Here is a 53,904-nt window from a genome sequence, read left to right as displayed (position 1 = left end):
GAAATGCTGGAGCCCGTGTTTTTTTCTGCGTCTGAGCCATCTAAATCTTTAGAACCATCAGCACCATCACAAGGTAGAACCGCCACTGGGGTCACAGCCTATATGATGTGCCCGATCTGCATGGATGCGATGGAAGATGATCTGGTACGAGTTCCCTGCTGTAAGCAAATATTTCATAGAAGCTGCATTAAGCAATCCGTAGGGGATAACAAAGGTCCGTGCCCATGCTGCAGAACATTTTTCGATATTAGCCAGATAGACAGAGGCGAAGTAAGAGCACCATTTATTGTTGTTGAGGGGAGGAATGAACCTGAAGTCATTGATGTCAGGCCCAATGTTAAACCAGGAGAATTTAGATTACCTCCAGCCAGCGCAGACCATCCTGACTCCTATGCCGGTGGGTGTGAGGATACTCCCATGCCCCAGCCATCCGGGAAGAAAAAAACAACCGGGAGCGCCAAGCCTGCGTCATCAGAAGAAGGTTCGGCTACGCCGGCACCAAAGAATATTGACCTCACCGACTATAACAGACTTAGACGGGCAGCATCGGATGGGGATACAACAACAGTATTAGCCTGCCATGAGGCAGGAATGCGGTTAGATGTAACAGACACCGATGGCAATACACTTCTACATTTAGCTGCTGAAAATGGTCACATTGACACAGCTCTTCAGCTTATTAAGTTCGGGGTTTCTCCCAATGCACAAAATAAAAAACAAGAAACAGCATTACTAGTTGCAGCTTGGAAAAAACAAGCAGACATGGTTGCAGCCTTGTATGGGAATGGTGCCAACCTACACGATAAAGACGAAGAATGTCGGACTGCTATTTACATTGCAGCAGCAATTGGTGACTTAAAGACTGTTAACACGCTAATTACATAGGGTGCTGACATCAATGAAGTTTGTAGAAACCCAAAATGGGTCCCTGGCTCGATTGGCTCAGCACTACATATTGCAGCCCAAAAAGGTTATACAGAAATCGTTATAAAACTTATCGAAAGTGGTGCAAACATTAACCAAAACAAATACGGCAATGGTTTCACAGCTATTGATATAGCGGCGGCTTGTGGGTATACAGAAACAGTGATTGCTTTACTTGACAGAGGTGCAAAAATTAGCACAGGATATGATAGTTCATACGCTACAGTTAATGAGGCCGCAAAATCTGGCAACATTGAAACAGTTATCGCACTTCTTAATAGGGGTGCAAATATCACCGCTGCCCGCAGTGGCATTAACGCTTTACATTGTGCCGCTGCATATGGTGAAACGAATATGTGCCGTTTTTTAATCACTCTTGGATTGAATGTTAATTCTTTAGACCGTGACGGACGGACACCACTACATTTTGCAGCAGAAGACCACCATACTGATACGGCCATGGTATTAATTGAAAATGGGGCAAATGTTAGCCAAAAAACACTATACGGTACTAGTCCAATTGACCTTGCAAAAGGAAACCACCGATTGCTCGAAGAAATGAGAAAACATGTCTCCTCCTGTACAGTGCAATAACAACTCAAGGCTCGGCTAAGTTACCTTCTGTGGTTGTTAGATCTATCGTCCGATAAAATCAGGAGCTTGTTGTATAGTAACTATTCAGCCCTCAGCAAAGGAGCATGGCTGTAATTCTCAACAGCTATAAGCAGAGCTGGCTCACATCTGAAATTTCAGTCGATTGCACTTATTGTATTAATCCAGCTGTGCATGCGTAACACCTGCCATCATAACCAAGCTACCTGCAATCAGTTTATTTATAGTTCTCATACTGCGACTCCCAGCTGTTGTTTACCTGTCAGTCTTTCAGGCAACATGCCCTGCTCAATAATAAAATCCAGAATTTCACGAAGACCTTCGCCGGTTTTCATATTGGCAAAAACGAAGGGACGATCGCCTCGCATTTTTCTCGTATCGCGATCCATAACCTCTAGAGATGCGCCCACATAGGGGGCCAGATCTGTTTTGTTGATAATCAACAAGTCTGATCGGGTAATACCTGGCCCGCCTTTGCGAGGAATCTTATCGCCAGCAGAAACATCAATGACATAGATAGTTAAATCGGAAAGCTCCGGACTGAACGTTGCACTGAGGTTGTCTCCACCAGACTCCACCAGCACCATCTCCAATCCCTCATGGCGTTCACACAGGTCGCCGATAGCAGCCAGATTCATAGAGGCATCTTCCCGAATGGCAGTATGAGGGCACCCTCCCGTTTCCACTCCAACAATACGATCTTCATCCAAAGCCTGATGCCTCATCAAGAACTTGGCATCTTCCCGTGTGTAAATGTCGTTGGTAACCACGGCAATATTGTAAAGGTCCCGCAGTGAACGACAGATAGCAGTTAAAAGTGCCGTTTTTCCTGAACCCACCGGACCACCCACCCCAACCCGTAAAGTCTGCTTTTTCATAACTCCCACCTACGATCGGAACAATCGTGAATACTGTTGTTCATGCCAGGCACTGGCCATAGCGTAATGTTGCAGGCTATTGCCAATTTGATGGTCTTCCAGTGCAAAGCCCTTCTGAATCACAGGCTCAATACTGGCTATTAATCTTATAAGAATGCGCTGCGCAGCTGTTTGCCCCAAAGGCACAGTCTTTGAAGCCGATATCACCTGATTTTCACACCAGCTCCATAAAAAACCAGCCGCTGCCGTGTTTACTGGAATCCTCTGCCGCTGAGTTGCAAGAGCATACATGGCCACTGCTGTCGGGCGTGCTAACCAGTCCACCCGCTCATCGTCATATAATGTGCGGTGCCATGTAGCGAAGGTTTGACCTACCTGACGATCCTCGTCGTACAACTCTTTGGTTTCCCGGAAAGCCAACAGTTCATCATTCCAATATTCAACAGCATCTTTATCACCGTCTTGCCATGCGCAGTACAGGCGTTTAAACAGTGGGATATCCAACTGGCCCAAACCCATCTTCATCGACTGCTCTATCCACCCAGCTGTTGATGCCTCATCAGCACACCAACCTTTATCAATAGCTGTTTCCAATCCCTGGGAGTAAGCAAACGCACCGATTGGCAAAGATGGACTGGAAATATGCAATAGAGCCAGCAATTCCTCAGTTTTCATGATTCAATGCTCATGGTGATGGTGTCCATGAGCATGATGACTATGACCACCTTTACTGTAAGCCCCACTCTCTGGCTCAAAGGGAGCGGATTCATGAGTCACTTCAAGCCCTAACTGAACCAGCATGTCATCCAGTACATGGTCATGCTGATAACGCAACCATCCCTCTCCCACTTGCAGAGGCACATGACGGTTTCCCAAGTGATAACACGCCTTTGCAAAAAGATGGGAGTCATCGCAGCGGGCTGTTGTTACTTGTTCGTGGGCAGCCCGAATTTGAATCACTTCACCTGTTTCAGCCCTTAAGCAGGTGCCATCCCGAATAACCTCACCTCGTTCAATAAAAATCCCCACAGCGACGCCCTGCTCTGTGGTGGTTTTTAAACGTCCACGCTTGCGCTCATCAAAAGGCAGGCTAACACTGCCGTCTGCTTGGTAACGACCTTCAAGCCGTTCTGTTAACTGCAACATGCTGAGTGTCTATCCCCCTAAAACAGAAAATACCGTTGAGCCAGTGGTACAACAGTGGCCGGTTCACAAGTCAAAAGCTCACCATTGGCACGAACTTCATAGGTCTCCGGGTCAACATCCATGGCGGGCTGCCAAGTATTCAACACCATGTCTTTTTTGCGCACAGTTCTGCAGCCTCGAACAGCTGTTAATGTTTTCCCTAATCCAAGGCGAGAACGAACGTCGCTGTCCAAAGCAGCCTGAGAAACAAAAGTCAGTGATGTGTTTTCAACAGCCTTTCCCATGGCACCAAACATCGGCCGATAATGAACAGGCTGCGGAGTGGGTATCGAAGCATTAGGGTCGCCCATAGGTGCTGCCGCAATAGCGCCGCCCTTAAGAACGAGGGAAGGTTTGACACCAAAAAAGGCTGGTTTCCAGAGCACAATATCCGCGAGTTTTCCCTCCTCGACAGAGCCAACCTCATGAGCAATACCATGAGTCAGTGCCGGATTCATGGTGTACTTTGCAATGTAGCGGCGAGCCCGAAAATTATCGTTATCGCCCTTTCCCTCTGACAAAGCCCCCCGTTGCTCCTTCATCTTGTGCGCTGTCTGCCAGGTACGACTAATCACCTCACCTACCCGTCCCATTGCCTGGGAGTCAGAAGCAATCATGCTGAAAGCACCCAGGTCATGAAGAATGTCCTCAGCCGCAATAGTCTCCCGTCGGATACGAGAATCTGCAAACGCCACATCTTCTGGAATACTAGGATCCAGATGGTGACATACCATGAGCATATCCAGATGCTCATCAACTGTATTTATGGTGTAAGGACGGGTGGGGTTTGTTGATGATGGCAGTACATTTGATAAACCACATGCCTTAATGATATCCGGCGCATGACCACCACCAGCTCCCTCCGTGTGATAGGTATGAATGACCCGATCCTTAAAAGCAGCAATGGTGTCTTCCACAAAGCCGGATTCATTGAGAGTATCTGTATGGATGGCTACCTGAATATCATACTTTTCAGCAACAGAAAGGCAGCAGTCGATAGAAGCCGGAGTGGTGCCCCAGTCTTCATGGAGTTTCAGCCCCATAGCTCCTGCTAACACCTGTTCCTCTAAAGCGTGGGGCAAACTGGCATTTCCCTTCCCCAGAAAACCGATATTCATGGGAAGACTATCCACCGCCTGTAACATCATCCCCATATGCCATATGCCAGGGGTACAGGTGGTGGCATTTGTTCCCGTGGCTGGCCCTGTTCCACCACCCAGCATGGTGGTCACTCCAGACATTAAAGCCTCTTCCACCTGCTGCGGGCAGATAAAATGAATGTGGGCATCAACGCCACCAGCCGTAATAATTTGCCCCTCACCGGCAATCACCTCAGTGCCTGGTCCAACAACAATGTCTACACCAGCTTGTGTATCTGGATTACCCGCCTTACCAATAGTCTGAATACGCCCGTCTTTGATGGCAATATCCGCTTTTACGACTCCCCAGTGATCGAGAATCAGAGCGTTGGTGATCACAGTATCCGCGACATCAGCATCTCCAAGCTGGCTTTGTCCCATACCGTCACGGATCACCTTACCACCACCGAATTTCACCTCATCCCCATAAACGGTGTAATCCTTTTCAGGGCTGATAAAGAGACTGGTATCTCCCAGTCGTACCTTGTCTCCTACCGTCGGACCAAACATTTCTCCGTAGGTCCGGCGATCCATCATTTTCCCCGTCATACATCATCTCCCTGCACTGGCGCCAGTACCCCCATAACCTCACCACGAAAGCCATAAATAGTGCCCGTTCCGGCAAAGGCCACCAGCTCAACTTCACGCTCCTGACCAGGTTCGAACCTGACTGCCGTGCCGGCAGGGATATTCAACCGAAAGCCACGAGTTATCGCCCTATCAAAGTGCAAAGCAGGATTGGTTTCATAAAAGTGATAATGGGAGCCCACCTGAACCGGTCTATCTCCCGAGTTCGCTACAACAACCCGACAGGTCGCTCGCCCCTCATTGATAACCAGCTCCCCTGACTCTGTTATCAACTCTCCGGGAATCATCGTTACTCCCCTTTTTTATTTTTGATTGTGCGAGTTTTTAATCAGGCTATCGGATTATGAACCGTAACCAGCTTAGTGCCATCAGGAAAGGTGGCTTCAATCTGAACCTCATGCACCATTTCAGGCACGCCTTCCATCACTTGCTGCCGACCTATAACTTCTCGCCCTTCATTCATCAGCTGGGCAACGGTTTTACCATCCCTCGCACCCTCCATAATATGCATGGAGATCAAGGCGACAGATTCTGGATAATTCAACTTCACCCCTCGGGCAAGGCGACGCTCGGCAACCAACGCTGCGGTATACAGCAGAAGTTTGTCTTTTTCTCTGGGTGTCAGTTCCATATAACGACTTCACCTATATACAGGACAAAACGTTTAGTAGCACTGAGAAGCTAATGTTTTCATCCTTGGACTCTTGATTTAACAGAACCCTACGGAGCATATCCAGCCTCAGTCTAAGCAGGGATTTTTCCGGGCGCAAATGCTTGTTGAGAGGCAGGTATTTCACTTCACCATAGTGCCAGTGCCCTGCAGAGTGTGGCAAGGAGTGCGCCAGACATCTCAGCTCGCACCAACGACAACTTCAAGATACTTCCTTATCGAGACGCACTATAAGGCGCAAAAACTAAAGAACCGATACCGAAATCGCTCCAAAATGGCACTATGGCATCACAGTTATAAAAACTCAGGTACTCCATATCCTCGGTGTACAAACAGGCCGGCCATGTACACATGGGCGACACAGCTCCCATACAAACTCAAACACCTTTCGCGCCTGAGCTGATGAATGCCCCAGATAACGAGCCAGAAGCAAGCCGTTGCGCCATGAAAGTGCTGTCACTTTGTCTAGCCGTTGATCAATGAGTTGTTCATGCCAAAGCGCAACATCCGGCTCGTTTTCTATTGTTGCTATCAATGAGCCAAACACACTGCATCCCGACAACCCCAGCAAACTGGCATGACGAGCGTCATTTGAGAGAAGCTCTAAGCGCTCACGAAACAGAGGGCGCTTATCACGATAAACAGCAACGGTCTGAAGTAGTTGCCCTTTTTGAAAGACTTCTCCTGACGCCTGCCTTCCCAGGCAAATGATATCCCAGCCTATATAGCTGGAACCATCCGACAGGTGAACAACTGTATCCAGTTCCGCCTGACAGCCTTCAAACAGGATGGTTTCCTGAGGGAGCCACTCTAGAACGCCATGTTCTTCCACTCTTATAAGAACTTCTTGTCGTTGGCTCCGATTAGCTTTATTGAAATACACTTTGCCTGCTGCTGGTGTTGTCACTAAACCTGCTGCACCAGTACGAACCGTGAAGGATTGTCTAAGAATATCTCCGGCTACCAAACCACCCGGGGGATGCAAAACATAAAGGTGAGCAAGACCATTACCCTCAGGAAAAAAAGGGCGCTGTAGACGAAGCGGGCCGTAGTGCCTTGTCCGGCCGATAAAACTCCTTTCTCCATCAGATTTCAACTCTATATCCAACCCAGCCTGCCACCTTTCAGAACTATGGTCTTGGGTTGAAAGTGCATATGACATAGCTGAACCCCGTTTTTTATTTTCTCCAGTTTCTTATAACTCAATAGCGCAGTTTTTAACGCTTGATCCGTGCCAGCCTTTTTGATTAAAGGTTCATTATGCAGCTTTGGCATAGGCAATCAGTGAGGCCGTTGGCTCCTGGCGCCCAAGATCTCGCCCTGCCATATACCAGCACCATAAATACCAACTCCTGACCGTTGTAGTATCCCCCTGTCGCCTTGTCCTTAACCTTATGAGCTCGGTATCATCAATGACAAGGGTTCCAGTACTGATCTTGTAAGAGGGCGAACCAGCACAGATACGACTTGCAGAACAGTGAATCGGAAGGCTATCTTACCCTACCAGTCTGCTGTTGTGGTGTTGAAGGTATCTTGCGGGGCTCGATACTGAGCCGCAGCAGTAGTCTGGCTACTCCCGCTCTACACAAACCCCTCATCTGCGTCAACTATTAAAAACTGCGCTATCGAGTAAAACCTATACCAATGTGTCTGATACCATGAGTAGAATTGCGACAACCTGCCCCTATCTGGCACAACGAAAACAGTTTACAAGCCCTTATAACGGCATGATTTTTAAGGATTTTGCAGAAAGAAATGGCAAAAAGTAACGGCCAGCCCGAAGGCAAAAAATCCACCCACACACCAATGATGCAGCAGTATCTGCGCATCAAGCAGGAACACCGTAACCAACTGGTGTTCTATCGCATGGGTGATTTTTACGAACTGTTCTACGACGATGCACGCAAGGCTGCGGAGCTTCTGGATATTACTCTCACAGCCCGTGGTCACTCAGGGGGTGAGCCTATCCCTATGGCCGGCATACCCTACCATGCCGCTGAGGGTTACCTCGCTCGTCTGGTAAAAATGGGCGAATCTGTTGCCATCGCGGAACAGGTTGGTGACCCGGCCACCAGCAAAGGGCCTGTTGAACGGAAAGTGGCACGGGTTATTACGCCCGGCACGGTAAGCGATGAGGCGCTGCTTGAAGAACGCAGCGACAACTGGCTGATGGCCATTCATCGCCACGATGACACTTATGGTTTGTCCTGGCTCGATATCACCAGTGGTCGTTTTCGGATCATGGAAGTGCGCTCTGAAGAAGCTGTGCTCAGCGAAGTACAGCGTCTCTCCCCTCGAGAACTGCTGCTCAGTGAAGACTGTGCTTTTCCGGATCCCATCAGCAAGCGTAAAGGCGTCAACCGACAGCCACCCTGGTGCTTTGATAACGACAGCGCCCGGGAAGTATTGACTCGCCAGTTCGCCACCAAAGATCTGGCCGGATTCGGCTGCGAACATATGACCGTGGCAATCGAAGCCGCTGGTTGTTTGCTGCAGTACGCCCGTGATACCCAGCGCACGGAACTTCCTCACCTGCGCTCCCTGTCCGTTGAGCGTCGTGAAGAGACTGTCGTTCTCGATGCCGCCAGCCGTGCCAACCTGGAACTGGACATCAACCTCAATGGTGGTAAAGACAACACCTTACTGTCAGTGATGGACAGCACGGCCACAGCTATGGGAAGCCGTCTGATGGCCCGCTGGTTGAACCGACCACTGTGCAACCGCAAAAAGTTGGACCTGCGCCAGAACGCCATTACTGGTTTGGTTGATCAGTACGCTTATGAGGTACTCGCTCCGGTATTGCGAGGCATTGGTGATGTAGAGCGTATTCTGGCCCGAGTTGCTCTGCGTTCTGCACGCCCGCGGGATTTAGCACGTTTGCGTGATGCACTTTCTTGTCTTCCAGAAGTACAAACTCACCTGACCTCAGTAGCGGGTGATTTACTGGCAACGCTGTCGGAACGCATTAGCGTTTTCCCAGAGGAAGTGGATCTGCTACAACGTGGCGTGATTGAAAACCCACCGGTTGTGATTCGTGATGGCGGCGTTATTGCCACGGGTTATGATGAGGAACTGGATGAGCTGCGCGCCCTGAGCGAAAACGCAGGTGGCTATCTGCTGGAGCTGGAAAAGCGGGAAAAAGAACGCACCGGCCTGAGCACTCTCAAGGTGGGTTTCAACCGTGTGCACGGTTACTACATTGAGCTGAGCCGCCGCGAGTCTGATGATGTACCAGTGGATTATATCCGTCGTCAAACTCTGAAAAACACCGAACGCTTTATTACTCCTGAGCTGAAAGAGTTTGAGGATAAGGCCCTTTCCAGCAAGAGCCGCGCACTGGCACGGGAAAAAGCACTGTACGAAGAACTGATCGACAAGCTGAACGAGAACCTCGGCCAGCTGCAGGATTCCGCCTCCGCTATCGCCGAGCTGGATGTGCTCACCAGCCTGGCCGAACGCAGCCAGACCCTGAACCTCTGCCGCCCGACCCTCACCGAAGAACCCGGCCTGCATATCGATGAAGGTCGCCATCCGGTTGTGGAGCAGGTACTGGACGAGCCATTCGTAGCCAACAGCCTTGAACTGAACAACAATCGTCGAATGCTGGTGATTACCGGCCCGAACATGGGCGGTAAATCAACCTATATGCGACAGGCGGCGCTGATTGTTCTGCTGGCCCATATTGGCAGCTACGTGCCTGCCGCCAGTGCCAAAATCGGTTTGGTAGATCGTATCTTTACCCGTATCGGCTCTTCAGATGATCTGGCCGGTGGCCGCTCGACCTTTATGGTAGAGATGACCGAAACCGCCAACATCCTCCACAACGCCACCGAGCGCAGCCTTGTGCTGATGGATGAAGTAGGCCGGGGCACCAGCACCTTTGATGGTTTGTCTCTGGCCTGGGCTTGTGCCCGTCATCTGGCCGACCAGGTCAAAGCCTTCACCCTGTTCGCCACCCATTATTTTGAGCTAACCCAGCTGCCGGAGGAAACACACGGGGTTGCTAACGTGCACCTGAATGCGACCGAACATGATGACAGCATTGTTTTTCTCCATGCCGTGCAGGAAGGGCCTGCCAGTCAGAGCTATGGTTTGCAGGTAGCACAGTTGGCTGGCGTACCACGAGATGTCATTACGCTCGCAAAAGAGCGTCTGGAACAGCTGGAAGCGGGCGAACACCCACCCGCAAATACAGAACCTGCAGCCATTGCCGGGCCCATCCCCCCTATGGAGGTCAAAAAGAGAGGCCGCCGCACAGTGGCGGTAATGAGTCCACAGGCTGATATGTTTGCATCGGCTCCCCACCCGGCCGTTGAAAAACTGAATATGCTGGCGCTGGATAACATGACTCCTCGTGAAGCACTCAACCTGCTTTATGATTTGAAAGAACTGGTTTAAGGCTCCCTTCTGCTGAGGTGCGCATATGGCCGATAATGCCACCTCACTTGCAAGCTGAGTACTGTTACATAGCAGGGCGAGCTGCTACCATAGCGCCGAAATTAAAGTCGGCAAGGTGCATCTCTGCAATAGCAGGCTGCACGGGAACGACGAAAACCATAAATACCTGAATTGTTAAATTGAGATGGAGTATCTGCCATGGCTTTCGTAGTGGGTGAAAACTGCATCAAGTGCAAGCACACAGACTGCGTTGAAGTATGTCCCGTTGACTGTTTCTACGAGGGCCCTAACTTCCTGGTCATTCATCCTGATGAATGCATTGACTGCGCACTGTGCGAGCCTGAGTGCCCCGCCAACGCTATTTTCTCGGAAGATGAAGTACCTGAAGATCAGCAGGAGTTTATTGAACTGAATGCAGAGCTGGCCGAAATCTGGCCAAACATTACCGAGATGAAAGACTCACCGGCGGATGCAGATGAGTGGGATGGCAAACCTGGAAAACTGGCTCTACTGGAACGTTAGGAGTATTAAGAGTAACGTCCACTGCATAAAAAAAGCCTCAACCCATCATCAGGCGTTGAGGCTTTTTTTGTATCAGCTTACGCTGTGTTTCGTGTCAATTCCCGCTAAAGAGGGAATCACTGGTCAGACCCTGCTTTTCCAGAATCAGGCGCAGACGCTTGAGAGCTTCCACCTGAATCTGACGAACCCGTTCACGGGTCAGGCCAATCTCCTTGCCCACCTCTTCCAGCGTACTGGTTTCGTAGCCTCGCAAACCAAAGCGTCTGGCAACCACTTCCCGTTGCTTTTCAGACAGCTCGCACAGCCACTTATCAATACTGGTGTTCAGGTCGCTATCCTGCAGCAGCACTGCAGGGTCGCTCTCCCGTACATCTGAGATGGTGTCGAGTATGGATTTGTCGGAATCATGCCCCAGTGGCGTATCGACAGAGGTGACCCTCTCGTTGAGACCAAGCATACGCTTAACGTCATCAACAGGTTTATCAAGTAACTCGGCAATTTCTTCCGGTGTTGGATCGTGGTCGAGTTTTTGTGTCAGTTCCCGGGCAGCCCGCAGATAGACATTCAGTTCCTTTACCACATGGATGGGAAGGCGGATTGTCCGGGTCTGATTCATAATCGCCCTTTCAATAGTCTGCCTGATCCACCAGGTTGCATAGGTTGAGAAACGGAAGCCTCTCTCCGGATCAAACTTTTCCACCGCACGAATCAAGCCGAGGTTACCCTCTTCTATCAAATCCAGCAGGGAAAGGCCGCGGTTTACATACCGCCGGGAGATTTTCACCACCAACCGCAGATTACTCTCAATCATACGCCGCCGACCAGCTTCCACCCCTTTGCGGGCAAGGCGTGCGAAATGCACTTCCTCGTCCGGTGTCAGAAGTGGTGAAAAGCCAATCTCGTTGAGATACATCTGGGTTGCATCAAGAGATTTGTAGAAAGCATCTTCTTCCCGAACACGAGGTGTAGGAGAAGTCGCGCTTTTCTGCACTGTATTTTGCTGAGACAACCCCGAATCACTACCGCTGACTTCTTTTGCCTGCCCTGAATCGAACTCCATTTCCTCTTCAGGTGCCTGACTTACTGCGGTTAATTCAGTCTCTTCCTTTTTTAGTGCCATAAGTGCCAGCCCTATTTAATTGGTCCCACTCACAGCCGAAAACAGCCTCTGGCTGCATCGACGACCTGTATCAGGTCCGTCTTTTATATGCCTACTGCTACTTTTTTACTGATTACCTCATCGTTTCGGCAAGAAATGAAGAGGGTCAACAGGCTTACCATTGCGCCGTATTTCAAAGTGCAGCTTTGGCTCGTTAGTCCCTGTAGAACCTAATTCGGCTATCTTCTGACCCGCTTTAACGGTGTCGCCTTCACTCACCAAAAGCTTTTTGTTGTGAGCGTAAGCACTGAGATAGCTGCTGTTATGTCTGATAATGACCAGGTTTCCATATCCTGTCAGACCAGCTCCGGAGTAAACCACTTCCCCGCTTGCCGTCGCCTTAACAGGTTCCCCAATCCGACCAGCAATAGCAACCCCCTTGTAAAGCTGACCTCGAGTGGAAAAACGGGTAATAACCTTTCCTGAAGCAGGCCACTGCCAACGAACTTTTCCATTAGAAACCACTTGTGCAGGCTTGGTAGATACTGATCGTTTTTTGTTCGGTGCGGACTTTACTACTGTCGAAGCCGGTTGTGAAGAGGCAGCAACTGTTTTCTTTTGTGAGAGCTTGCGAGCAACTGTTTGCGCCTTGCCAGCCCCCCCCAGGTGTAGCTTCTGACCAGGGTAAATCGTATAGGGTGAACGAATACCATTGCTAGCCGCTAACCTCTTGAAATCCTGACCATTTTTCCAGGCAATAGTAAACAGGGTTTCGCCGGGTTCTACAACATGGGTTCCCCATGTCACGGTAGCAGGGCGGGTACGGGATGTTACGGGGATATTTTGGGGAGGCGCAGCACAGGATGCCAAAAGCAGTGCGCACATCACCATGCCCACCATTCTTGAGCAAACACTCAAATGAAAAAACTGCAATCTTGTGATCATCTTCACATCCTGTGAGACCACGGCATGACTGCGGCCTCCTGCTCTTTAATGACTATAGATTATAAAAAACGCACAATTATGAACAACAAAGTCTAAAAATGGTGCAATATACACCACTAATCCACAACTTTTACTCTTGTATCGGCACCACTTTTGGGCATATCGAGAAAAGAATCACACCTTATCCCCAATATATACGCACTACGTTCTTAAAAAGCATCTACAGGAAAGATCAGCGGCTACGGGAGGCAATCCAGTCCATACCCAGCACCAGAACAATCGCCACCAACATACACACAACAGCTTCCACTTCCATGGCAGAAACTCCGTTCAATTGCGCATAAGTATCTGGGGAGACATTGTGCTGCAAAAGGGGGACAAGCTCACCTTTACTATCGATGCGGGTAGTGAGCACTTCTTTCCAGGGCCAAAGTTTATTCAACGAGCCCAACATAAGCCCTACGAGAAATCCGAATGTGGGTACGCGTACTTTCACCAAAAGCCAAGACAGAAAGCGGGAAAATAATAACAGCCCCACCACACAGCCTGCGGCCAGCACAACCAGAACAGGAATATTCAGCCCCTTCACTGCCAGCATCACCGGTGCGTAGTAGCCCAGAAGCAAAAGAATAAAGCTGCCGGAAATACCAGGAAGAATCATCGCACAGATAGCTAGCGCCCCTACAAGAAAAAACTCTGGCAGGGAAGCATCATGTCCAGCAGCCGGTACGCCACCGGCAATTATCCACGCCAATCCTGCCCCGACTATAAGAGTCACGGCCGCCATTGGCGTCCAACGTATTTGCCTTCCGATATGCCAGGCCGAAACCAGCACCAGCCCAAAAAAGAATGACCACACAGGAATAGGATGATGCTCAAGAGCCCAGGTAATCACCCGCGCCAATGTAAAAACACTGGTAAGAATTCCCGCAAACAGTGTAACCAGAAATGTGCCATTGATATGCTTCCAGCAGGCAGCAATACCATCATTTATCAGCACCTTCAGTGCACCAGGCCCACACTGCTTCAGGCTATCAAGAAGCTGATCATAAATACCGGTTATAAAGGCAATGGTGCCGCCGGATACGCCAGGCACAACATCCGCTGCCCCCATAGCTAAACCTTTGCCATAGAGGAGAAGCGAGGATTTCAAATTATTCACAGTTATTAACAGCCATTATGAGATAATTAGCGGACGACACCACTGAGAAGGGGAACAAAGCGAACAGCTTCCAACAAGTCTTTTTCAAAGCCTGTTTCGGTGCGGGTGATGCAATACAAGCTCTGATCCTCCCCACCCACAGGAATAACCAACCGGCCACCAACCACCAGCTGCTGCAAAAGCTCATTGGGAATAGATTCAGGAGCAGCCGTAACCAGAATTCCATCATAAGGGCCTTCTTCCGGCCACCCCATACCACCGTCGGAATGTTTGAACAAAACATTGTAGATTTTCAGCATCCGCAAGCGCTGACGCGCCTTGACCTGTAAAGGCTGTATACGTTCTACAGAGCGCACATTGTCCACAAGAGAAGAAAGCACGGCCGTTTGATAACCGGACCCAGTGCCGATCTCCAGTACCTTTTTCAAAGGCCCTCCAGCCAGAAGAGCTTCTGTCATACGCGCCACAATAAAAGGTTGGGAAATCGTTTGATTATGGCCGATTGGCAGGGCCGTATCCTCATAAGCACGGTGAGCCAGGGCTTCATCAATAAAGATGTGACGAGGGACAGAGCGAATACTGTCAATAACAAAGTGATTGGTAATTCCTTGATCGTATAAACGTTCAATCAACCGGTCACGGGTTCTTTGGGATGTCATCCCTATACCGGCCAGATTTACTCCACCCTTACCCACATATTGCTCCTTTGGTACAAAGCCCAGCCTCAAATTATCGGCATACAGGCTCAACAATTCACTTTTTATAATGCTATTTATGACACAGCACTGACGACAGCAGAAGTACGACAGTCAACTAATTCATGGACAACAGACGTCGCATAGCAGCCCTTGTACAGGAAAAAACGCAATTCTATATCATCACCGTCCCAGTCCCAGGACAACTTCTTCACCTGAGCAACAAGGGGCCGACGCTCTTGCTTCATGCCGCGCTTTTCCAGACCTGCTGCAAACAACTCGTGGCGAGCTCCTATAGTCTTTTCCAACTCTTCGACAGCGCCTGCACAACCAGATTTGCCTTTGCCCCAAAGCGGGCCGGTAATGATTAACTGTCCAGCAACAAAGCGGTCTGCAATAGAGTCGTCACGGCGATCCGGGAAAATAAGGGAGCGTGCATCCGGAAAAGTCAGCACATCACCCTCATTGAGCTGATCCCAGGTGCCCACTGCAACTCGCTCACCCAATACATCATTAAAAATCAAGGAGCGAGCTGCGGACAGAGCAAAACCGCGTTTTTCTCGCGCAAGCTTGATTTCACCAGAAAAAAGCTTGCGGGCAATAATCAGGTTGTGGCCACCATTACCAAAACGCTGCTCACCAAAATAATTCGGCACCCCTTGCGTACTGACTTTGTTGAGCAGGGTTTCCAAAGCGTTCTTATCACCCTTAAAGGCCCTCAGGCGAATGACGAAATGATTGCCTTCCAGCGCCCCTGTACGCAGTTTGCGATCGTGGCGTACGGCACTGATAAGACGTACCCCATCAATGATAGAAAGTTTCTCCTGCCATTGCTCAAACTCATTTTCAGGGGGTAAACCAGGAATGCGTACACTAAAACTTTGCTCTGTCACACCCTGACGGTCTTTCAAACCGGCATAGCTTACATCCACAGCCGGAACATCGGCCAACTTACCAATCTGGCGAGCCAGCCAGGCTGTATTCTGACCTGTTTTCTCTAATCGCAAAAACAAGTGTTCACCATGGCCCACAGGATCAAAAGGCAAAACTTCACACACCTGAAAATCTTCGGGTGTACTTTTGAACAGGGCACTGCCTGCACGCCCGCCCAGTGCTAAAGGCCAATCTGAAGTATCAAAAGTAGAATCTAGAGTTAGTTGGGACATATCACATTAGTCCGGCATAAAGAAAAAGGTTTCATCTTTACGCACCATACCCAGCTCATTGCGTGCCAAACCCTCCAGTGCATCGAGGCCAGCCTGTCGTGTGCCTTTTTTCTGCAGGGCAACAACCTCAGCGGCCAATGCATCATTGCGGGCCTGCATCAAACTGTTTTTCAGTTGCTGCTCCTTCACCTGTCCGCGTACTTGCCAGAGCTGAGCAAGGCTACCCTCACCAACCCAGAGTTTAAACTGGAGAGCCAACAGCAGTAGAAACAGAGAAAAAGTAACCGGACGCATATACCTTAATGTGCAAATGAAGTGGCAAGAAACAATGATTAGTTACAGTACATAACAACAGATTTTTCTGCTACTGAAATTAAGTACCCAGGTCATTGTTTGGGCACTTAAGCAGAAAGGGGAAGGCCCTGCGACCTTCCCCTTTTCAAATATCTGTAAACGATGCTTATTTAGTATCCAGCTCCTCAAAGCCTTTTACCAGATCATCCAGAGCCTTCATCTGCTTCAGGAATGGCTCCAGCTTGCTCAGACGCAGAGCACTTGGACCATCGCAACGAGCCTTGTCAGGATCGGGATGGGCCTCGATAAACAAGCCAGCAATACCCAGAGCCAGACCAGCACGGGACAGTTCAGTCACCTGACGGCGACGACCACCGGATGCTGCACCACTTGGGTCACGACATTGCAGAGCGTGGGTGGAGTCGAAGATCAGTGGAGCACCACCGCTCGCTTCCGCCATGGTGCGGAAACCCAGCATATCAACGACAAGGTTATCGTAACCGTGGCAGGCACCACGCTCACACAGCATAATCTTCTCGTTACCGGCTTCCTTGAACTTATCAACAATGTTGCCAACCTGAGGAGGGCTCATGAACTGAGGCTTCTTCACGTTAATAACGGCACCGGTTTCCGCCATAGCGACAACCAGATCGGTCTGGCGAGCCAGAAATGCAGGCAGCTGAATCACATCAGCCACTTCCGCAACAGGCTTACACTGGAACGTTTCGTGCACGTCGGTGATAACCGGGCAACCGTAAGCGTCTTTAACGGCCTGCAGAATTTCCAGACCTTTGTCCATGCCGGGGCCGCGGTAAGAGGCCACAGAGGAACGGTTCGCCTTGTCGAAAGACGCCTTGAACACGTAAGGAATGCCCAGCTTGCGGGTCACTTCAACATAGTGACCCGCAATCTCCAGAGCCAGTTCCCTGGACTCCAGTACATTCATGCCACCAAACAGCACAAACGGCTTATCGTTGGCAACTTCGATGCCGTTAGGCAGCGTTATGATTTTGTGTTCCATAAACCTACTTCTTCTCCTTCAGAGCCGCTTCAACAAAGGCGGTGAACAGTCCGTGGCCGTAGCGTGGAGTTGAAGTAAATTCAGGGTGGAACTGGCAGGCAACAAACCATGGATGGTCAGCCACTTCTACCATTTCAACCAGAGACTTATCCACAGAGCGGCCGGAAATTGTCAGGCCAGCGTCCACTAACTTCTGAACATAGTTATTGTTCACTTCGTAACGGTGACGATGGCGTTCTTTAACAGTCTCGGAACCGTAAGCAGCGCGAGCCTTGGTGCCCTCTTCCAGATGGCACAACTGTGCACCCAGACGCATAGTGCCACCCAGATCAGAACTTGCGGTGCGTTGCTCAATCTGACCGGTTTCATCCTGCCATTCGGTAATCAGGCCGATAACAGGATGCCTGGCGCTGGAATCAAACTCTGTACTGTTCGCACCTTCAATGCCGGCAACGTGGCGAGCGTATTCAATAACAGCCACCTGCATACCCAGGCAGATGCCCAGATAAGGAACCTTATTTTCACGGGCGTAACGAACAGTGGCAATCTTACCTTCCACACCACGGTTACCAAAGCCTCCGGGAACAAGGATGGCATCCACATCATTCAGGCAGTCTGTGCCGCTACGCTCAATTTCTTCAGAGTCGATGTAACGCAGGTTCACCTTGGTATGGGTGCTCAGGCCAGCATGCTTCATCGCTTCAATCAGAGACTTGTAAGCATCAAGCAGCTCCATGTACTTGCCGACCATGGCCACTGTGACTTCGGCTTTAACATTGGCTTCACGCTCAATCACGTCATCCCACTCGGACAGGTCCGCAGGTTTGCACTCCAGGCCGAAATTTTCCACCAGTGTCTGATCCAGCCCCTGCTCTTTTAACATGCCTGGAATCTTGTAGATGGAATCAGCATCTTCCAGAGAGATAACCGCGCGCTCTTCAACGTTAGTAAACAGTGAGATCTTGCGACGGGAAGAAATATCAATGTGCTTCTCAGAGCGACAGATCAGGACATCTGGCTGAATACCAATGGAGCGCAGCTCTTTTACAGAATGTTGAGTTGGTTTGGTTTTGAGTTCACCGGCTGTTTTAATCCAGGGAACCAGAGTCAGGTGCATCAGCTGTGCACGGCGGGAACCCAATTCCACTTTCAGCTGACGCACAGCTTCCAGAAATGGCTGGGATTCAATATCACCTACAGTACCACCGATCTCTACCAGTGCCACATCGGCATCGCCAGCACCGGCAATAATACGAGCCTTAATTTCATCAGTAATGTGGGGGATAACCTGAACAGTTCCACCCAGATAGTCACCGCGACGCTCTTTACGCAGCACGTGCTCATACACACGACCAGAGGTGAAGTTATTCCCCTGGGTCATGGTTGTGCTGACAAAGCGTTCATAGTGACCAAGGTCGAGATCAGTCTCAGCCCCATCTTCAGTAACAAAAACTTCACCATGCTGGAATGGGCTCATAGTACCCGGATCCACGTTGATGTAAGGGTCCAGCTTGAGCATGGTAACCTTCAGGCCGCGAGCCTCAAGAATGGCAGCAAGAGAAGCGGCCGCAATGCCTTTTCCAAGAGAGGAAACAACACCGCCCGTGACGAATATATAGCGCGTCATTGAAAACCCGTTTTCTGGTAGGCGAAAAATCGCCTTAGGGGGTAGAGGAAGAAGTTAATCAAGATGGGATTGCAGGATACCAAAAAGCATCCAATGCCTCAATAAAAAGCAGGCTTTTTCACAAAAAAGTCGGTAACAACCTTCCCCAAAATAGCAGACTGCCAAGAGCAGTCTGCGTCCCACTGCAACAATCATTGAGTTAGCGTAGCTTCAGCACTGTGTGACTGGGCTTTCCAGAGATTGTCTCTGGCAGGTAAGAACTATATCGATCAACAACCATTTGATAGGTATGGAGCCCCACCAGACTGCCCGCTAAAGCACCACTGACTTTCATCGGCATCAATTCTCCAAAAGGAAGCCTTCTGAAGGCTGCTTCACCAACCCAGCCGCCAGCAGCAGCCACCATAGATTCCGCACCTGCACGTACTGTAACGGGTGCTACTGTTTTCCAGGAAAGTTCTCCTGCATGATAGGCGTTATAAAGGGAGTTAGCTACAGCAACTGCCGCTCCGGCAACAGGAGCAGGAGTACCCGTAAACTTCATAATATTCATAGTAGCCGCACCACTGATACCACCTCGAACACCATCCCGGACAGAATGTTTCGCAAGCTTAACCAGCTCAGCCTCAGAATATCTGTGAGGTAGTTTACCATCCTGACGATAGCGATCATAAACCCTCACGCTCGTTCCAATAGTACCGCTCACAGTAGCACCAGCAGCAAATGCACGTGCGTTCGCACGCATGTATTCTTTCATGGAATCACCGCGCGGATACGCTTCATGTTTCATCTCAACGTACTGAGGTGTTTTCTTTTCAACAATGACCTTGCCAATAAACTCTTTCCATCCCATACCGACGTAAGCAGTTTTCAGATTATATAGATAACATTGGCCCAGCGTGTTATCCCATTGAGCTGATGGGCGATCAAGCAGTACACGAGCTACTTCAGGGCGAAGAACAAAACGCACCTCTCTAAGATTATCTAAAGTCAAACCCAAAGAGGCTCCGTCCCCCTCTTTGATAGCTTGTACGGCATGATAAATCTTCTCTAAGACATCATCTTCTTTATCTACATCGGTGAGTAGCAGGTCTACCCTCCCCTCTAAACCGTCATATCTGTTTACCAGTACTTCATTCTCTGGACGACTACTACGCACCAATGTTCCCGCAACCACATCCGGGGTTTCAGACCAGGTTCTTTCCAGAAACTGGGCAACCCGACGCCTGTACTCATCCATGCTGCCCCAGGCACCCTCACCAGCCATCCCCAATTTCAGGAAATGACCTCTCAGGCCACGGTATTCAATACTCTGAAGCATGTCTTTCAGATACCCGAGGATAGCGCCGGGAATAGCTCCTTTTCGGCTGACCATGAGCCCAACGATATTCATTTTTTGTGGCAACTGATTTTCTGAAGTTCCGGGCTTGACTGCTAAGGGCTGTTGCAGATCTTCCGAAACAAACTCCACGAAAGCCTCCCCCTTGGCAGGGATCACTACTTCCACCATTGGCTCAACATTCCCGTCAGAGCTATAAATCGTGAATGTGATATGCGCGGTATCTGACACCATCAGTGCCGTATTATCAGCCCCCAGTCGTGATATGAGTTCCGGCTGCTGTGCAGCCAGAACTTCCATAGCTTTTCCTACAGCTCCAACCATATGTCCACCTTGGTCAGCCTGGATATCACTCGGTAGGATAAACTCTTCAAGGGTGCCGCCTCTATTAAACGACGCCTCCCCCTTAATTACACTGACCGTATCAGCCCGGGACACAAAGTTAACATGAGAGACAAGTGGCAAGGTTTCCCTGTTGGGAATCGTATCGTAGCGGTAACACAGCTCGGAGCAGATTTCAGAAATCTGAGCACTGCTTTTTTGAACTGATGCCCAGGGGTTAACCGCAAACTCAAGAGCAATACCTGATGAGCTACTCAATAAGCGCGCATTGAAAATCAGGGGGCTTTGCACCGTCTCAGCCTTACCGTCGTATTCCTGACTTTGATCCTCCACAAGAAGAGCAGGTTCTCCCACAACATCTTCCAGATCTCTTTCTACATTCGCCCCACTCCATTGCGACACACCAAGGGAGACAGCCAAAGCCAAAACTGCAGGGGTAGCTCCGGTAGTAGCCTCAATATATTTCTTTCCTCTAAAAATAGACATCTCACTACACTCCCTTTAAAAGATTGCGAAGTGTAGTCATAGTGTGGACAAGCTGCCGCGCTGTACTGAAAAAAAGTATTAACACGCTATGAAAGGCATATCATAACGCACCTCAAACACAGACTGTTCCGCCAGATCATGGACAAACCAGCATGAAGCACCCACACAAAAACGGGCAGTGAAGCCACATTCAAACAGCCTCACCACCCGTTATCACATAACTCTTCTGAAAGTAGAGCTACATCATTAGCGTAGTTTCAGAACCGTATTTTTAGGCTTCCCACTCATCGCTTCTGGCAAGTAAGAGCTGCAGTGATCTACAGCCAGCTGGTAGGTGTAGTGACCAACCAGACTACCCGCAAGCGCACCACCTACCTTCATGGGCATGGTTTGCCCGTAGGGCAACATCTTGGACACGACTTCTCCAGCCCAACCTCCAGTGACAGCAACTACAGATTCAGCACCTGCCCGTAAGGTTAAAGGAGCGGCTGTCCGCCAAGACATCTCCCCTACTTGATAAGCATTATAGAGAGAGTTTGCAACGGCAACAGCAGCTCCAGCAACAGGTGCAGGGACACCAGTGAACTTCATCAAGTTCATGGTGGCCGTACCACTGATACCACCACGAAGGCCATCAACTACAGAGTGTTTGCTCAACTCCATCAGCTCAGCACTGGAATATTGGTAAGGGAGCTTACCGTCCTGACGATACCGATCATAGATCCTTACACCGGTGCTGATAGTACCACTCACAACTGCGCCAGCCATAAAGGCTTTAGTATTGGCACGAAGATATTCTTTAACGGAGTCTCCACGGGGTTGCATACTGAAATGCAACCTTTGATTGCCGACATTATCCTCTGTAACAACCACCCTGTTCAGTGCCTGTTTTGCATTCATGGCTGAGGTGTAGCCCCAAGACGAGTGAGCATTATTTATTGAATCAATAACATAATCGTACTGTCCCACACCGTGGCGATACATCTTGCTCAAAAGTTTAGAACGTACAACAAAGTGTGCCTGATTCATATTCCACTGATAGAGACCGGACCTCTCAGTTTTACCCGATTTGATGGTGTTGTAGGCGTTATGTATAGAAGTCATTGCCTTCGCTGCATCATCAATGTCCGTGAGGATAATATCGTAGCGATCGTGAATACCTGAATATTTATGAATACAGGTGTACATCGAACCATCATAAAGTTCACCCACATGGTTAGACGGATTATTCACCCACCTGCCACAAAGAACATCTTCCGCAATTCTGCGTTTGTATTCATCCAAAACCTGCCAGGATGCCTGGCCGGCCACCCCCAACTTCAGGAAATTAGAACGCAGGCCACGGTACTCAACACTACTCACCAACTTCTTCAAATAACGAACAACGGCCCTGGGAATGGCACCTTTATGATTTACCATTAAACCAATTACATTGAGGCTTCTTGGAGAGTCTTTAGTGCCTGAGGGGTTTTCCGATGGAAGACGCACCTCCAGCTCTTTCGCCAGAACCTTTACCGTCGCCTCCCCCTGCGCAGGAACAACAACTTCTACCAGAGGCTGAACAGGCTCTTCTGAACCATAAATGGTGAAGACAATGCCAGTACTTCCGGATACAGCGAGTGCAGTGCTGTCATTATCAAGCAACGCAAGAACATCTGGCTTTAATGCAGACAAAACACCCATAGCCTTGGATACAGCACCCACCAGATGACCACTTTGACCGGTATGAAAGCCAGATGGCAGTGTAAACTCTTCCAGCTGACCGCTGTTGTTATAGGATGTGCTGCCTCGAACAACATTTACCGTATCCGCCTTGGATACAAGGTTCACGTGGGATATAAAAGGCAAGGTTTCCATCTCAGGAATGAGATCATAACGATAACGCAGGCCTGAGCTGAGTTCAGAAATCTCTGCGCTGCTTTCTGGAGCCTGTTTCCATGGATCGATAGTAAACTCAAGCGCAATGTTGGCTGGACCGCTAAACAGGCGAGCATTGAAAACCAGAGGATTCTGCTGGGCATCGTCCTGTTCATCATTCTCAAACTCGCTCTGCTCCCAGGAGGAGGCTGTCCAATAGTCACTGCTCTGAACTTGCTCATCAGCCCGTAACTGCATACCCCCCAGAGAAACGGCTAGTGCTACAACAGTTGGTGCGGTTCTCGCTGCTTTGGAGGTCGCTTTAAAAGCTGCACTTCCAATACACATTTTACTTTTCAGACCTTGCATCGCATCACACTCCCCAAAAATCCGAGCGAAGTGTAGTCATCGTGTAAGTAGATCGCAGAAAGTTGTTTGAAAAAAATGCTACCTGAGCCGGATAAGCTCCACCTCAAGCAGCCATCTTCCCTTCGAGAAGCTTCGACAACCAACAGCCCAGGAAGGGAATCATTGAGTTAGTGCAGCTTAAGCACTGTGTGCTTGGGCTTTCCAGACATTGTCACTGGCAGGTAGGAACTATATCGATCAACAGCGACTTGATAGATATAGTGCCCTACCAGACTTCCCGCTAAAGCACCGCTGACTTTCATCGGCCCCGACTGCCCAAAAGGAAGAACCCTGAAGGCCGCTTCACCAACCCAGCCACCAGCAGCTGCTGCCATGGATTCCGCACCTGCACGTACCGTAACGGGTACTGCTGTATTCCAGGAAAGTTCACCCGCATGATAGGCGTTATAAAGGGAGTTCGTTGCAGCAACTGCCGCTCCGGCAACAGGTGCAGGAACACCTGTAAACTTCATAATATTCATAGTGGCCGTACCACTGATACCACCACGAAGGCCATCGCGGGCAGAATATTCCGCAAGCTTCACCAGTTCCGCCTTAGAATATCTGTGGGGTAGCTTGCCATCCCGACGATAGCGGTCATAAACCCTTACGCTCGTTCCAATAGTGCTGCTCACAGTAGCACCAGCAGCAAATGCTCGTGCGTTTGCATACATGTACTCTTTTATTGAATCACCGCGAACATAATCTTCGTGTTTTACCTTAACGTACTGAGGTGTTTTTTTTGCAATAATGATCTTGTCGATAAACTCTTTCCAATCCATAGGGGGGGAAATAACACTCTTGAGTTTACTTAGAAAACAACCGGATAGAGATTCTACCCACTGATCTGATGAGCGATCATGCAGCTCACGGGCCACTTCAGGACGAAGAATAAAACGTACTTGATAAAGATTATCTGCAGTCAACCCCAAAGAGACTCCCTCCCCCGCTTCAATGGCCTTTACTAAGTTATAAATCCTCACTACGGCCTCTTCCGCCTCTTCCGCCTCTTCCGAGTTACCCACATCGGTAAGTAGCAGATCTACCCTCCCCTCACCGTCATATCTGTTTACCAGTGCTTTATGCTCTGGGCGCCTGCTAGGCACCAAAGTCCCCGTAATCACATCGGGGGTTTCATACCAGGTTCTTTCCAGTAACTGGGCAACCCGACGCCTGTACTCATCCATGCTGCCCCAGGCACCCTCACCAGCCATCCCCAATTTCAGGAAATGACCTCTCAGGCCTCGGTATTCAATACTCTGAAGTATGTCTTTCAGATACCCGAGGATAGCGCCAGGAATAGCTCCTTTCCGGCTGACCATGAGCCCAACAATATTCAGTTTTTTTGGCAACTGATTTTCTGAAGTGCTGGGCTTGCCTCCTAAGGGCTGTTGCAGATCTTCCGAAACAAACTCCACAAAAGTCTCCCCTTTGGCAGGGATAACCACTTCCACCATTGGTTCAACATTCCCATCAGAGCTATAAATCGTGAATGTGATATTCGCTGCATCTGATACTATCAGTGCCGTATTATCATCCCCCAGTCGTGATACAAGTTCCGGCTGTTGTGCAGCCAGAACTTTCATAGCTTTTCCTACAGCACCAACAAGATGTCCGCTTTGGTCAGCATGAATATCACTCGGCAGGGTAAACTCTTCAAGGGTGCCGCCCCGATTAAACAACGCCTCCCCCTTAATCATACTGACCGTATCAGCCCGGGACTTAAGGTTGATATGGGAAACAAGTGGCAAGGTTTCCCTATTGGGAATCGTATCGTAGCGGTAACACAATTCAGAGCGGCCTTTACAAATCCGGGCACTGCTTTTTTGAACGGATGCCCAGGGGTTAACTGCAAACTCAAGAGCAATACCTGACGAGCCCTTCAACAAACGCGCATTGAGAATCAGGGGGCTTCGCACCGTCTCAACCTCACTGTCGTCTTCCTGACTTTGATCCTCCATGAGAAGAACAGGTTCTCCCACAACATCTTCCGGATCAGCCTCTACATTAGCCCCGCTCCATTGCGATACACCAAGGGAGACCGCCAAAGCCAAAACTGCAGGTATAGCTCCGGTAGTAAACTCAAGACGTTGCTCTCCTGAAAAAACTGGCATCTCTCCACACCCCATTAGAAAAGCTGGCAAGTGTAGACATCGTGTAAGCAGACCGCATAAAGTTATTTGAAAAATGCTACCTGCGCCAGATAAGCTCCACCCCCGGGTTACCATCTTCCCTTTGATAACCTTCGGCAACCAACAGCCCAGGAATGGCAATGAGCTGATTGCCGTCATGCAACACCGGAAGCTGACCGCGAATCCAGGCAGGTACTGCCAGCTCATTTAACCATTTTTTCAAGGATTTACGCCCCTTTCTGCCAGGAAGGGAGAAAGCATCGACATTTACAGAAGCGCGCGCAGAAAGACGACCGGTAATACCCTTGCGAATCACACAGCAGCCACGTGTTATGGGAGGACATTCGCCCGAAACGCTGTTACAGCGTAACTGTGTCTGGTCGGGCAAGGTATCCGTTTGCCCCGAAAATGGTGTGTTTGAGTAAGTTGCCTGAGACGTTTGTGGATGGCCAGCCACCAAACCGTTTTTGTAACGCCGCACCTCACCACCGGCCCAGCGCACAGCTGGTACACCATCCTCCCGAGCCAGTACCACCTCGCAAACAATCTGCTGTAACGTGAATCGGGATGGCGATAGCAGCCCTTCTCCGTGAAGCCACTCTCGTAGCAAAACAGTACGGCGAGAAGGAGAAAGCTGTTGTAACCTATGAATATCAAGTACCCGCACCCCCCCCAATACAGGCAGTTCTTTTTCTTGCACGCACTGGCGATAATCCTGCAGAGCAACTTCACGGACGATGTCATCCGTCTCACCGCTTAATTCGGACAAGCGTACCACGGAGGTACTCATTCCCGGCCAGCGTTGTGCCAGCTCCGGGATCACCTGATTTCTCAGAAAATTGCGATCAAAACGGTTATCCCTGTTAGAGTCATCTTCAATCCAGGCCAACTGATTACCCCGGGCATAACCTTCGATATCTTTACGTGGAAAGCCAAGGAGAGGACGAGCCAGCACCCCATTCCCCAAAGAACGAACAACAGGAATACCTTTCAAACCAGCCACTCCCGTTCCCCTCACAATGCGATAGAGCACCGTTTCCACCTGATCGTCCTGATGGTGTCCCTGCAGCAATATTTCATTCGCAGCCAGCTCGTTTTCAAACACCTGATAGCGCGCGTTGCGGGCACTCTCTTCAACACTGCGTTCCGCATACACATTAACTCTGTGTACGTTCAGTGGAATATTCCAGCGGGCGCACATATCCTGCCCATGGGCAGCCCAGCCATCGGCCAGTACGCTCAAACCGTGATGAACATGCACCGCTCTCAGGGACTGAATCTGCCCACGCTCCAAAAGCTCTTTACAAAGGTGTAACAGAACTGTGGAATCCACCCCGCCGCTGAAACCTACAACCAGTGATGGCCTGGAACAATCTTCTGAAAGCAGCTCGGTTAGAGCCTGGTAAAAGGATGAGAGCGTTAGAGACATAAATGTTTCAGTCGGAAATAAAAAAGCCAGATCAGCATAAGATAATACTGATCTGGCTTTTAAAGAATAGGGCTGAGGTTAGTTTACGCCCAGCTCACGCAGTCTCTGGTAACGAGCATGAACAAGCTCTGGACCACGCAGGCCCTTCAGCCGACCCAGCTCTTCCAGCAGTGCCTCTTTTATACTGGCTGCCGCAGTAGACGTATCACGATGAGCCCCCCCCAGAGGTTCCTCAATCACATGATCCACAAGACCCAGTTCATGCAATCGTGGCGCCGTAATACCCATGGCTTCAGCCGCCTCAGCGGCCTTGTCCGCTGTTTTCCACAAAATGGATGCACAACCTTCAGGAGAGATAACCGAATAAGTGGAGTACTGCAACATCAGCAGGCGATCGCATACACCAATAGCCAGTGCACCACCAGAACCGCCCTCACCGATTACGGTGGAAATAATAGGCGTTTCCAGACGGGACATCACTGCCAGATTCCAGGCAATGGCCTCGCTCTGGCCACGCTTCTCCGCATCAATACCGGGGTAAGCACCGGGTGTGTCGATAAAGGTCAGGACAGGAAGACTGAAACGCTCCGCCATCTCCATCATACGGCAGGCTTTACGGTAACCTTCTGGACGGGGCATACCGAAATTGCGGCGTACTTTTTCCTGCACTTCACGGCCCTTCTGATGACCGATAACCATCACCGGCTGGCCATCCAGCTCTGCCATGCCACCCATAATGGCGTGGTCATCCGAGAAGTGACGATCCCCATGAATTTCATCAAAATCCGTAAATATTTCACGGATATAATCCTGGGTATAAGGGCGGCGAGGATGACGGGCTACTTTCGCGACCTGCCATGGTGTAAGGTCGCTGAAAATGTTAGCTGTCAGGTTACGACACTTTTCCTCAAGTGTGGCAATTTCGCCGGTAATATTCAGTTCGTTATCACTGCCAACCAAGCGCAGCTCCTCGATTTTGGCTTCGAGTTCTGCAATCGGTTGTTCAAAGTCAAGGTAGTTCGGATTCATTGGCGAGAATCACAACCATTTACGTAAAAATTGGCTACACATTAAGGAATACGCAACATCTTGTCGAGGGAAAAGATGTAAGACGAAGTTACCAAATTTTAACATTTAGTACCCTAATCCATAAATAAGGCTGGTATACATTGCTCACGCAGTGCATCAAGCATTTCCCCACGCATCTGACGCAGCTGTTTTCCTGTCAGCCCCTTTTTCTCCAGCGGTAAAGAGCAGCGGGCAACAATCTGGCTCCAGCGTTCGACGTGATGTCCGCCCCACTCGACACGTACAATGGCAAGCGATACCTCCTTTTGTACAGTGGCTAAGAGCCTTTCACGCTTTGCCTCACTCATTTGAACCAGCGGCAGAGATGATGGTGCATAGCGCAGGTTGTGCATAGCATCAGAACCAGAAAAATAGAGATCGGGGTCTGCCATTACCAGATAGTCGACACGGTTTTTCTTGAGTAGGCGGTGCAATGCTTCAGGGTCGTATCGTTCACCAAAACCCGGCAGCCAACTGTACCAATGGTAATATTCACAAGATGGAAGGGGATCTGTAGCACCTTTAGGGCACTTGTGCTCCACAGCTGCGATCATCTTATAGTGCCACCGCAGCGTATTTTCGACAGGTACCAGAGACAAACCACTCTGGCGGAGTGCATCGTAGAGTTTGGCGGTGCGGACATAGTCCGGCAACATTTCATTGCTGGACAATACCTGGTACACCGGCGTAACCAAACCTTTCCCCTTTAGTAGTAAAGCGACATCATCAGCACTGACACCATAAAACTGCCACAGGCGAGTCTCTGAAACAGAAAGCAGCTCAGACTCTTGCTTCTCTGACCAGACTCCCCCCCAAAACGAGCAGCCTGATAAGAAAACAGTAAAAAACATAATGGGAGCTAAACGACAGCAGCCAGCTGTCAGCAAGGCCTTTCGCCAAACGACGGGCGACGCTTGCTCTTGCCTCTCTTTTACTGGGCTTCTAACCTGAAAAGACACCATATGTTGTACTCAGTTATCACAACAGATCCTAGACGTTGTTTTAGTTGTTATTGAACACAGTACAAACGCCAACCATTCAGGAGGCGGTTAAAGGATGAGCACCACAAGAATACAACAGTTGGAACCCTGCCCGTTCTGCAACAGTGCAAACGGAACAGTTCAACACTTGTTACTGTGGTATCGGGTTATCTGCGAGAATTGCAGGGCGTACGGCCCCAAGAGCCGCAGTTATCATCAAGCCTTATCCCAGTGGGAGCATCAATCCCGAGAGTTGAGGCTGGAAAAGTCTATTGAAAACCGCCAGCTTCTGGAACACTTGAGCAGTTTTGGTAACTTTCCACCACCTCGCCTTTAACCCTTTGCCGCAGCTCCTGTGCCAGAAGATGTATTCTGGGCCGCAGGCTGAACGGTTAAACCGGAACGAGAGCCAGACTGCAGACTACGTACACTGTTTTCCAACTGCAGCAAACGACGATTCACCTGTTGACGGTGAGCATCAATAGCCTTGATCTTCTCACCATAATCTTTCACCTGATTCTTAATATCTGCATTCAGGCCTTCACTGGTCGATGTCACCGTTTTCACTGTTGCCGAAAGGCCATCAACGGTACTCTGCAGATCAGAAACCTGCTCACGGGTAATGGTAGAACCGGCCACCACATCTGCACTCACTGCCTGCATTTCTTTGCGCAGTGCAGCCAGCCTTTTCTCGGCCTCAGCTAATTCTTTCGTATTCTTATCAATTTTGTTGACCGAGTTTTCCAGCTCCTCTCCAGACTTGGCAACGCTGGCGCTCAAAGCATCAACCCGTTTTGTCTGGGTTTCAATATTTGGACGATTGCGTCTGTTTGAGAGATCCCACAGTTTACGGATTTCAAAGTTGACGGCTTTTAATTCATCCTGAACCTTATTGTCACTTTTACTTAATGTCTCACCGGTTTGGGACACCGCGCCAGAGACATCATTTAACAGGGACGTTGTGACTTTCAGCTGGGCCTGGGCATCTCTTAATTCTGTCTGCAAGGCCTGCATCTGCATATAGCCTCCTGCCGCCAGCGCGAGAAAAGCAACAGACAGAATAATCGTGGAAATCGGGAAGCGAGATCCACCACCGTCTTTTTGGGCTGAAGATTTAGACGTGGATGTCTTGGAAGAAACCTTTTTCTCAGACGCTTTTTTGCTCCGGTCTGGCGTACGCTCGGGCATATCATCCGGTGACAGCGAGATACTGGGCAAGTGGTCGAGATCGTCCTGTGAGCGAGAGTTCATCTACATTACATGCTGAAGGAAATTGCCCTCATTCTAGAGCAAAGCCGGAGTGCGCCCAATAGCCCTGGATGGGAATATAAAAGAAAGTTTTATTTTTTGTGCATGCTGACCTCTGATGCACCAAAGCGAGTCACAACAATACCTTTCCTATCGGCCACCCTCTGCCGCCGCCGCGTCCAGCCCAAAAATCGCAAGTTCCTGCCCAAACTGTTACAGGTTCCAAGCCCGGAAACCGGGGTGTACGTATTTACAGAGGACAGGTAATCATCTGTCATTCGCTCAAAACCCTGTAACAACACGTGGCAACAGCCGTTCTCACAGTGCTATTATCCGCAAACCGAATTTGCCGTGCCGAGGCAGTATTCGGCATACGCCTGACAGGATTGAGATGGAGACAAGCAAAATGGCTTTTGAATTGCCCGCACTGCCTTACGAGCGCGATGCTCTGGAACCCCATATTTCCAAGGAAACTCTGGACTACCACTATGGCAAGCACCACAACACCTATGTGGTTAAGCTAAACGGTCTGGTTGAAGGCACCGAAATGGCTAGTCAGTCTCTGGAAGAGATCATTAAGACTTCCACCGGTGGCGTATTCAACAACGCAGCCCAGACCTGGAACCACACTTTCTACTGGAACTGCCTGAGCCCTAACGGTGGCGGCCAGCCGACTGGCGCACTGGCTGACGCTATCAACGCAGCTTTCGGTTCTTTCGAAGAGTTCGTTGCCAAGTTCTCCGAAATGGCTGTGAACAACTTCGGCTCCAGCTGGACCTGGCTGGTTAAGAACGCTGACGGTTCCGTTGAAATTGTAAACACCAGCAACGCAGCCACTCCTCTGACTACCGATCAGAAGCCTCTGCTGACCTGCGACCTGTGGGAGCATGCCTACTACATCGACTACCGTAACGTTCGCCCTGATTACCTGAAAGCTTTCTGGGCACTGGTAAACTGGGAATTTGCTCAGGAAAACTTTGCTTAAGTTTTTTTTGCCTTGTCGGGCTCCTGATTGTGTCGGGGTTTGACTTTGGCTTGAGTGTTAAAACTGCCTGATGAGGTTGCTTGTCAGGCAGTTTTTTGTATGGAGTGCTGTTTTGTTTGTGTATGCTCGTGGACACCTCACTCGGTTAGGAATGGAGGTGTCCACAAAAGCGGGGGAGGTTCATGTTACATGGAACCACTTGTAGCTTGCCCCTTTGATATGTTTATTTATGCAGCTGTATGCTCTCTAAGACAGTTGACGAATTTATTGAAGCTGGGAGACTGATTAGAGTCCACGTCCATATGCGGTGGTATTTTTTTTGACCACTCTTTTTTCTTGTCGAGCGAATGACGACCGCGCTTTTTCTGACTTAATACGGTGGGATCGTCAGCTCTTGCAAGCATCTCCCATGTCCCACAGATACTATCTTGAACGTAATCTTTTAGGGTATTAAGACGTATATCTGGATTGAAAGAAATAAGTGCGCTCCTATCCCCTAAGTACCAAGCCTCGAGTTCTTCGATGGCAAATGCAAAGTTTGCTTCAAAATCTCCATCACATAAGGCAAGTAGTGACCGTAACTCCTGAGAAAATACATTAATATCTTTATCATCTAAATCCAGCAGTACAATAATTGCTCGATTAGTGTTTGGGGCTTTAGAATAGGCACGAAGTTTTGCAGGCAATTGATGCAGTAGTGTCGTGTCCTTAGGGTTTGGTGTCTGCATGGGATCATCGGGGATACGACCGATCCCCCGATGCTTATGAATTTTCCATGTATGTGGGTTGTCATATTCACCAAGGATTTTTGGCACGAGAATCGACAAGGCGGTCAGTTCTGCTTGTCCTTCAACAAGAATCTCAAAATGCATTAACTGATCCCTTACATCCGGCTATCTATATGATCGCTATACCAGAGGCTTCCCAGAGGAATACCTTCTTCAACCATTGCAACAACTTCCGGATAATCAGACGCTCGCATCAGAGTAGAATATCCACTCCCCTGTTTCTCTAGTATCCAAACCTCTTCAGGATCAAGAGAGTCAACTAAATATGGTTGGTGAGTAGTAACAAAAAGTTGAGAATCTCCTTTTCTTCCACTTGCATTAGCTCTAAATTCATCGACTAAGGAGTCTAACAACTTGTGATACAAGCCATTTTCAGGTTCTTCAATACAAATGAATGGTGCTGGTTCAGGGTCTTCGAGAAGGAGCATATAGGCAAATAGTTTTAATGAACCATCAGACACTTGTTGAGCATAAAAAGGCTTATCAAAACCTTCACTCCAAAAGCGCAGTAGCAACCTTCCATCAGGAGATGGCTCTGTATCTATATTCTCAACACCTGGTATTTTTCCTGCAATCTCATTCAATACATTTTTGAATTTTCGTGGGTGCTCTCGTTCCATGAATTGAACATAATTACCAAGGTTATCCCCAATTCGGTTCAAGTGTTTTTGGGGCCCAGCACGAGGAATATCCCGGGCAGCATCGGGTGTAAAGTATGACAAATACCAACCTTCAACAAACTTTCTAAATTTGGCAATTCTTGGATGATCTTTTAGATTACCAAGAGTTGCAATGCCTAGCTTTTGAGCACTTTCAAGGTCTATTTGCTGTGTTTCATTGGTTTCTTCTTTCAGATAATCATCTGGATTTTCGCTTTCAGCAAGAGCTGTACCTGACCATACCTTCCCAGAACCGTGATTTAACTCAAGAAAGGAAAAAGGCCAACCTGTTTTTTGCCCCTGACGCCGCTGCCTGAGTCTTTCACTTGCTACTACAGGCCTTCCGTACCGGTCAGCACCAATTGATAATTCATAAGTAATTGGTCTCTCATTTGAAGATTCACGATAATAGATTTCAAATTCAATATTATCGTCTGAGCCTGTAGACCTAAGCCGATCAAAACCGCCCCGTCCATTTTTATGGCATGCTTCATCAATCCCGAAAGTTAGGCAATCTGCAAGAAACCCAAATGCATCAAACAAAGAACTCTTTCCTACACCATTTTTGCCCACGACGACGGTAAGTGGAGTTAGAGGCTTCCTTTTTCTGTCTTGCCAAGTTTTACCCAGGGTTACATCACGTAACGATCTGAAATTCCGTATTTTAATGCCTTCAATAAGTGCCATATGGTTCTACTTAAGATGTGCTTGAATATAATTGATATTGATTCTATACGATCTGCAGAAGGTATATGAGTTTTACTTCTTATTGCACTCGCCCCGCAGGCACTCTACCGCCCACAGGTGCCTCAGAAGCCAAGGAGAAGGCAACCGGCTTTGCAGACAAGTTGATGTATGGAATGACTGCCAGGCAATACAACCAGATCTATAAATAACCTTTATCCACGGTACTATTATCCACTGTACTGCGGATCAGCCACCCTCTTCAGCAGGTAGAAACCCTGATAGCGATCTTTATACAGGGAGTACATTTTCCACTTGGTGGAGTACGCCGCCATCAAAGAGTACAGGTGCCCCCGTGATGAGCAGATGGATCGCAAACGCTTGCGGAATTCCGGGTCGTCCCTGAGTTCCTGTTGTTGTTCGTAGGTCTGCTCAATCAATGTCCTTAAAACCGCTGGATTACTGCCTATATCCCGAACAACACCCAGATAGCAGGCTTCAGCTCGGCTCAGCCATTGGGCTGCCAGATCAAACAGCTGCTGCCGGTTTTCTGCCTTTTCGCCGGGGAGCAATTCAAACTTCGCGAATGGCATTTCCAGTTGTCGCAGATAAAACCATGCGGCTTCTTCACATATGCGGCCATAGGCCGGTTTGCCGCTTTCCCACTGAAGCCATTCGCCCATACAAATGGCTTCGCCTTCAAGGTCATAGTCCTCCCTGCGCCGTCTGAGATCACGGAAAAAACGTCCAATAACAGGGGAGTGATCCGATGACCAACCTCCATTGGGTCGAAACGTCTTCTGTATTTTTTCAACAGCCTGCACAGCAGGTTTGGGGGTAACGCCCGTGGCTACCGCCTCTTTCAAGAGCGGCGTTTCATGGGAAGCGGGAAGATGCTCCGGTTCCTTTTCTTGTACCTGATCCTTGGGCTTCTTGAGATCCTTAGAGGATGTCTTAACAACCGGGGGAGGCGCAGGTGTTAGCCGTGCGCTTTCTCCGGCAACGCGAGACTTTCCTTTTTTGCCTTTTCCTGCACCCTTTTGTCCGCCACCTGTTGATCTGCCTTTTTTGCTGGTTTTCTTTTTGTACTGCTCAGGTAGCCAGTCGTCATCGACTGCACTGGACTCTTTTTCCGATGGGGATGCGGAACTTGATGTTTTATTTTTTCCCTTATGTTGCTCCCTGGGCTTCGCCGCTATCGACTCCATTGCCTCCAACGCCAGCTCATAACACTCGATCTGGTTATTAATGCTTTCTTTCAAATAGTCAGGCAGAGGCTTTTTCAGGAATGCCTGCAAACAATCAATGGCTTCCTGATAACGTCCAAAACCCGCATAAATCTGTGCTGCATCCCGATAAAGCAGCGGAAAACTTCCCCGTTTGGCAATGCGTTCCATAATCTCAGCTGCCCTGACCGGATCCGCCTTACGGGTCATAAACTGCCTCTTGAGGTGCCAGGCCATCACCAGGCCAGCAATATCTCGCTGATACTGACTCAGTGATTTATTTTTCATGGCCACTTCGACATTCGGTACCCCCGCCGCTAACCCCATGAAGCCGGTCATAAGTCCCAGCGTCCTCTTCATTGCCGGGTCGCGGGCCTTGCGGGAGTACATCCCTATAGAGGCAAAGGCATCTCCAATCTCAGGGTGCTTCTCACCTTCAATGGTTTCATCAAGCAGTTTCCACAGAGCCACCTGCACTGGCTGCGGGAAGCCGTCTTCCGGGCCGGGCCAGCAACGTTTTCCATGCTTCACAAACAATGAAGAGAACACCCAGAGAGCCTGGTCATACTCTGTCTGATTGGATGGTTTCGAAAGCTCAAGAGCGGTTTCCACATCTTCTGCCTTCAAGGCAAAAACCGAAAGAATAAGCTCGTTCACCTTTTTGCTCAGATCCAGCGCCGCCAGCATTTCAAGCACTTTGCCGGGGGATACAGTGGTGTTGTGGGGGCTTAACGCCATTCGACTTAACATCCACACCGCAGGCATAAATTGTGTGCTGGCGGCCAGGTTGGCAAAGTAATCCACGGTCTCCTGATTTTGCAGAAGCTCTGGCTCAAAGGCGTATTTGCGCTGCAGGGCGATAACTTCCAGGATGTCATCAATATGTTCTTTGTAGTCTCTTACCAGCACTTTTAATGCCATAATCATAGGGTACTGATCGTCCGGTTTTCGATCATCTTTCTTTTTCGTAAAAATCAACTTCAGCTTTGCAAACACCAGAGAGACCAGAAGCCCGCACTGCAAAGGAGCGGGATATTTCTCGAATTCAGGTTGTCCAATACACGCAATCAGTTCACTATCCAGCTTGAACAGCTTCGGACGCGCACAAAAGGGCGCCAGGCTATCCAGCCGTGCCTGACATTGCTCCGGCGTTTCATTGATGGCTGGATTTTTATTACAGAAGGCTGAGAGTTCATCTACTATCAGCTGGCACAGAGCCTGACGATCAAGGTCTGCCGCCGGTGGCCACTCTTTAAACGCTGTTGTTTCTTCAACCTCAGTTTTGCGTTCACTGATAGGCGTAGCGGCCGGCGTTTTTGATGGTGTGCCTTCTGGCGTAGCTAACTTTAACTCTACGATAGCGTCCGGTGGCGGGCTTGCCGGGTGAACAGAATCTTGCTGAGCGTGTTGAGAGGATGGTGATCGGGAACCGTGTATCATGACAGCGCACTCCTTGTCTTGAACCCTTAAGACAGCTCTGTGGCAGGACGGTTTCTCCCTCCACTGACAACAAAGTTACATTCGCTAACACACCATGCAGCCTTGCGGGTAATCAGAATTGTGCCCTTTGTGGGATTCCTTTACCGTCCCAAAACTCTCTCACTCACACGGACATATAAAAACGCCTATGCCTCAGTCTCTGAGCTCTTCATTCCCCATCGGGGTGCGTTACATGATGGTTTCTGCCCTTGGTTTCGCGTTGATGACCAGTGCCGTAAAACTGGTGAGCGTCCATGGTATTCCGGTAATGGAGATTGTCGCAGCCCGGGCGCTGGTATCGCTGATCATCAGTTATGTGGATGTGCGCCGCAAAGGGCTTTCCCTGCTGGGTCATAACAAACCACTGCTGATGGCGCGGGGTATATTCGGTACAATGGCACTGATTTGTGTTTATTACGCTGTGACCACTTTACCCTTGGCAGAAGCCACTATTCTGCAGTACCTGCACCCTGTATTTACTGCGATTCTCGCGCTGTTCTTTTTGAAAGAACGGGTACAGATGTCCACCATTATCTGTATTGCACTGTGCATCGCTGGTTTGATGACTATCGTACGCCCTGGCTTCCTGTTTGGTGAGCCCGGTGATATGCCTACATTCAGCATTCTGATGGCTTTGCTTGGTGCTTTCGGCAGTGCCTGTGCCTATGTGGTTGTGCGTAAACTGAGCCAGACAGAAGACAGCTCGGTGATTATTCTTTACTTCCCGCTCGTTGCTCTGCCAGTGTCGCTGGTATTGATGGGCGGTGACTTTGTGGTACCGGATTTTCAGACCGCCGTGTTATTGATTCTGGTAGGAGTATTCACTCAAATTGGTCAGGTAGGCATAACCAATGCCATGAAGACAGAAGTAGCGAGCAAGGCGACAGCCTACTCTTATGTACAGGTGATTTTCTCCATGGTTCTTGGCTGGGCACTGTTCAACGAACTCCCTTCCCACTGGACACTCATCGGCGGTGCGATGATTATGGGTGGCGCACTGGTGAATGTTTACGGCAGCATGAAAGCTCAAGCGCCGAAAGCCGCTGGAACCATCGCCCCTGGCAAGCAGGCTGTCTGAGCCTGCCAGGCTGCAAAAATACCGATAATGACCACCACAATCATCAACTCAGTCAGTCCCTCTACGTTGTCACGGATGTTGCCTTTATAGGCCATGCCATGGGGGAACAGGGGCTGCTGATGAACTATCGCAAGGTTCTGCTACAACGAATTGAAGAGAGTACCACCGCACTATAGGAGACTCTGCTCAAAGCCGCCTAATCTTTGAGTATCGGTTAAGGAAAAGCCGACTCAGACTGGTAGGCCATGGAAGCAAACAAACAGGTTAAATTTCGCAAAATGTTCCCTGACAGCTGGCATAAGCTTAAGCGTCAGGGAGCCGAGCTGCGCTGCCTCCCCTCGGCAAGGGAAGGTTTTCAGGTCACAACTGGCTGGCAGCGCAATCGGTTCGTGAAGCCACTCTTTGATCGCATATTCTCTCATCGAGACAAGCATTACCGGGAACAGCCGGTTGGTCAGACGCTGTATAAAGCCTACGTTCACCAGTTTGAACAGCAAAGACATTCCTACTCACAGCCCGCTAACTCTCCTCTGGCAAACCGCAATATCCACTGGAGCCCCAGTGAAAATCACCACAACCGCCCCACCAGTGAACTGGACTCCCGCCAGAACCTCCATGTTGCCATGGCGCTGCAACTGGGAGGTGTGGTCAAAATTCGGGAAAAGGATGGCGTCCTCCACCAGGAACCCACTGCAAAATCGGTCACCGCAAAGCGCATCGAAGTGATAGATCGCTGCGTGAACAGCGACCCGGTTCGACTGGCCTATGAATACATTGCCACTGGCCGTCAAAAAGTAATGCCCGACAGGTTTATCCCACAGCTGCTGATTCCCCATTTATGCGGGAAGCTTGTGGCTCTGACAGGCTTAGGATTGGAAGATGCCGAACATGTTATTCAAACCCTGCTGAACGCTCACCACATCCGTAAACCCCAGGACCTGGACCTGGCGAATTTAATGGAAGTCAAGAACGCCATCCGCCGCCTGGGTAATGAACACAAGCGGGTGGTATCTACCATTCAGGGCCAACGTTATATAAACAGAGCCAAACGGCGACACGCAGGCACTCATAGAAGTATTCATCTTTCCCGTCGCACGGGCTCCCTCGTTCAGCCAGAAAGACTGTTAGCCGATGCCGGAGGCACCGTTGATTCTGCCAGAGAACATTTTATTGAGCAGCTAAGGGCAGCTGGTTTTCCCCTGCAGGATGCGACCCGCCAGATTGACCAGTTGTTCAAACAGCATCAAATGAAGGGAGAGCAAGACTTCACTCTCACCCGATTTCTATTGTTGGCGGATGCAGTTTCTGGGCTAACTATCGCACGCAACCGCAAAACAGCCTCAGGAAAAGAGCGCAGCCAAACTTCAGCGATGGAATATATTGGGCGTTTACGGCATCGCAATACCATGCGGGCAGGCGTTATACCCGTTCGTTCACTGAAGTCTTCGCGCACGTCACACTCTTCTCATAAATCAAAGCCGCCTCAACAGCAAAGCCATTACTCCCTGAAGCGAAATGACAATGGACAGTGGAAAGTACAGGGGCAGCCGACCCTCGTGGCCCCGGAATCTCAGCCAGATTTTATTTGTGATAAAGACGACGAGTGGTTGATACAACAACAGGTGGATAACGGGCACCTGACCCGGCTATTCAAGGATTTTGCCCTGCGCGCCCTGCGCTGGTGCGAGCGCAACAAGCGCATAATGGGGGTCCAGGCTGGCTCACTGGCTCTGCTGGCGCTGGTGTATGGTGTTCAAAGCGGTGGTATTTCCGTGGTTATTATGGGGGCGACCTATGTGATCTCTACGCTCGCCTGGTTTGGTGTCGGTACGGTAGTTGAGCGTATACAGCAGTTTAGAAAGGCCACACAACTCAAAAAAGCTCAAAAAGTCAGAGCGGGCAAGGCAGGCGGTGACCTTAATAACGATGAAGTGGAAGACTACCTCGACAGCTACAGCTGGTTCACCCGCCACTCTGGCCTTACCAATACCCTTAACGCCTTCAAAAATTTGCAGCGTGACGTAAACACTCTAAGCAAAAAACCACCTACTTCCGCAGCTGAGCTGGCTAAATATCGCCGCATTCAGGTACTGACACAACTGCGCTCCCAGCAACTGGGGAAGGCCTTTAGCAGCCTGGACAATTTGTTGGTAGAAGCAGTGCAGGAAGTCAGCAGCCTTGATAAACATTTTGCCGATAACTTCGAGACCCTGTGGAAACCTTTCGAAGCAATGGACAACCGCACCCGTATGGCCATTTTTAACCATGCTGCCAACGCTAAAGGTTTGAAAAAACACTGGTACCTTCCCAAACAGGATTACACTCGCTGGGCTAAAGACACCCTCACCCACCGCATTGGAGATATAGATCATATTGCTATCTTTCTCGATGAAAAACTGAACCTGGATCAACCGCTCAGCCTGCAAGAGTTAGATGTGAAGAAAAGCAGTGCACAGTTAAATGAACATCTTAAACGTGGCGTTCAACTCGCTGGGGAAGGCGCTAAAGCCGGGGTGAGCTACGTTACGAGCACACTGCGCAGCACCCTGTGGCGCCATGTCGAAAGCAGCATTACCAAAGTAACAACCGGAGCCAACCCTACACTGGCAGGCTTGCTTCCTATCCCTTCCTCTGTGGGTGTGTTGTTCTGGGCTTACGGCTTCACAGCCACCATGGCAACAGAATCGATAAATAAACTCTTGAACAGAAGAAGCATGAAAAAATATAAACAAAAGCATCAGCAAGATCGATTTGATGCTGGCTTAACCGATGAAACCGCCCGCGCCGATTACAACAAAACACTGTTAGCCATGCGCAGGGAAGCCAAGAATAATATCAAAGAGTTTGTCTCAACCATTCAGGAGCTGCGCAAGGAGAAAAAGAAAATCAACGAAGAGCTGGCTGAGCACCTTTCACAAACTGCACTGCTCACTCAAGAGCAGTTGGTCTACCGAGCAAGGCTTATTCTCCGTCATAAAATGCTGGAGGCAAAAGTCTATGAAAGTATGCATGGAGCCATTGGTCATATGCATAACGAAACCGTGAAAGCGGCATCCTGGCTACAGGATGCTGCTTCCAGAACACCTGTTGAATAAAGTCTGCGTTAACCCCGCCCCGGTTGCTTTCGTTGCACAAAAATACTCAACAAAGCCAAACCGCCTGACGCCACCATCAACAGCAAAGATACCGCATTCAGCACCGGCGTTGAGCCTTCCCGCATGCGGTCGAACATAGTGATGGTTAACGGGGCATCGCTACCCACCAGCACCAGTGTGGTGTTGAAGTTTTCGAAGGACATCAGAAACGCTACGATCACCGAACCGATAATCGCGGGCCTCAACCATGGCAGAGTGATGGTTCTGAACACATCAAAACGGCTGGCACCGAGGTTCAGGGCCGCTTCTTCCAGCTGGATATCAAACTTGCGTAGCCGTGCGGAGATCACCAGCGTACAAATAGTGCTGATAAAGGAAAACTGCCCCAGTATCACCATGGTTAAGCCCGGCCGTAGAAACTCCAGATCAATGCCGTAGTTATCTTCCAGACCGTTCGCCACATTGCTGCCAAAGGCCAGCACGGAGATACCCAGAATCACACCGGGAATCACCAGAGGCACCAGCATCAGACTGTACAGCAGCGACTTGCCACGGAAACTCTGTCGTTCAAACAGAAACGCATTGGAGATCGCCAGCAGCACTGAAAGCACCGCTACACAACTCGCCACAATCAGGCTGACACCAATACTGGCCATAATGCGCTTGTCGTGAAACAGGCCGGTTCGCTCGGGCGTATCGGCAAGAAACCAGTCCAGAGTAAACCCCTGCCACGGCAGGGATGGGAACAGGCTGTCGTTTAAGGAGAACACCGCTACCACCAGCAAGGGTGCCATCAGAAACACAAAGAAGACGGTCACATAAGCCAGATAGGTTCGCGGAAAAGCACGGCTTTGGGGAATCGATGCAATCATGCTCTACCTCCCCATGGCTTCTGTGAAAGACTGACGACTCAGCTTCAACCCGAGCCACACCATCAGGGACGACAACACCAGCAGAAGAATACCGAAAGCCGAACCCTGCTCCCAGTTAAAGCGAGTAATAAACTGGGTAAAAATCTGCTCAGTAAACCAGAGACTGTCTTTGCCACCGAGAAGCGTGGGAGTGAGATAATTCCCGAGAGTGAGCATAAACACCACAATGCAACCGGACACAATACCGGGCATGGCGTAGGGAATCACAACCTCTTTTAAGGCATGCCAGCCGTTCCCCCCAAGGTCATAAGCGGCTTCCACCAAGCTGTCATCCAAACCATCCAGCGTACTGACCAGAGGCACCACCATAAACAGCATGGAGGTGTATACCAGCCCGACCATTACTGTGACATCGTTGTACAACATCTCCACCGGCCCATCCACCAGCCCTAAAGTTTGCAGTAACGAGCTGATCACGCCGGTTTCCCGCAGCAGAATCATCCAGCCGTAGGTGCGCACCAGCTCACTCACCCAGAAGGGAATCAGGCAGGCGAGAAACAGCACACTCCTGGATTTCCCTTGCGCCACCTTGGCGATATACCAGGCAATAGGAAAGGCCACCACCAGTGTAATAGCCGTAGTGAGCACCGACATCACCGCGGTACGCAGGAAGGTTCGCCAGTAAAGAGGCTCTGTAAAAAACGCCTGATAGTTGCCCAGGCTGAACTCATACACCCCATAACTCACCCGCTCCCGCAGGGAGATATTGAGAATTTCCAGATGGGGCAGAAGAATCAAAAAGAACAGGTACAGCAACAACGGCATCAATAGCAGGAACAGCGCAACGCGCTTTCCCGACAACCATCTCTCCGTCAGGCTCATACCGTAGCCTCCTTGCGGTTGCTGGCAAACACATGGCTTTGTTCGGCTTTCCAGCTCAGGTGCAGCTGGTCGCCAGCATGAATGTTGGTAAACTCGCTGGTTTGTGGGTGCACAACTTGAATCTCTGAACCGGTGCCGTCTACCCGCACCAGCAAACGGCTGTTGCCTCCATCAAACAGAACATTCTCCACCCGGCCGGTCATATCGTTCTCGTCGGCGAATACCCGCTCACGGCTGAGGTGGATCATTTCCGGACGCACAAACAGCTCTACATCCATACCTTCAGCGAGGGGCTGCTCTTCCCGCTGCTGAGCGTAGAGGGTCTGACCGCAATCCGTTTTCACCTGCACAATATGCACAGAGACATTGGACACCTTGCCAGAAAAGCGGTTGTTTTCCCCCACAAAACCCGCCACAAAAGGTGTTTTCGGGTGGTAATACAACTCCTGTGGCGAACCGACCTGCTCGAAGCGGCCTTTATTCATCACCGCCACTTGATCAGACATCACCATGGCTTCGGACTGATCATGGGTGATGTAAATAAATGTGGTGCCAAAGGCCTGTTGCAGTTTTTTCAGCTCCACTTTCATATGCTCACGGAGCTTGAGGTCGAGAGCACCTAATGGCTCATCCAGAAGCAGCACATCTGGCTCCAGCACCAGACAGCGAGCAATGGCGATACGCTGTTTCTGACCACCAGACAGCTGACTGACATCCCTGTCGCCTATACCGGGCAACCCAACACGCTCCAGTGCATCTTCCACTTTGCGCTTAATGAAGTCCGGCTTTTCTCTGCGACGCTTCAAACCGTAGGCAATGTTCTCTGCCACCGACATCATGGGAAACAGGGCAAGGTGCTGGAACACCATATTCACCGGGCGCTTGTTGGGAGGAATTCCCAGCATCGAGCGGCCTTTGATTTTCATCTCGCCAGAACTTGGCTCCAGAAAACCCGCCAGCATACGCAGGAGCGTTGTTTTCCCGCACCCGGACGGGCCCAGAATTGAGAAAAAAGAACCACGGGGAATCTCAAAGCTGACATTCTGTACAGCTTGAAAGTCACGAAATGATTTATGGAGACTGAGACAACTGAGATCTATCGCGCTGGTCATAATGGCAATACCTGCAACAACAGCCAGACAAACGACAGCTGTAAATTAAAAACAGCCATCATTTGCTCTTAAGACGGGAAATGGCGGATAAGGAGTTGAGCACCCTGATCGGGCACTTACTGAGCCGCTTTTATGCGATCCAGAACCTTACCTTCAAGGGTTTCCAAACCTGCAGGCACAGGTGGGTACCATTTGATATTGTCGAGAGCTGCCTGATCGAAGCTGGCCTTGTAGCTGTTACTCAATCCTTCTTCAACAAATGCAGCGGCACCGGCCGAGGCGGTGAACTGGCCAGCGGAAGAGGTAATCAGGGCCGCAATTTCAGGACGGTTGACAAAGTTAATCCACTGATAAGCGGCTTCGTCGTTCTTACCTTTGGCTGGCAAAACAAAGGTATCGACCCAACCCAGCGCACCGCTCTGAGGCGCTACGTAGTTAATGTCCTTGTTTTCCTTGTTCAACTTCCAGCCGCCTGCATCCCACCCCATAGCCAGGGTGACTTCACCACTGCGCAGCAGGTTGATCAGGGCATCGCCACCACTCCAGTACGCCTTCACGTTGCCCTTGCAGGACACCAGGCGATCTTCCACTTTGGACAGAATCTTTTCGTACTTAACAGGGTCATCGTAAGCGGCGAAGGGGTCTTCACCCATATCGAAGGCGAAGGCGATCAGCGTTGGACGCTTCAGACGATAGGAGACTTTGCCTTTGTAATCTTCAGAGCACAGATCCGCAAAGCTATAGGCGCTCTTACCGGACGCAGTGTTGACGATCAGGCCACTGGTACCCCAGACATGAGGAACACCAAAGGTTTTACCGTTTACGCTGGTGCTGTCCTGGGTGGATTTAAGCATGGACTGGATATAGAGCGACTTGTCGATCTTACTCATATCCACAGGCTTGTAGATTCGGAACTCCTGCTGGGCACTGGCTACACGGTCCTGACTGGGCTGAGCTAAATCAAAACCGGCCCCACGGGTCGCCCGCAGCTTGGAGATCATGTCTTCATTGTTGGAAAGAGTCACTTTAACCTTGATGCCTGTTTCTTTCTCGAACAGGTCGATCACAGGCTGAGGAGCATAACCACCCCAGGTCAACAGACGCAGTTCCTGGGCTTGAGCAGAAGCACTGAAGGCCACACCGGAACAGACGGCAGCTGTCGCGATGACTTTTGTTATTTTCATTTTTCCCCCGGGCCTGAAGCCTCTTTTATGACTTTGTTATTATCTGCGTTGTTTATCAGGTTCAGTCAGTTGCCAAGGGCTTTTTAACACGGCTGTTTACAAAAGAACAGAGCACAAAACATAGACACAGCACTATTCTGAAGGCTGGAGAGGCTTTTCCTTCAGCTGCCCAGAGATACCCTTTAACTGAATTCGATAAAGCGTTTCATTCAGCGCTTTGCCCTCTGTAGACACAGCTGGTATAGAGATATTGTTGCAGAACTGGGTAACAGCCTGAATCACCCTGGCAGTTTCCGGTGTTTTATAATCCACTCGCCTCAGTGTATTTTTGCACAGCCCCATATGATCTCTGAAGGCTTTATCATCGCCTTTGCTTAAAGCGTTTGAGGCTAAAAGCATGTACAGGAGAGATCGGTAAGTAGCGCTTATGACACGGTAGGGCTCATAGGTTATATCCAGGGTATCAATCCACTGTTCAAAATGATTCTCCATGGTGAGGGGGCTCTCCAAAAATGCATCACTTTCTATACTCAGATGAATCTTTCTGCATTCCGGGGCCAGATAAACGTAGGATCTGGCGTAGTCTTTTACGCCTTCTGTTGTTTTATTTCCTCTCTGACGTTCCCACCACTGTATAAGACCTCTCCGTGTACCGGCAAGAAGATTGGAACGGTGGAGGACAGCAGCGCGTATAGAGGGGTTATCAAGGAAGACTTTCTGTCTGCGAAGGTCAGCCATATCTTTTTCGCACAGAGACAGGTTGGTCCAGGGCTCAGGCCTGAGCAAGTTGCCTTCCCTGATCTGTTTTAACGTTTTATCTACACGAGCAATATCAAGCCGTGCAATCGCTGCCTCCACATCTTTTGTATCACTCCAGTCGTTTTCCCTGGCCACCTGCTGAACGGATTCAAGCGCATTCCTGAAAGCCGCCACTTCATCACTCGTGAGTGTAGAGAAGTCTCCTTGAATAAGTTTTTGCAGGGTCAGATAGTGAAACCATACACGCTTCCACCCTTTTGACAGGACATAGTGATCTATAGCTCTGCTATGAAATTGCTTTTGTAAGGGAATCGCAATGTCATCTAAGTGGCCTTCCCTGATCGGTTGTAACGCTTGCTCTAAATGAGCAATATCAAGGCATTTAATCAGCGCTTCCACATCTTCTCTATCGCTCCAGCCGTTTTTCATGGCCAACCGCTTAACGGATTCAAGCGTCTTCCTGAAAGTCTTCACTTCATCACTCGTGAGTGTTGAAAAGTTTCTCCATATAAGTTCCTTCAGGGTCAGATAGTGAGATCGTACTCTCTTCCAGCCTTTTAACTGGACATAGTGATCTATAGCTCTTCGATGAAATTGCTTTTGCAAGGGAGCCACAATGTCATCTGTGAGATCAACATCGTAATGCTTGCGCATTGTCATAATGCGGGAAAAGGCTTCACGGCACTCGGTAAAACTGACATCTGGTCGGAGAAACAACTGAGCTGCCTCATCACAAGAGAACTGGAAATCAAAGAAAGATATCAGCCCATCATCTGTTTCAGCATTTTCTGCCAAAAGCCTGGCTTCGGAAAGGAGGCTTTTTGCATCTATGGGGTTCTGCTCTTCCTGATACCCTCGTTCAGCATGGGTTACCGCAGCATCAACCTCTTTTTTCACCACGGCACACTGTTCGGAGCACGACTCCTCTTTCGACAGACATGGTTCTCTGGAGTGAGCCATACTCTTCTGAGGCGATGCAAACTCTCCGGCTATGGATTCCGCCTCACTCTTGGGCAAGCCACAGGTTGTCCAGAAATCAAGAACTCTGGAAAGCTGCGCCCTTTGTGCACTTCCCAACAGTTGCCCTGATTCAACGACACTTTTCAAATAATCCACAGCGGCTCTGCACTCATTGGCAATGGTTCCTCTTGCGCAATCTATCGTTTCTCTGGAGACGTCAGCTGCTATAAACCGACTCAATGCTTTCACACGTTTTTTCTGACTGTCTTCCTCTTTAGCCAGAAGAAGCTCAATCAGTGCTTTGCAGCTATTTATCCGCAGGGCATAGGCACCATCCTGACTCAGTTCTGTTTGATAACGTAATGCCTTGAGCCAGTAGTGCAGCTGGAGCGTTTCAGGTTTGTATTGACTGTCCGTCTTCCAGGCAGCCTCAATAGCTTCCACAGCCTCCTGCTGGCTCTTTCTCTGAGCCTCTTTCGCCTTACAGACTCCCCACTCCTTTCCACTCATGGGCAGCTGGACGATCTTTGCCTTCTCCTCTTCGCTCATGGACAGCCGGGCGATCTTTGCCTTCTCCTCTTCGGTGAATTTCATCAAAGCCTCATCAGACAGCTGTTTCAGTTTTTCCTGTATACTCGGTTTAACATCATCGGAGATATCACTGTCCAATACCTTTCTGCGAACGTATATCACACGAGCCATCAGCTCCAGGCGTTTTCTTAACGCTTCGACATCCGAAACAACAGGGCTCTCAAAGGGGGGAACAGCAGACAAGAGACGACATTCAAGAGCAAACAGGCGATGGCGCAAAAGTGCAATACTCCGACTCATCTGCGTATTCATTACACGAAGACTTTCCAGCTGTTCGAGCCTGGCTTCCGCATTCTCACTCAAGGCTGTAAAAACAGCCTCTGGTGGAAGCGAAAGATCGACCTGATCCTGACAGTATTGGTAGAGCGTCCAGTCGTCCTCACTCAGCTCCGACAGAGAGCTGGTTGTGTCCAGTACAGTCAGAGTCAGCTCTGGTGCAGTTTTACTGACAATGTGGCACAGTTCTATCGCAGCGCTGCTCCTGAATTGCTCTCTATCAAGGCGCGTCAGCAGTAAATGCAAAAGCGTTTCTGTCACGCGACTCTCACACAGCAACAAGGGTGACTGCATGAGCCCCTCCAGCACTTGCAAAAGGTTCTCTGGAGATAATGGCAAGTCCAGCAAACGGATCACCACATCAGGCGACGCCTCATGCCGGATAAGTTCGCAACATCGATCACATAATCCGGACTGCAGCTGCAACACTGGCCTCTCATGGGCTAAGGGCAAAAGTCTGTTGACCAGTTGCACTACGTCCTTCATGCCCCAGTCTTCGGGTAACATAAAAGGACCACGATTCAAACATTCCTGAATAAGATCCAGCACCCACTCATTATCAAGAGGGTCACGGGAACACTCGCGTTTTAATAGTTGCAGTAACGCCTGAGATAGGTTGTCAGGGTACGCTCTGGCCAGCCAGGCTATGGTTCTTTCCCAGTCTCGCACCTTGTAGCAGGACTCCATAGCGCTAAGACAGGCATCAGCGATCTTATCCGGAGGAATTGCCCCGGAAGTGTAACGATGGCTCAATTCTGCCAAAAACTCATCGCGAGTATAAAGTGCCTTCTTCTGTTGAATTCCAGACAATAGCTCCCTAAGAGACATAGCCTCTACAGGTACAGGGTCGGGAAGCGGTGGTGGCTCCAGAGGCCGGGACTGTGGCAGAAGAGGAACGTTCTCCTGCTTGACAGGCCTTCTTGATGGCATTGCGCTTTTATCGGAAAGGACTGGAGCTTTGGACTTATTGGTTTTCCTGGCCTTCTTTTTTATGGGCTCTTCTTTAACCATATGAGGCTTTATGGGCTCTTCTTTAACCATAAGAAGCTGGAGCAGGGCTGAGTAATCCTGCTGATTCTGTTGAGCCACGCTTTGAATAGCTTCTACAACAATATTCTTATCAGGGTGCAGCCCCAGTAAACAGTCATACCCTTTACTCATATGAGTGCTCAGGGAGGAAACCAGCTGCTCCAGCTTAATCCAGCTCTGCAACAATGGGTTGTGCTGCACTGCAGCAATAATATGGAACAGAATGACCGGATCATGACTACAGGCATAATTGGACATTCTGGTCATCAGCATTGTTAATGCTGAGTGTTCATCCGGCTTCACCTGCTCAAATCCCTCCTGCAGGCGCTCTAAATCCATAACCACACCGGCCAGTGGGCACTGGCGCAACCAGGGCTGCCCCATGTCAACAACAGATTCCTTGAATGCATCGTCCTTTCTGGATAGCTGCCGCAACGTACAAACAGCTGGTAAGTAGTCCAGTATCGCTGCGTAGGTTAAGCGCCGACGTGCATTTTCATAATCTTTTTGCTCTAAAAGGCATAAAGCTTCCAGATAAACCCCTTCCGGGTCAGGAGCCTGTATACGATTTCCTTTACCATCATCCTTGGCTTTCGCTAAGGAAAAGAAACTTAATGCTTCTGCCCGTTTACCCTCGCGCAAGGCAAGGATACCTTTGCAGGTCCAGGCGCAGGCGAAATTATGATCGCAGGCATATTCCAACGCACTAGGTAGATGAAAGTTGTCCGGAAGGGCTTCAATGTCACCATAAACATACAGCTGGACAAACAGCAGCATTGCGGCCGCCCTATCAGTACACGTGAGCCTGGTAGTACGTTTTACCAGTTGTCTATGCACACAGGTACTAGAGCCGGCCTTCAGTTGTCCGATCACATCAGCTAACGTCCGGCTACCGTAGTCCATATTTTCCAGGTCAACTTTAAAGGCATAATCCGGCTGTTGTTTATAAACATGGTTCAGAGCAAGAAGAGTCGGTGCATAATCTGGATGACAGGTGTCTTCCACTTCCCGGTAAAATTGCTGCAAATGGGTTTCGCGGGACCTGTACACCAGCTCCAATAAGTTGCTCGACATACTCAGAGCAAAGTTCTGGCCCTTAAACTTCGCCTCATGAGGCGGCAACCAGCTCAACGCGCAGAAAACCTGGCGGGGGTTTGTTAAGGCCAGGTCACACTGGGATGTAGTAAATGTTAAAACCAGAGGTGCCAGAATGTGCGGGTTTTCAGCACTCAACGCCCTGTTCTTGAATCGCTCCAGATCATTTGAGACCTTACTTCTGTCAGCTAGGGCGGGCAAGCCCCTGTAGAGCATTCGGGACAGATGCTCATAAAGCTCGGCATACCCCCCATTGCAGCCTAATTTTGCAGTATCATCTGCAATTTTGAACAGGGCCTGCACATCGGCATATGGAAAGTCCGTCTCCGTGAACTTACTCAGGTTACCTGCCAGGGCTTGCAGTCGGGCATCTACCATCCAGCTATAAACCTGCTTGAAAGCTGGCTTCATTTGTAGCTCCGTAACCACAGGGCAGGTAGATACAGCAGCATAAGCCTGGGCAACCACATCCACTTTGCTGAAACCATGGGCTATAGCCAGAGTAAAATATTCCGCCGCTTCAGCGGGTAACTGCAGATTATGGGCTGCTGTGCCCAGAAGATAGAAATAGGTTTGAACATCCTCAGTTTGTGGATCGTGCCGCCGTTCATCCTGCAACCTGTCACCATAAGTGTGTAGTATGAATGGGAGTCGTGAGCGCAGCTCGAAGAGCGTTCTCTGACTTTCATGAGTTGTAGAGTGCGCTGTAATCCAGAAGTTTTTTATCAGCTTCTTCAATGGCACTGACAGAGGCAAAGAGGGATCCACAGCTGGAGGGGCAAATCCGGAAAGCCGACCTATGTTACAGGCATCACGTTCTATATCATCCAATAACTTCCGCTGCTCCTGGTGGGTTAATTCAGCCGTTGCACTTGACCCCAACCCCCTCACTCTTGGTAAAGCAAGCTCGTTCTTGGCCCTTCTGATAATACCAACAGCATCGAAAACGAGCGTATGTCTGAGCAGCTCCTGCGCATAAGCTGCAAAGTGCTCCGTGTACCCAGACAACATGGCTCGACTTCGCAGCCCGTTTAATCTCATAGCAAGGTCTGTTGTTGTATCAATCATCCCTGAGAGTAAGTCAATCACTGCTTTTGTGCCGATATCCAGCCTCAGCAACAGGCACTCTCCATCCGATATTTCACACAACTGCAGCAACAGGTAATCCATACCCTCAGCAGAGGGTTTTTGGAAATAACCAGCCTGTACAAGCTCTAATGCTCGAAAAGCACAGCGTACTCCCTGAGAGGCATAATCCGGAAGTGGCACTGGCTCCCCTGGATTTTTGCTGATTTCGTGAAGCAGGGAAGCTTCACTTGTAACCATGAGTTTGTAAGTTTTTGACAGCTCGGCTGGATTTTCACCGGCTGCTATAGCGGCTCGCCAACGCTCGATAGTATCTCGATAACAACCGACTATTGGGGTATAGGTGAATTCTTTATTATCCACTCCATAACACAGTTTCGTCAGTGTTTGATAAACAAAGACGTCTTCCGGGTAAAGAATTTCTTTAATTTCCATTACAGGAATCACAGACTCTATGGCTTTAAACATCTCGCCCTGACGAATAAAGAAGGTGGCCTGTGAACGGAAGTTCCAGCCCGGAACCTTACCCCCTTTTTCCGAGAGTCCGGCAGTACGGTAGCGATAAGCAGCCAAAGCAGTAGCAGCAGCATTTTTATCAGCGTCATGCTCCCACAGCCTTGCTAATAGTGTTGAGGAGGCATTCCAGCCGCGATTACCGCAAATCAGTGCCGAGCATCGGGCGTCCTCCAATGTGAAGTTGCTAATCTCGAAACTCTGGGCGACAGCCTGCCAGAATAGAGGTTCACTGTCGCCAAACTTGCTGAGTCTCTGCCACCCTTGCAGTTGGTTTTCGACACAGCCCAACTCAAAAATTTTCAGGATACAGGGGGGAATCTCAAGCCCTGTGGATAAACACTCTTGAAAAATGTTTTCCAGATGACGGTCGCACGGCCACAGATATTTCTTGTGTTGCAAAGCATGGGTTTCAGCAGGAGTAAGAACTTTATCGATGTTCTGACTTTTTTGGCACATCCTTGCAAAATGCAACAACTCTATAGCATCACAGGGAGAAGAGTGATTAAACCGCCATAAGCTTGGGCTGTCGAAATCTGCGTAGTGTAAAGCTTTCCTCACAATAGCCGCGGGGCAGTTTTCCACAATACCCTGATCAAGCAACAAAGCAGCCTTTTCAACATCACAGGGAAAACCACAGCTGCCATAGACCAGATGCTCCGACAACATAGCCAGAGAACTGAACTCACCGTATCTGGATGCTTCTATGGCTCTGCGTTCAAACTCTTCCTGATCCGCCTCAGACATACGCAGGATATTGCGGGTTATCGTGGTTCTTATTCCATATTCAATTCCTTGTGTCACACTCTTTTCTTGCTTAATAGCCAGCCTGCGGAACCGCTCGGCTTCAGTAGCCAGACACGCACCCAGCCACTTTTGGGCCTCAACAACACCACCTTCATAAGCCCGCTTCAAATTTTCGATGGCCTGATCAGGGCTATTTTCTATGTTCATTAGCCCTACCCAGAAAGCAGCATGAATATCTCCCAGATCTGCAGCTTTAATCATGTGTTCTTTAGCGGCTGAGTGACTGACTGGAAGTTGCTCAAACCCCAGTAAAAGGCTTCTCAGGCGGGCAATATCATTCTCAGCCACTCCAGATATCGTTTCATCCAAAGCCTGTGCAATGTTGCTACACCAATGACAGATCAGCAGGAACACCTTCTCCGAACAGTCGCTGCTTAACAGTTTTTCATTTAACAGGCTGATAAATTTTTCAACATGAGTTATGCATTCCTGCCCCTGATCCTCCCCATCGTTCCCCGTATATAAGCGCAATTGAAGCGCATAAACATGAACACGCATAACAGTGATATCCGTATCTTCAACATCGTATTCACCTTCATCCTCCGAACATAAATCGCCCTCAGATGAGTCCGGTGTAATCGGGGTATGAGCAGGATTTAAATCTGCAACAATGCTGCACTCACGATCAGATAATGGAGAGCCCCTGGCAGGGATATTGTTGCCAGAATCAGACAATAGTGGGCTGGTATCCCTAACAGCGGAGACAGTGGATTCCTCCCTGCATACCTCTGGAGTGTGCCCTGTATTCTGCTCAGGAGCTGGAGTGTGCCATATACTCGGCTCAGGAGAAGTTGCCCGTGCTCCGCCGGGAGTGAGAGTTCGATTATCCATTTCGGAACGCATACCTTCAGAACTGTGTAGGAAATCTATGACAACAAAGAGAAGGTACAGTGCGGGTGGAAGGGATAACTGAAAGGGTAGCAGTGCTTACAGCTCAGAGGCCAGAAGGGGAAGGACGTCCTGAGCTGTAAGAGTTTATTAATACGTGGGCTGGTTTTTTTCTGTTTCCGTAGCCAGACGCAGCTGCCCCACGAATGCTCTGGGAGGGTTTTTACGCAGATAGCGGTCGTACAGCATCAGGTCTGCATTGACCGCCTCGTCCAGCCGTACCTTGCCATGGCCTTTACCATCCAGCCCTATACGTGCCCGGCCAACCCGAGTGCTTTCCAGGTACTGGTCCAGACGGGTGTAACAGCGCAGCCCTATTTTGATAAATTCCTGAGGAATTTTCCCGGTTGCGGCAATGTCTTTATCTATACCGATTTTCAGAGGTCTTGGGGATGAAACCCTGAATACAGAGGGCCATAGCAGGCGAAGTACCCGAAGAGCCTCATGCCCCATCACATCCTTGGTATTTCTTTGACTCAGTTCAGCCAGAAGAATACCGACCTCGTCAGAGGCTGACTTTACCTCGGGTGACTGGCTATTCCTGTTTTCTGGTTGGCTTGCTGACTGCATATATACGGAAAACCTGTGCTAAATAAATAACCCGCAAGGGTCTGCTCAGTAAAATACTCTACCAGGGACGGCATACGCCAGCACTTACAACGAAAGAAGACTGAAATATGCCCAAAATCTCTGTATTTCTGCCTGTGTTTGCCCTTCTTGGCGCCGCAGGTGGATATATATTTGCACCACAGATCAGTTCAAGCAAGCCGCTCATTGTTCCTTTGCTCGCTATCATCATGCTTTTTATGGGACTGACTCTGAAGCCAAATGACTTTGTACGAGAATTTCGCCGCCCTCGTTCATTGGTGATTGGTGTCTGTCTGCAATTTCTGGTGATGCCTCTGCTGGCCTTTGTGATCAGCCTTCAGCTCGGTGTTTCTACGGCTATTATGACCGGTATGGTTCTTCTGGGTACCGCCCCCGGAGGTACAGCTTCGAATGTGCTTACCTATCTTGCCAAAGGCAATGTTGCACTCTCCATTTCAATGACGCTGACTTCGACCCTGCTTTCCGTGCTTCTGATGCCCTGGTTAACGGGGATCTACTTGCACAAAGTGATTGAAGTGGATCGGCTGGGTATGCTGACAAGTATTACTAAAATCGTGCTAGTACCGGTTTTAGCAGGGGTTACCCTGAACACGCTGTGTCATTGCCTGCTCAAGTATCTTTACAGTGCCCTGCCCGTACTTTCAGCTCTCGCTATTGTGATAACCATTGGGATTGTTGTGGCCGTGAATGCCGAGAGTTTACAGAGTCTGTTGACGGTCGTTGCGGTTGCCGTGCTTCTGCACAACTCACTGGGTTTAGCGTGTGGTTATGGGTGTGCACGACTATTTGGTTTGAGTGAAAGGCAGAGTCGAACCATTGCTATTGAGGTGGGCACCCAAAACTCTGGTCTGGCGGTAGCTATAGCGTTTAAGCACTTTTCTTTGATGGCAGCCCTGCCTGGGGCATTGTTTAGCGTTACCCAGAATATTCTAGGGGCATCGTTGGCAGGATATTGGAGAAAAAGCAAAAAAAGCTAATGCCGAAGCATTAGCTTTTTTAAAACTGGCATCCCGTAGGGGACTCGAACCCCTGT

At 49.6% G+C, this 53,904-nt stretch carries 42 protein-coding genes; 10 read left to right on the top strand and 32 right to left on the bottom strand.

Going from position 1 to position 53,904, the window contains the following annotated elements; translation table 11 throughout:
* A partial coding sequence (locus E1189_RS16310; RefSeq protein ID WP_230460462.1) for an ankyrin repeat domain-containing protein occupies nt 1–885 on the top strand: 885 nt, incomplete at its 5' end.
* A 9-nt stretch (nt 886–894) separates the two neighbouring features.
* Nucleotides 895–1,518 (top strand): ankyrin repeat domain-containing protein, encoded by a 624-nt coding sequence (locus E1189_RS25830; protein ID WP_329602085.1) that lies wholly within the window; start codon nt 895–897, stop codon nt 1,516–1,518.
* Nucleotides 1,519–1,766: 248 nt separating this feature from the next.
* Here E1189_RS25830 and ureG read toward each other — a convergent pair whose 3' ends face one another.
* From ureG to E1189_RS16270, 7 genes are all read right to left on the bottom strand, one after another.
* Nucleotides 1,767–2,414 (bottom strand): urease accessory protein UreG, encoded by a 648-nt coding sequence (gene ureG / locus E1189_RS16300; RefSeq protein ID WP_155161519.1) that lies wholly within the window; start codon nt 2,412–2,414, stop codon nt 1,767–1,769.
* A gap of 9 nt (nt 2,415–2,423) precedes the next feature.
* Complete coding sequence (locus E1189_RS16295) at nt 2,424–3,089, bottom strand: urease accessory protein UreF (RefSeq protein ID WP_155161517.1); 666 nt, start codon at nt 3,087–3,089, stop codon at nt 2,424–2,426.
* Between the two features lie 3 nt (nt 3,090–3,092).
* Nucleotides 3,093–3,560, bottom strand: coding sequence for an urease accessory protein UreE (ureE, locus tag E1189_RS16290; RefSeq protein WP_155161515.1), 468 nt, complete (start codon nt 3,558–3,560; stop codon nt 3,093–3,095).
* A gap of 17 nt (nt 3,561–3,577) precedes the next feature.
* Nucleotides 3,578–5,287, bottom strand: a complete 1,710-nt coding sequence (ureC, locus tag E1189_RS16285) for an urease subunit alpha (protein ID WP_196221479.1) — start codon at nt 5,285–5,287, stop codon at nt 3,578–3,580.
* On the bottom strand, nt 5,284–5,613 hold the full coding sequence (locus E1189_RS16280; RefSeq protein WP_155161512.1) for an urease subunit beta: 330 nt from the start codon (nt 5,611–5,613) through the stop codon (nt 5,284–5,286). Before E1189_RS16280 ends, ureC begins: the two co-directional genes overlap by 4 nt.
* 41 nt (nt 5,614–5,654) lie before the next feature.
* Entirely contained in the window at nt 5,655–5,957 is a 303-nt protein-coding gene (locus tag E1189_RS16275) for an urease subunit gamma (protein WP_155161510.1), read from the bottom strand.
* 343 nt (nt 5,958–6,300) lie between these two features.
* Entirely contained in the window at nt 6,301–7,158 is an 858-nt protein-coding gene (locus tag E1189_RS16270; protein ID WP_155161508.1) for an urease accessory protein UreD, read from the bottom strand.
* 593 nt (nt 7,159–7,751) lie between these two features.
* Here E1189_RS16270 and mutS point away from each other — a divergent pair.
* Entirely contained in the window at nt 7,752–10,394 is a 2,643-nt protein-coding gene (gene mutS, locus E1189_RS16265) for a DNA mismatch repair protein MutS (protein ID WP_230460460.1), read from the top strand.
* 198 nt (nt 10,395–10,592) lie between these two features.
* Nucleotides 10,593–10,916: a ferredoxin FdxA gene (gene fdxA, locus E1189_RS16260; protein WP_155161506.1), complete on the top strand. Its 324-nt coding sequence runs from the start codon at nt 10,593–10,595 to the stop codon at nt 10,914–10,916.
* A 94-nt stretch (nt 10,917–11,010) separates the two neighbouring features.
* On the opposite strand, the gene rpoS is transcribed toward fdxA, so the two are convergent.
* The 14 genes from rpoS to E1189_RS16190 all read right to left on the bottom strand — a co-directional run bounded on the left by rpoS (nt 11,011) and on the right by E1189_RS16190 (nt 28,837).
* A complete protein-coding gene (gene rpoS, locus E1189_RS16255) occupies nt 11,011–12,036 on the bottom strand; it encodes an RNA polymerase sigma factor RpoS (RefSeq protein WP_230460459.1) in 1,026 nt (341 codons plus the stop codon).
* 117 nt (nt 12,037–12,153) lie between these two features.
* Nucleotides 12,154–12,960 (bottom strand): peptidoglycan DD-metalloendopeptidase family protein, encoded by an 807-nt coding sequence (locus tag E1189_RS16250; RefSeq protein WP_230460458.1) that lies wholly within the window; start codon nt 12,958–12,960, stop codon nt 12,154–12,156.
* A gap of 232 nt (nt 12,961–13,192) precedes the next feature.
* Nucleotides 13,193–14,122, bottom strand: a complete 930-nt coding sequence (locus E1189_RS16245; protein ID WP_490353537.1) for a polyprenyl-phosphate transporter — start codon at nt 14,120–14,122, stop codon at nt 13,193–13,195.
* A gap of 26 nt (nt 14,123–14,148) precedes the next feature.
* Nucleotides 14,149–14,781: a protein-L-isoaspartate(D-aspartate) O-methyltransferase gene (locus E1189_RS16240; protein WP_155161525.1), complete on the bottom strand. Its 633-nt coding sequence runs from the start codon at nt 14,779–14,781 to the stop codon at nt 14,149–14,151.
* A 113-nt stretch (nt 14,782–14,894) separates the two neighbouring features.
* Complete coding sequence (gene truD, locus E1189_RS16235; protein WP_155161503.1) at nt 14,895–15,983, bottom strand: tRNA pseudouridine(13) synthase TruD; 1,089 nt, start codon at nt 15,981–15,983, stop codon at nt 14,895–14,897.
* 6 nt (nt 15,984–15,989) lie between these two features.
* Complete coding sequence (locus E1189_RS16230) at nt 15,990–16,277, bottom strand: FtsB family cell division protein (RefSeq protein WP_155161501.1); 288 nt, start codon at nt 16,275–16,277, stop codon at nt 15,990–15,992.
* Nucleotides 16,278–16,443: 166 nt separating this feature from the next.
* Nucleotides 16,444–17,298, bottom strand: a complete 855-nt coding sequence (gene kdsA, locus E1189_RS16225) for a 3-deoxy-8-phosphooctulonate synthase (protein WP_155161499.1) — start codon at nt 17,296–17,298, stop codon at nt 16,444–16,446.
* Nucleotides 17,299–17,302: 4 nt separating this feature from the next.
* The gene (pyrG, locus tag E1189_RS16220) at nt 17,303–18,925 is read right to left on the bottom strand and encodes a CTP synthase (RefSeq protein WP_155161497.1); all 1,623 of its coding nucleotides are present in this window, start codon (nt 18,923–18,925) and stop codon (nt 17,303–17,305) included.
* 199 nt (nt 18,926–19,124) lie between these two features.
* Nucleotides 19,125–21,092 carry a hypothetical protein gene (locus E1189_RS16215; RefSeq protein ID WP_155161495.1) on the bottom strand — a complete coding sequence of 656 codons (1,968 nt, stop codon included), beginning with the start codon at nt 21,090–21,092 and terminating at the stop codon, nt 19,125–19,127.
* A 246-nt stretch (nt 21,093–21,338) separates the two neighbouring features.
* Nucleotides 21,339–23,318, bottom strand: coding sequence for a hypothetical protein (locus E1189_RS16210; protein ID WP_155161493.1), 1,980 nt, complete (start codon nt 23,316–23,318; stop codon nt 21,339–21,341).
* Nucleotides 23,319–23,485: 167 nt separating this feature from the next.
* Nucleotides 23,486–25,471, bottom strand: a complete 1,986-nt coding sequence (locus tag E1189_RS16205) for a hypothetical protein (protein ID WP_155161491.1) — start codon at nt 25,469–25,471, stop codon at nt 23,486–23,488.
* 76 nt (nt 25,472–25,547) lie between these two features.
* The gene (gene tilS / locus E1189_RS16200) at nt 25,548–26,918 is read right to left on the bottom strand and encodes a tRNA lysidine(34) synthetase TilS (protein ID WP_155161489.1); all 1,371 of its coding nucleotides are present in this window, start codon (nt 26,916–26,918) and stop codon (nt 25,548–25,550) included.
* Nucleotides 26,919–26,996: 78 nt separating this feature from the next.
* Nucleotides 26,997–27,947 carry an acetyl-CoA carboxylase carboxyltransferase subunit alpha gene (locus E1189_RS16195; protein WP_155161487.1) on the bottom strand — a complete coding sequence of 317 codons (951 nt, stop codon included), beginning with the start codon at nt 27,945–27,947 and terminating at the stop codon, nt 26,997–26,999.
* Nucleotides 27,948–28,060: 113 nt separating this feature from the next.
* Nucleotides 28,061–28,837, bottom strand: a complete 777-nt coding sequence (locus E1189_RS16190) for a hypothetical protein (protein ID WP_155161485.1) — start codon at nt 28,835–28,837, stop codon at nt 28,061–28,063.
* A gap of 205 nt (nt 28,838–29,042) precedes the next feature.
* Here E1189_RS16190 and E1189_RS16185 point away from each other — a divergent pair, with 205 nt between their 5' ends.
* Nucleotides 29,043–29,303, top strand: coding sequence for a Lar family restriction alleviation protein (locus E1189_RS16185; protein WP_155161482.1), 261 nt, complete (start codon nt 29,043–29,045; stop codon nt 29,301–29,303).
* Here the strand turns inward: E1189_RS16185 and E1189_RS16180 are convergent.
* Nucleotides 29,300–30,217 carry a coiled-coil domain-containing protein gene (locus E1189_RS16180; protein ID WP_155161480.1) on the bottom strand — a complete coding sequence of 306 codons (918 nt, stop codon included), beginning with the start codon at nt 30,215–30,217 and terminating at the stop codon, nt 29,300–29,302. The genes E1189_RS16185 and E1189_RS16180 overlap by 4 nt on opposite strands.
* Nucleotides 30,218–30,620: 403 nt before the next feature.
* Between E1189_RS16180 and sodB the strand changes: the two genes are divergently transcribed.
* Nucleotides 30,621–31,199, top strand: a complete 579-nt coding sequence (gene sodB / locus E1189_RS16175; protein ID WP_155161523.1) for a superoxide dismutase [Fe] — start codon at nt 30,621–30,623, stop codon at nt 31,197–31,199.
* A 227-nt stretch (nt 31,200–31,426) separates the two neighbouring features.
* Here sodB and E1189_RS16170 read toward each other — a convergent pair whose 3' ends face one another.
* Both E1189_RS16170 and E1189_RS16165 read right to left on the bottom strand, forming a co-directional pair.
* Nucleotides 31,427–32,071, bottom strand: coding sequence for a DUF4276 family protein (locus E1189_RS16170; RefSeq protein ID WP_155161478.1), 645 nt, complete (start codon nt 32,069–32,071; stop codon nt 31,427–31,429).
* A gap of 11 nt (nt 32,072–32,082) precedes the next feature.
* Nucleotides 32,083–33,333: an AAA family ATPase gene (locus E1189_RS16165; RefSeq protein ID WP_155161477.1), complete on the bottom strand. Its 1,251-nt coding sequence runs from the start codon at nt 33,331–33,333 to the stop codon at nt 32,083–32,085.
* 65 nt (nt 33,334–33,398) lie between these two features.
* Here E1189_RS16165 and E1189_RS16160 point away from each other — a divergent pair, with 65 nt between their 5' ends.
* A complete protein-coding gene (locus tag E1189_RS16160) occupies nt 33,399–33,542 on the top strand; it encodes a hypothetical protein (protein ID WP_155161475.1) in 144 nt (47 codons plus the stop codon).
* 18 nt (nt 33,543–33,560) lie between these two features.
* On the opposite strand, the gene E1189_RS16155 is transcribed toward E1189_RS16160, so the two are convergent.
* Nucleotides 33,561–35,996 (bottom strand): tetratricopeptide repeat protein, encoded by a 2,436-nt coding sequence (locus E1189_RS16155; protein ID WP_155161473.1) that lies wholly within the window; start codon nt 35,994–35,996, stop codon nt 33,561–33,563.
* Nucleotides 35,997–36,183: 187 nt separating this feature from the next.
* Between E1189_RS16155 and E1189_RS16150 the strand changes: the two genes are divergently transcribed.
* The gene (locus E1189_RS16150) at nt 36,184–37,113 is read left to right on the top strand and encodes a DMT family transporter (protein WP_155161471.1); all 930 of its coding nucleotides are present in this window, start codon (nt 36,184–36,186) and stop codon (nt 37,111–37,113) included.
* On the opposite strand, the gene E1189_RS26280 is transcribed toward E1189_RS16150, so the two are convergent.
* The gene (locus tag E1189_RS26280) at nt 37,062–37,208 is read right to left on the bottom strand and encodes a prepilin-type N-terminal cleavage/methylation domain-containing protein (RefSeq protein ID WP_155161469.1); all 147 of its coding nucleotides are present in this window, start codon (nt 37,206–37,208) and stop codon (nt 37,062–37,064) included. The genes E1189_RS16150 and E1189_RS26280 overlap by 52 nt on opposite strands.
* 150 nt (nt 37,209–37,358) lie before the next feature.
* Between E1189_RS26280 and E1189_RS16140 the strand changes: the two genes are divergently transcribed.
* Nucleotides 37,359–40,208, top strand: a complete 2,850-nt coding sequence (locus E1189_RS16140; protein WP_155161467.1) for a hypothetical protein — start codon at nt 37,359–37,361, stop codon at nt 40,206–40,208.
* A gap of 8 nt (nt 40,209–40,216) precedes the next feature.
* Here E1189_RS16140 and E1189_RS16135 read toward each other — a convergent pair whose 3' ends face one another.
* From E1189_RS16135 to E1189_RS16110, 6 genes are all read right to left on the bottom strand, one after another.
* Nucleotides 40,217–41,080, bottom strand: a complete 864-nt coding sequence (locus tag E1189_RS16135; protein WP_155161465.1) for an ABC transporter permease — start codon at nt 41,078–41,080, stop codon at nt 40,217–40,219.
* 3 nt (nt 41,081–41,083) lie between these two features.
* Nucleotides 41,084–41,962, bottom strand: a complete 879-nt coding sequence (locus tag E1189_RS16130) for an ABC transporter permease (protein WP_155161462.1) — start codon at nt 41,960–41,962, stop codon at nt 41,084–41,086.
* Complete coding sequence (locus tag E1189_RS16125) at nt 41,959–43,074, bottom strand: ABC transporter ATP-binding protein (protein ID WP_155161460.1); 1,116 nt, start codon at nt 43,072–43,074, stop codon at nt 41,959–41,961. Before E1189_RS16125 ends, E1189_RS16130 begins: the two co-directional genes overlap by 4 nt.
* A gap of 116 nt (nt 43,075–43,190) precedes the next feature.
* Nucleotides 43,191–44,258: an extracellular solute-binding protein gene (locus tag E1189_RS16120; RefSeq protein ID WP_155161458.1), complete on the bottom strand. Its 1,068-nt coding sequence runs from the start codon at nt 44,256–44,258 to the stop codon at nt 43,191–43,193.
* A 132-nt stretch (nt 44,259–44,390) separates the two neighbouring features.
* Nucleotides 44,391–52,205, bottom strand: a complete 7,815-nt coding sequence (locus tag E1189_RS16115) for a hypothetical protein (protein WP_155161456.1) — start codon at nt 52,203–52,205, stop codon at nt 44,391–44,393.
* Nucleotides 52,206–52,352: 147 nt separating this feature from the next.
* The gene (locus E1189_RS16110) at nt 52,353–52,832 is read right to left on the bottom strand and encodes a ProQ/FINO family protein (protein ID WP_155161455.1); all 480 of its coding nucleotides are present in this window, start codon (nt 52,830–52,832) and stop codon (nt 52,353–52,355) included.
* 107 nt (nt 52,833–52,939) lie between these two features.
* Here E1189_RS16110 and E1189_RS16105 point away from each other — a divergent pair, with 107 nt between their 5' ends.
* Complete coding sequence (locus E1189_RS16105) at nt 52,940–53,848, top strand: bile acid:sodium symporter family protein (protein WP_155161453.1); 909 nt, start codon at nt 52,940–52,942, stop codon at nt 53,846–53,848.
* The last annotated feature ends 56 nt before the right edge of the window (nt 53,849–53,904 follow it).

Source organism: Parendozoicomonas verongulae, from assembly GCF_009711465.1.
In the GTDB taxonomy this organism is placed as follows: Bacteria; Pseudomonadota; Gammaproteobacteria; order Pseudomonadales; family Endozoicomonadaceae; genus Sansalvadorimonas; species Sansalvadorimonas verongulae.
This window is presented reverse-complemented; position numbering and strand designations above follow the sequence as displayed.

Bases quoted from the DNA above. Each gene is read 5' to 3' on its own strand.
- ureG (WP_155161519.1), bottom strand. From the start codon at position 2,414: ATGAAAAAGCAGACTTTACGGGTTGGGGTGGGTGGTCCGGTGGGTTCA.
- E1189_RS16295 (WP_155161517.1), bottom strand. From the start codon at position 3,089: ATGAAAACTGAGGAATTGCTGGCTCTATTGCATATTTCCAGTCCATCT.
- ureE (WP_155161515.1), bottom strand. From the start codon at position 3,560: ATGTTGCAGTTAACAGAACGGCTTGAAGGTCGTTACCAAGCAGACGGC.
- ureC (WP_196221479.1), bottom strand. From the start codon at position 5,287: ATGACGGGGAAAATGATGGATCGCCGGACCTACGGAGAAATGTTTGGT.
- E1189_RS16280 (WP_155161512.1), bottom strand. From the start codon at position 5,613: ATGATTCCCGGAGAGTTGATAACAGAGTCAGGGGAGCTGGTTATCAAT.
- E1189_RS16275 (WP_155161510.1), bottom strand. From the start codon at position 5,957: ATGGAACTGACACCCAGAGAAAAAGACAAACTTCTGCTGTATACCGCA.
- E1189_RS16270 (WP_155161508.1), bottom strand. From the start codon at position 7,158: ATGTCATATGCACTTTCAACCCAAGACCATAGTTCTGAAAGGTGGCAG.
- mutS (WP_230460460.1), top strand. From the start codon at position 7,752: ATGGCAAAAAGTAACGGCCAGCCCGAAGGCAAAAAATCCACCCACACA.
- fdxA (WP_155161506.1), top strand. From the start codon at position 10,593: ATGGCTTTCGTAGTGGGTGAAAACTGCATCAAGTGCAAGCACACAGAC.
- rpoS (WP_230460459.1), bottom strand. From the start codon at position 12,036: ATGGCACTAAAAAAGGAAGAGACTGAATTAACCGCAGTAAGTCAGGCA.
- E1189_RS16250 (WP_230460458.1), bottom strand. From the start codon at position 12,960: ATGATCACAAGATTGCAGTTTTTTCATTTGAGTGTTTGCTCAAGAATG.
- E1189_RS16240 (WP_155161525.1), bottom strand. From the start codon at position 14,781: ATGACATCCCAAAGAACCCGTGACCGGTTGATTGAACGTTTATACGAT.
- truD (WP_155161503.1), bottom strand. From the start codon at position 15,983: ATGTCCCAACTAACTCTAGATTCTACTTTTGATACTTCAGATTGGCCT.
- E1189_RS16230 (WP_155161501.1), bottom strand. From the start codon at position 16,277: ATGCGTCCGGTTACTTTTTCTCTGTTTCTACTGCTGTTGGCTCTCCAG.
- kdsA (WP_155161499.1), bottom strand. From the start codon at position 17,298: ATGGAACACAAAATCATAACGCTGCCTAACGGCATCGAAGTTGCCAAC.
- pyrG (WP_155161497.1), bottom strand. From the start codon at position 18,925: ATGACGCGCTATATATTCGTCACGGGCGGTGTTGTTTCCTCTCTTGGA.
- E1189_RS16215 (WP_155161495.1), bottom strand. From the start codon at position 21,092: ATGTCTATTTTTAGAGGAAAGAAATATATTGAGGCTACTACCGGAGCT.
- E1189_RS16210 (WP_155161493.1), bottom strand. From the start codon at position 23,318: ATGCAAGGTCTGAAAAGTAAAATGTGTATTGGAAGTGCAGCTTTTAAA.
- E1189_RS16205 (WP_155161491.1), bottom strand. From the start codon at position 25,471: ATGCCAGTTTTTTCAGGAGAGCAACGTCTTGAGTTTACTACCGGAGCT.
- tilS (WP_155161489.1), bottom strand. From the start codon at position 26,918: ATGTCTCTAACGCTCTCATCCTTTTACCAGGCTCTAACCGAGCTGCTT.
- E1189_RS16195 (WP_155161487.1), bottom strand. From the start codon at position 27,947: ATGAATCCGAACTACCTTGACTTTGAACAACCGATTGCAGAACTCGAA.
- E1189_RS16190 (WP_155161485.1), bottom strand. From the start codon at position 28,837: ATGTTTTTTACTGTTTTCTTATCAGGCTGCTCGTTTTGGGGGGGAGTC.
- E1189_RS16185 (WP_155161482.1), top strand. From the start codon at position 29,043: ATGAGCACCACAAGAATACAACAGTTGGAACCCTGCCCGTTCTGCAAC.
- E1189_RS16180 (WP_155161480.1), bottom strand. From the start codon at position 30,217: ATGAACTCTCGCTCACAGGACGATCTCGACCACTTGCCCAGTATCTCG.
- sodB (WP_155161523.1), top strand. From the start codon at position 30,621: ATGGCTTTTGAATTGCCCGCACTGCCTTACGAGCGCGATGCTCTGGAA.
- E1189_RS16170 (WP_155161478.1), bottom strand. From the start codon at position 32,071: ATGCATTTTGAGATTCTTGTTGAAGGACAAGCAGAACTGACCGCCTTG.
- E1189_RS16165 (WP_155161477.1), bottom strand. From the start codon at position 33,333: ATGGCACTTATTGAAGGCATTAAAATACGGAATTTCAGATCGTTACGT.
- E1189_RS16160 (WP_155161475.1), top strand. From the start codon at position 33,399: ATGAGTTTTACTTCTTATTGCACTCGCCCCGCAGGCACTCTACCGCCC.
- E1189_RS16155 (WP_155161473.1), bottom strand. From the start codon at position 35,996: ATGATACACGGTTCCCGATCACCATCCTCTCAACACGCTCAGCAAGAT.
- E1189_RS16150 (WP_155161471.1), top strand. From the start codon at position 36,184: ATGCCTCAGTCTCTGAGCTCTTCATTCCCCATCGGGGTGCGTTACATG.
- E1189_RS26280 (WP_155161469.1), bottom strand. From the start codon at position 37,208: ATGGCCTATAAAGGCAACATCCGTGACAACGTAGAGGGACTGACTGAG.
- E1189_RS16140 (WP_155161467.1), top strand. From the start codon at position 37,359: ATGGAAGCAAACAAACAGGTTAAATTTCGCAAAATGTTCCCTGACAGC.
- E1189_RS16135 (WP_155161465.1), bottom strand. From the start codon at position 41,080: ATGATTGCATCGATTCCCCAAAGCCGTGCTTTTCCGCGAACCTATCTG.
- E1189_RS16130 (WP_155161462.1), bottom strand. From the start codon at position 41,962: ATGAGCCTGACGGAGAGATGGTTGTCGGGAAAGCGCGTTGCGCTGTTC.
- E1189_RS16125 (WP_155161460.1), bottom strand. From the start codon at position 43,074: ATGACCAGCGCGATAGATCTCAGTTGTCTCAGTCTCCATAAATCATTT.
- E1189_RS16120 (WP_155161458.1), bottom strand. From the start codon at position 44,258: ATGAAAATAACAAAAGTCATCGCGACAGCTGCCGTCTGTTCCGGTGTG.
- E1189_RS16115 (WP_155161456.1), bottom strand. From the start codon at position 52,205: ATGGATAATCGAACTCTCACTCCCGGCGGAGCACGGGCAACTTCTCCT.
- E1189_RS16110 (WP_155161455.1), bottom strand. From the start codon at position 52,832: ATGCAGTCAGCAAGCCAACCAGAAAACAGGAATAGCCAGTCACCCGAG.
- E1189_RS16105 (WP_155161453.1), top strand. From the start codon at position 52,940: ATGCCCAAAATCTCTGTATTTCTGCCTGTGTTTGCCCTTCTTGGCGCC.